This is a genomic window from Flavobacterium sp. DSP2-3-1 (assembly GCF_049896865.1).
Taxonomy (GTDB): domain Bacteria; phylum Bacteroidota; class Bacteroidia; order Flavobacteriales; family Flavobacteriaceae; genus Flavobacterium.
Window position 1 is genome coordinate 1 of the sequence record NZ_JAFCVD010000005.1, and the last position, 57,671, is coordinate 57,671.

The 57,671-nt window shown below is 34.2% G+C and carries 41 protein-coding genes, 2 tRNA genes and 1 rRNA gene; 29 read left to right on the forward strand and 15 right to left on the reverse strand.

Annotation, left to right across the window (positions count from 1 at the left end):
• The 7 genes from rrf to ACP7AT_RS07025 form a co-directional block, all read left to right on the forward strand.
• Positions 1-102, forward strand: a 5S ribosomal RNA gene (gene rrf / locus ACP7AT_RS06995); the annotation flags it as partial.
• Between the two features lie 68 nt (positions 103-170).
• A tRNA-Phe gene (locus tag ACP7AT_RS07000) sits at positions 171-243 on the forward strand.
• A 6-nt stretch (positions 244-249) separates the two neighbouring features.
• Positions 250-335: transfer RNA gene (locus ACP7AT_RS07005), tRNA-Leu, on the forward strand.
• A 269-nt stretch (positions 336-604) separates the two neighbouring features.
• Positions 605-1,357: a LytR/AlgR family response regulator transcription factor gene (locus ACP7AT_RS07010; RefSeq protein WP_426063628.1), complete on the forward strand. Its 753-nt coding sequence runs from the start codon at positions 605-607 to the stop codon at positions 1,355-1,357.
• On the forward strand, positions 1,341-4,346 hold the full coding sequence (locus ACP7AT_RS07015) for a histidine kinase (protein ID WP_426063630.1): 3,006 nt from the start codon (positions 1,341-1,343) through the stop codon (positions 4,344-4,346). Before ACP7AT_RS07010 ends, ACP7AT_RS07015 begins: the two co-directional genes overlap by 17 nt.
• 401 nt (positions 4,347-4,747) lie before the next feature.
• On the forward strand, positions 4,748-5,299 hold the full coding sequence (locus tag ACP7AT_RS07020) for a hypothetical protein (RefSeq protein WP_426063631.1): 552 nt from the start codon (positions 4,748-4,750) through the stop codon (positions 5,297-5,299).
• 141 nt (positions 5,300-5,440) lie between these two features.
• Positions 5,441-7,063: an amidase gene (locus tag ACP7AT_RS07025; RefSeq protein ID WP_426063632.1), complete on the forward strand. Its 1,623-nt coding sequence runs from the start codon at positions 5,441-5,443 to the stop codon at positions 7,061-7,063.
• 697 nt (positions 7,064-7,760) lie between these two features.
• Here the strand turns inward: ACP7AT_RS07025 and msrB are convergent.
• On the reverse strand, positions 7,761-8,150 hold the full coding sequence (gene msrB / locus ACP7AT_RS07030) for a peptide-methionine (R)-S-oxide reductase MsrB (protein ID WP_426063633.1): 390 nt from the start codon (positions 8,148-8,150) through the stop codon (positions 7,761-7,763).
• Between the two features lie 39 nt (positions 8,151-8,189).
• Complete coding sequence (locus tag ACP7AT_RS07035) at positions 8,190-9,056, reverse strand: alpha/beta fold hydrolase (RefSeq protein WP_426063634.1); 867 nt, start codon at positions 9,054-9,056, stop codon at positions 8,190-8,192.
• Between the two features lie 168 nt (positions 9,057-9,224).
• On the opposite strand from ACP7AT_RS07035, the gene ACP7AT_RS07040 reads away from it, so the two are divergent.
• The 6 genes from ACP7AT_RS07040 (at position 9,225) to ACP7AT_RS07065 (ending at position 18,903) form a co-directional block, all read left to right on the forward strand.
• On the forward strand, positions 9,225-10,646 hold the full coding sequence (locus tag ACP7AT_RS07040; protein ID WP_426063636.1) for a glycogen synthase: 1,422 nt from the start codon (positions 9,225-9,227) through the stop codon (positions 10,644-10,646).
• On the forward strand, positions 10,643-11,923 hold the full coding sequence (locus ACP7AT_RS07045) for a glucose-1-phosphate adenylyltransferase (RefSeq protein ID WP_426063637.1): 1,281 nt from the start codon (positions 10,643-10,645) through the stop codon (positions 11,921-11,923). Before ACP7AT_RS07040 ends, ACP7AT_RS07045 begins: the two co-directional genes overlap by 4 nt.
• Positions 11,924-11,990: 67 nt before the next feature.
• Positions 11,991-13,898, forward strand: coding sequence for a 1,4-alpha-glucan branching protein GlgB (gene glgB, locus ACP7AT_RS07050; protein WP_426063638.1), 1,908 nt, complete (start codon positions 11,991-11,993; stop codon positions 13,896-13,898).
• Positions 13,899-14,094: 196 nt separating this feature from the next.
• Positions 14,095-16,494 (forward strand): glycoside hydrolase family 31 protein, encoded by a 2,400-nt coding sequence (locus ACP7AT_RS07055; RefSeq protein ID WP_426063639.1) that lies wholly within the window; start codon positions 14,095-14,097, stop codon positions 16,492-16,494.
• 90 nt (positions 16,495-16,584) lie between these two features.
• A complete protein-coding gene (locus ACP7AT_RS07060) occupies positions 16,585-17,400 on the forward strand; it encodes a M48 family metallopeptidase (RefSeq protein WP_426063640.1) in 816 nt (271 codons plus the stop codon).
• 177 nt (positions 17,401-17,577) lie between these two features.
• The gene (locus ACP7AT_RS07065; RefSeq protein ID WP_426063641.1) at positions 17,578-18,903 is read left to right on the forward strand and encodes an MFS transporter; all 1,326 of its coding nucleotides are present in this window, start codon (positions 17,578-17,580) and stop codon (positions 18,901-18,903) included.
• 34 nt (positions 18,904-18,937) lie between these two features.
• Here ACP7AT_RS07065 and ACP7AT_RS07070 read toward each other — a convergent pair whose 3' ends face one another.
• Genes ACP7AT_RS07070 through ACP7AT_RS07085 form a run of 4 tightly spaced genes read right to left on the reverse strand, consistent with a single transcriptional unit; the run spans position 18,938 to position 21,820 of the window.
• Positions 18,938-19,672, reverse strand: coding sequence for a head GIN domain-containing protein (locus tag ACP7AT_RS07070; RefSeq protein WP_426063642.1), 735 nt, complete (start codon positions 19,670-19,672; stop codon positions 18,938-18,940).
• A 15-nt stretch (positions 19,673-19,687) separates the two neighbouring features.
• Positions 19,688-20,749, reverse strand: a complete 1,062-nt coding sequence (locus ACP7AT_RS07075; RefSeq protein WP_426063643.1) for a hypothetical protein — start codon at positions 20,747-20,749, stop codon at positions 19,688-19,690.
• Positions 20,733-21,269 (reverse strand): anti-sigma factor, encoded by a 537-nt coding sequence (locus ACP7AT_RS07080; RefSeq protein ID WP_426063644.1) that lies wholly within the window; start codon positions 21,267-21,269, stop codon positions 20,733-20,735. Before ACP7AT_RS07080 ends, ACP7AT_RS07075 begins: the two co-directional genes overlap by 17 nt.
• Positions 21,266-21,820: an RNA polymerase sigma factor gene (locus ACP7AT_RS07085; RefSeq protein ID WP_426063645.1), complete on the reverse strand. Its 555-nt coding sequence runs from the start codon at positions 21,818-21,820 to the stop codon at positions 21,266-21,268. The genes ACP7AT_RS07080 and ACP7AT_RS07085 overlap by 4 nt, the downstream gene beginning before the upstream one ends.
• A gap of 307 nt (positions 21,821-22,127) precedes the next feature.
• Between ACP7AT_RS07085 and lon the strand changes: the two genes are divergently transcribed.
• The 6 genes from lon (at position 22,128) to ACP7AT_RS07115 (ending at position 31,044) form a co-directional block, all read left to right on the forward strand.
• The gene (gene lon / locus ACP7AT_RS07090) at positions 22,128-24,578 is read left to right on the forward strand and encodes an endopeptidase La (protein WP_426063646.1); all 2,451 of its coding nucleotides are present in this window, start codon (positions 22,128-22,130) and stop codon (positions 24,576-24,578) included.
• A 168-nt stretch (positions 24,579-24,746) separates the two neighbouring features.
• Positions 24,747-25,766 carry a type IX secretion system protein PorQ gene (porQ, locus tag ACP7AT_RS07095; RefSeq protein ID WP_426063647.1) on the forward strand — a complete coding sequence of 340 codons (1,020 nt, stop codon included), beginning with the start codon at positions 24,747-24,749 and terminating at the stop codon, positions 25,764-25,766.
• A 37-nt stretch (positions 25,767-25,803) separates the two neighbouring features.
• A complete protein-coding gene (gene cmk, locus ACP7AT_RS07100; protein WP_426063648.1) occupies positions 25,804-26,499 on the forward strand; it encodes a (d)CMP kinase in 696 nt (231 codons plus the stop codon).
• 73 nt (positions 26,500-26,572) lie between these two features.
• Entirely contained in the window at positions 26,573-27,949 is a 1,377-nt protein-coding gene (locus tag ACP7AT_RS07105) for a nucleoside permease (RefSeq protein WP_426063649.1), read from the forward strand.
• A 390-nt stretch (positions 27,950-28,339) separates the two neighbouring features.
• Entirely contained in the window at positions 28,340-30,118 is a 1,779-nt protein-coding gene (gene rpsA, locus ACP7AT_RS07110; protein WP_426063650.1) for a 30S ribosomal protein S1, read from the forward strand.
• A 371-nt stretch (positions 30,119-30,489) separates the two neighbouring features.
• Positions 30,490-31,044, forward strand: a complete 555-nt coding sequence (locus tag ACP7AT_RS07115) for a fasciclin domain-containing protein (RefSeq protein ID WP_426063651.1) — start codon at positions 30,490-30,492, stop codon at positions 31,042-31,044.
• Between the two features lie 119 nt (positions 31,045-31,163).
• Here the strand turns inward: ACP7AT_RS07115 and pheT are convergent, their stop codons facing one another.
• The gene (gene pheT, locus ACP7AT_RS07120; RefSeq protein WP_426063652.1) at positions 31,164-33,584 is read right to left on the reverse strand and encodes a phenylalanine--tRNA ligase subunit beta; all 2,421 of its coding nucleotides are present in this window, start codon (positions 33,582-33,584) and stop codon (positions 31,164-31,166) included.
• Between the two features lie 295 nt (positions 33,585-33,879).
• Here pheT and ACP7AT_RS07125 point away from each other — a divergent pair, with 295 nt between their 5' ends.
• Complete coding sequence (locus ACP7AT_RS07125) at positions 33,880-35,385, forward strand: aldehyde dehydrogenase family protein (RefSeq protein WP_426063653.1); 1,506 nt, start codon at positions 33,880-33,882, stop codon at positions 35,383-35,385.
• A gap of 74 nt (positions 35,386-35,459) precedes the next feature.
• On the forward strand, positions 35,460-35,834 hold the full coding sequence (locus ACP7AT_RS07130) for a DUF779 domain-containing protein (RefSeq protein WP_426063654.1): 375 nt from the start codon (positions 35,460-35,462) through the stop codon (positions 35,832-35,834).
• 3 nt (positions 35,835-35,837) lie between these two features.
• On the opposite strand, the gene ACP7AT_RS07135 is transcribed toward ACP7AT_RS07130, so the two are convergent.
• The 6 genes from ACP7AT_RS07135 to recG all read right to left on the reverse strand — a co-directional run bounded on the left by ACP7AT_RS07135 (position 35,838) and on the right by recG (position 45,920).
• A complete protein-coding gene (locus tag ACP7AT_RS07135) occupies positions 35,838-36,761 on the reverse strand; it encodes an AraC family transcriptional regulator (RefSeq protein WP_426063655.1) in 924 nt (307 codons plus the stop codon).
• Positions 36,762-36,835: 74 nt separating this feature from the next.
• Entirely contained in the window at positions 36,836-37,699 is an 864-nt protein-coding gene (locus ACP7AT_RS07140) for a bestrophin family protein (protein ID WP_426063656.1), read from the reverse strand.
• Between the two features lie 28 nt (positions 37,700-37,727).
• Positions 37,728-39,041, reverse strand: a complete 1,314-nt coding sequence (locus tag ACP7AT_RS07145) for a TolC family protein (RefSeq protein ID WP_426063657.1) — start codon at positions 39,039-39,041, stop codon at positions 37,728-37,730.
• A gap of 75 nt (positions 39,042-39,116) precedes the next feature.
• A complete protein-coding gene (locus ACP7AT_RS07150) occupies positions 39,117-42,212 on the reverse strand; it encodes an efflux RND transporter permease subunit (RefSeq protein WP_426063658.1) in 3,096 nt (1,031 codons plus the stop codon).
• Positions 42,213-42,291: 79 nt separating this feature from the next.
• Entirely contained in the window at positions 42,292-43,350 is a 1,059-nt protein-coding gene (locus ACP7AT_RS07155) for an efflux RND transporter periplasmic adaptor subunit (RefSeq protein ID WP_426063659.1), read from the reverse strand.
• Between the two features lie 464 nt (positions 43,351-43,814).
• Positions 43,815-45,920: an ATP-dependent DNA helicase RecG gene (gene recG / locus ACP7AT_RS07160; protein WP_426063660.1), complete on the reverse strand. Its 2,106-nt coding sequence runs from the start codon at positions 45,918-45,920 to the stop codon at positions 43,815-43,817.
• 242 nt (positions 45,921-46,162) lie between these two features.
• Here recG and bla point away from each other — a divergent pair, with 242 nt between their 5' ends.
• The 4 genes from bla to ACP7AT_RS07180 all read left to right on the forward strand — a co-directional run bounded on the left by bla (position 46,163) and on the right by ACP7AT_RS07180 (position 49,951).
• On the forward strand, positions 46,163-46,915 hold the full coding sequence (gene bla / locus ACP7AT_RS07165) for a BlaB/IND/MUS family subclass B1 metallo-beta-lactamase (RefSeq protein WP_426063661.1): 753 nt from the start codon (positions 46,163-46,165) through the stop codon (positions 46,913-46,915).
• Between the two features lie 129 nt (positions 46,916-47,044).
• Positions 47,045-47,590 (forward strand): DUF1697 domain-containing protein, encoded by a 546-nt coding sequence (locus ACP7AT_RS07170; protein WP_426063662.1) that lies wholly within the window; start codon positions 47,045-47,047, stop codon positions 47,588-47,590.
• A gap of 204 nt (positions 47,591-47,794) precedes the next feature.
• Complete coding sequence (locus tag ACP7AT_RS07175; RefSeq protein ID WP_426063663.1) at positions 47,795-48,217, forward strand: hypothetical protein; 423 nt, start codon at positions 47,795-47,797, stop codon at positions 48,215-48,217.
• A 249-nt stretch (positions 48,218-48,466) separates the two neighbouring features.
• On the forward strand, positions 48,467-49,951 hold the full coding sequence (locus tag ACP7AT_RS07180; protein ID WP_426063664.1) for an aminopeptidase P N-terminal domain-containing protein: 1,485 nt from the start codon (positions 48,467-48,469) through the stop codon (positions 49,949-49,951).
• Between the two features lie 67 nt (positions 49,952-50,018).
• Here the strand turns inward: ACP7AT_RS07180 and ACP7AT_RS07185 are convergent, their stop codons facing one another.
• Positions 50,019-50,756, reverse strand: a complete 738-nt coding sequence (locus ACP7AT_RS07185; protein ID WP_426063665.1) for a diphthine--ammonia ligase — start codon at positions 50,754-50,756, stop codon at positions 50,019-50,021.
• A gap of 103 nt (positions 50,757-50,859) precedes the next feature.
• Between ACP7AT_RS07185 and ACP7AT_RS07190 the strand changes: the two genes are divergently transcribed.
• A complete protein-coding gene (locus ACP7AT_RS07190; protein ID WP_426063666.1) occupies positions 50,860-52,923 on the forward strand; it encodes a M1 family metallopeptidase in 2,064 nt (687 codons plus the stop codon).
• A 100-nt stretch (positions 52,924-53,023) separates the two neighbouring features.
• Here the strand turns inward: ACP7AT_RS07190 and ACP7AT_RS07195 are convergent, their stop codons facing one another.
• Entirely contained in the window at positions 53,024-53,545 is a 522-nt protein-coding gene (locus ACP7AT_RS07195) for a hypothetical protein (protein ID WP_426063667.1), read from the reverse strand.
• Between the two features lie 130 nt (positions 53,546-53,675).
• Between ACP7AT_RS07195 and ACP7AT_RS07200 the strand changes: the two genes are divergently transcribed.
• The 3 genes from ACP7AT_RS07200 (at position 53,676) to ACP7AT_RS07210 (ending at position 57,667) form a co-directional block, all read left to right on the forward strand.
• Positions 53,676-54,443, forward strand: coding sequence for a sulfite exporter TauE/SafE family protein (locus tag ACP7AT_RS07200; RefSeq protein WP_426063831.1), 768 nt, complete (start codon positions 53,676-53,678; stop codon positions 54,441-54,443).
• 185 nt (positions 54,444-54,628) lie between these two features.
• A complete protein-coding gene (locus tag ACP7AT_RS07205) occupies positions 54,629-56,962 on the forward strand; it encodes an ATP-dependent helicase (protein WP_426063668.1) in 2,334 nt (777 codons plus the stop codon).
• Positions 56,963-57,046: 84 nt separating this feature from the next.
• Entirely contained in the window at positions 57,047-57,667 is a 621-nt protein-coding gene (locus tag ACP7AT_RS07210; RefSeq protein ID WP_426063669.1) for an L-threonylcarbamoyladenylate synthase, read from the forward strand.
• Positions 57,668-57,671: the final 4 nt, after the last annotated feature.

Genomic DNA, 57,671 nt, shown 5'->3' on the forward strand with positions numbered 1-57,671 from the left:
TTATTGCGGCGGGGCTCACCTCTTCCCTTCCCGAACAGAGTAGTTAAGCCCGCCTGCGCAGATGGTACTGCAGTTATGTGGGAGAGTATGTCGTCGCCTTTCTTTGAAAACCCCGTTCTGATGAACGGGGTTTTTTATTCATTGTTTTTTAATATAAGAAGATGTTTATCGGTACCTTAGCTCAGATGGTAGAGCAATGGACTGAAAATCCATGTGTCCCTGGTTCGATCCCTGGAGGTACCACAAAATGCTCGGATGGTGAAATTGGTAGACACGCTGGACTTAAAATCCAGTGAACAGCAATGTTCGTGCGGGTTCAAGTCCCGCTCTGAGTACAAAAGGCTTCATTAGTTTAAAACTGATGAAGTTTTTTTATTTATAAATAGCATGATATATTAGCTATTTCCTGTAAGAAAATTAAAATTAATTTCAAATTTCCGATTTTGACTTCGCTTTTTTATAATTTAAACTTATTTCTGAGTCTATTATATCCTATTTCTTTGGTTGAATAAAATTTTTTTGTTTGTAAAGGTCATTTAAGATTTACTGTTGGTAAGTTTCAACTTTTAAATGTAGTATTTTTAGCTAAAATATTTATAATTAAATGAAATTAAAAGTAATTATAGTTGACGATGAAGCCCATGGACGTAGTTTTCTAAGAAAATTATGTAATCTTTATTTTAGCGAAAAAATAGAAATTATTGACGAATGTAACTCCGTTCAGCAAGCAGTTGTTTCGATAAAAAAATACAATCCCGATATTGTTTTTTTAGATATTCAAATGCAAGACGAAAATGGTTTTGAACTTTTTAAATATTTTGAAACGATAACATTTGAAACTATTTTTACAACAGCTTATAAAGAATATGCCATAGATGCTATTAAAAATAGTGCTTTAGATTATCTTCTTAAACCCATTAACATTGCCGATTTTAAATTAGCAATTGCTCGAGTTGAGCAAGCCAAATTGGTTAAAATTAATTTTGATCGTTATAAGTTATTAGCGGAGAACATTGCCAATCAGAATACAGGGAAAGAAAGAATTGTTTTCCCCTCAAAAACTGGTTTTGAAGTTGTGCAAGCCAATACAATTATTTTTTGTAAATCGGATGGAGCTTATACTACAGTTCATACTTTGGATAAAAATCACTTTACTTCTAAATCATTTAAGGAGACTTGTGAATTGCTTCATTCCTCTAATTTTTTGAGAGTTCATAGAAGCTTTCTAATTAATGTCAAATTTGTAATTAGCTTCAGATCTGATGAATTTATCTTAGAAATGATTACTGGTGATAAAATTCCTGTTTCAGATAAATCATTTACCAAAAAAGAATTAATTGATGCGATTTCTCAATAAGTTGATCCTTTTTTTCGGTCTATTTTTTTTCCCATATTTACTTTTAGGGCAGTATTATCCCTCCAAGAATTATTCTACCGCAGATGGCTTACCTAATAATGCAGTTCGCTCATTGTTTTTAGATTCAAAAAATATTTTATGGATTGGAACTGAAAATGGCGTTTCCAGAATGGAGAATGGTTCATTTTCTACTCTTAATGAAATTGATGGTTTGGGTCATAACAGCTGTTGGGATATTAATCAAGATAGCAATGGAAACATGTGGTTTGCCAGTTATGGAGGTGGGGTTAGCAAATATGATGGTAAAAAGTTTACTGTTTTTAATGTTAAAAATGGATTGCCCTTAGATCGGGTTAGAAAATTATTTTCGTATAAAAATAAAATGTTTATTGGAACTGAATTAGGTATTTCTATTATCGACATTAAGACCAATAAAGTTGTTACAATAAAAGGAATTCGTCCTCATTTTGGAGTGTTTATGGTAAGTGATTTTTTTACTTATAAAAAGGACGTTTATTTTTCGACTATTAATGAAGGTCTGTTTAAAGTTGATTTTTCTAGATCCATTCCGAAAATTGTACCTATTGTAGAATTTAATATTACTGGAAATGCTAATGATTCGCACGCTTATAGTTTAGGAAATTTTGACTCTAAACTCTTTTTAAGCAACAAGGGATTTATTAATATTATTGAATTAGAAAATCTAAAAAAGGGTCTGTTATCTACAAGTACCTTTGGTCAATCTATTATTTGGGAATATGTAAAAGACAACAGAGATGACATTTTTGCTGCTTCTTGGGGCCTTTTCGACAGTGATGGTGGATTGTATCAGATTTCTAATAATAAGATGGTTAATGTTTCAGATCACTATGGTATTGATTCCCGAAATTTACTCAATGTTGTTTATGATAAATCAAAAGATATTCTATATGTAGGTTCGAAAGACAAAGGAATTTATGAAGTCCGGTTGAATAAAATGATTGATTATAACTTGTTTGAGGAGAAATCGATTATTGATTTTGAAGTTTTTAATAATCAAAAAGTCATTTTGCACCATAAAGGGATCTCTATTTTCAATGCTTCTAATACTCTTTTCAGTAGTATTTCTTTATCCGATTTTAAAAAGGCAGAAATAGATTTTATAAAGAAAACCAAAAAACCATTGCCCACACACGCCGATGATTTTTTTGAATTGAATTATAAGTTACCTGCAAGCGGTATTGAACTTTACAGGCTCGTAAATTATGATAAAGTTCTTTGGGTTAGCAGTAATATTGGACTTTTTGAAATTGATTTAAATGGAAAGATAATAAACTATGTTCCCATTCATACTTATGAATTTGGTTTTACTCCAAATAATAAGTTTTTTGAGACCAATCCTTATGGCGGAGTTCATGTATATGATGATATTTATAATTTGAAAGTAAAATCTTTAGATGAAAAGGTCACGGCCATCGTAAAAACGCTCAATTATAATGACAAAACTTATCTTCTATCTGTTTTTAATGGATTGTATGTCTATAAAAATAATCAGTTTTATTCTTATTTAGCTGAAGGAATTTGGAAGGAGAAAAAGCTTAAACATATTACAGTTAATAGCAAGGGACAACTTATTTTGGCTGCCGAATTTGGAAATGTTTTTATTGTAGATGACTCTAAAGCTTTTAAAATTTTAAAAACTATTTCTAAAAAAGAGATTGAAGGTAATACTATTCTGTTTTTAGAATCGTTTAAAGATTTTATTCTCATCGGAACCGAAAAAGGAATCAACTTGTATAAGGATGGTGTTATTAGATTGATTGATAAAGAGCAAGGATTGAAAGATTGCGCGGTTACCACTTCACAAATATTCGAAAATCAATTGTGGTTGGGAACTAAAAAAGGATATTACACAATTAATTTAGAGCGATTAATAGCGCCACAAATGACCGTGTCAGAGATGACAATTTCAACAATCGAAATTAACAATGTTCCAATTAGTTCCTCTAATTATACATGGTTTCGTTATAATTCAAAAGAATTAATTTGTGATTACAAAGACAATTCGTTTTCCATTGATTTTATACCAAAAGGGCATGATTTTCCTAATAAATTAAAATTTCGATATCGTCTAAAAAGTACCAACCGATGGAGTCCTTACAGTGAAAAAACAAACCTGTTTTTACCTTATTTACCGTACGGTAACTATAATTTAGAAGTTGAAGTTTTTGATTCGAATGCAGGGAAAGCAACCATTTTTAAATTATTGGAAATTCATATTCGAGCTCCTTTTTGGATGACCTGGTGGTTTATTGCTTTAGCAATTTTGTCTATTTTTAATGTTTTAGTGTATTTGATTTTTAAATCTAAAAAGAAATCCAGAGAGCAGGCAGTGATACATAAACGTATCGCAGAAACCAAGCTGGAAGCTTTATTAAGCCAGATGAATCCTCATTTTACATTTAATGCTATGAATGCCATACAGGATTATATTATTAGTAATGATATTGGTAATTCATTAAAATATATAGGAGAGTTTGCTAAATTAATTCGTCAAACATTAGAAAATTCATCTAAACAAACGATTGCGATTGAAGAAGAAATTGAGTATTTGAAATCCTATATTATGATTGAAAATATGCGTTTTGATAACCGAATTGAAACGGAATTCCATATTGGTTCTGACGTAGATGTCTACCATTCCAAAATTCCTACCATGTTGTTGCAGCCTTTTGTTGAAAATGTTTTTGTTCATGCCTTTTACGCTTCGCATCCTGCGCCAAAATTGACAATCTCTTTTGAAATGTTGACTAAGAATATTTTAGAATGCAAAATTGTTGATAACGGAATGAGCTTAAATGCTGCTAAAAAAACAAAAATTCATAATTCAAAAGGCATTCAACTGACTAAAGAAAGACTTTCCCTTTTGCAAATTTCAAATGTCAATCCGATTAACATTCAGTTTACAGAAAATAACGGAACGACAGTTACGATAAGATTGACGGTATAATAATTGAAATGATTAATTATAAAGGCTCTAATCCAATTTTGGATCGGAGCCTTTTACGTTTATAAACCAATTGGGCTCTTTCATAGCTTAATAAGTACCTTTTATAAGACTATTTAATTGGGCTTACGGTAAACCTATATTTTTGTTTAAAAGGAGGTAAATCGAAGATCAAATCATATGCAAACGTATTACTGTGAAAATTGTGTTTCTAGAAGTAATAGTATTTGAAGGTCTAGAAAAAGCGCAATATTTTTGTAAACATTGTGGATCTATATGTTCTTCGATTTTAAATTTAAGAAGCTTTTTATGTTTGCAACATTCGAAAGGGAATTGTCAAGGCAGTCATTTACTTTTCTTTCAAAAAATCACATTATCGTAAAGTAAATAAAACAATTTTAATTATGGATTCTATTTTTTTTCCTTTGCAAAATTTTACCTTTATTTCTTATATCGCTTTTGGTATTGTTCTACTGAGTTTCCTTGTAGAAGCGAAGTCAAATTCGCCTTACAAATCGCTTTTATTTTCTAATATTGGCTTCGGAATATACTATTTTACCCTTGTGAAAGGTTCAGAAATTGATTTTTCAATATATTTTATGCTGCTCAGTTTTTTGATCTGTTCTTGGTTTTTCGTTTTAAGGAATATTGAAGAGGAAGAGGACGAGAATAGAGGATTTTTAAGAAATTATCACTGTAATAGTATTGTTGGGTTTAGTGATACTAAAGATGGAAATAATAAGGGGAATTCCTCATTAGAAAAAAGCACTTTATTCACTTTTTCACATGTTTTAAGCAAGCAATTATCAAAACTATTTGAAAGCAAATTGATGTTGTTTTTCAGTAATTTTTTAAAAAATGATGCCGTTCATTACAAACATCCTCAACGAAAGCTAGTCCGTGTTTTTACGTATCTAATTTTAATTTCCATTTTATTTTCGTTTTTTTTTGTTTAGGAGTTTATTATCGTTTATTTCCATATTAAGAGAATTTAAACTTTAACATTTGTTCCAATTAATAGGTTATTGTATCTTGTGAAAAAAAACTACTTTAGTTTTTTGTTTAATAAATCGATAACCACATAAATAACTTAACCTATGAAAAGACGATCTTTTTTAACCACTGCAACTCTTGCTTCTGCAGGTCTTACCACACTTTTGGTTACCGGTTGCACCTCCAGTACCAAAAAGAATGAAGATTCAGTACCATTAGGAGATTCTAATCAAGCCTTTGAACTGGATGAAGAAACCATTGGCAGTTTAAGAGAGAAATTAACTTCCGGAAAATATACTTCGGAACAATTAGTGCAACTGTACTTGAAACGCATTGAAGCGGTAGATAAGAATGGACCTCAATTAAATTCGGTTATTGAAATCAATCCGGATGCAGTAACTATTGCTGTTGCAATGGATAAAGAAATGATGGCAGGCAAAATCAGAGGGCCTTTACACGGAATTCCTGTTTTGATAAAAGATAATATAGACACTGCCGATAAAATGCAAACAACCGCAGGATCTTTGGCTATGGCAGGGAATATTGCTTTAAAAGATGCTTTTGTTGTTAAAAAACTGAGAGAGGCTGGAGCAGTAATCATTGGCAAAACCAATTTGAGTGAATGGGCAAATTTTCGTTCCACGCAATCGTGTTCCGGATGGAGTAGCAGGGGCGGGCAGACTAAAAATCCTTACATTTTAGATCACAATCCATGTGGTTCCAGTGCGGGATCAGGTACCGCTGTGTCAGCAAATCTTTGCGTAGTTGCTATTGGAACCGAAACGGATGGTTCTATTGTTTGCCCAGCTTCAGTAAATGGAATTGTGGGCATCAAACCAACAGTAGGTTTGGTTAGCCGTTCAGGAATTATTCCGATTTCAAAAACACAAGATACAGCTGGTCCAATGGCAAGAAACGTAACCGATGCGGCAATACTATTAGGTGCAATTGCTGCTGATGACCAAGATGATGCCGTAACGCTTGAAAGCAAAGGGAAAGCTCATAAAGATTACACGACATTTTTAGATGCAAACGCTTTGAAAGGAAAAAGGATTGGTATTGAGAAAAAACCGCAAGGAGATAATAAATACATAAATGCACTTTTAAACGATGCCATTAACCTACTAAAAAAGCAAGGTGCTGTCATTGTCGAAATTGACTATTTCGATAAAATTAATGCTTTTGGTCAAGCCGAATTTGAAGTTTTACAATATGAATTTAAAGACGGATTGAACAGCTACTTGGCTACGGCCAATGCAAAAGTAAAAACTTTAAAAGATGTAATAGATTTTAATAGCAGTAATGAAGATAAAGCAATGCCTTATTTTAAACAAGAAACATTAGAGAGTTCTAACGCAAAAAAAGGTTTGGATGATAAAAAATACTTGGAAGCATTAGCCGCAAGTTTCGAAGGAAGTAAAAGTGTTTTAAAATCTGTTTTTGAAGAAAATAAGTTGGATGCCATTTGTGGAATAACGATGGGCCCTGCTTGCAGTATTGATATGATTTACGGGGATCGTTGGGGAGGATATTCTTTGACATCGCCAGCAGCGGCAAGTGGATATCCACATATTACTGTTCCAAATGGGATAGTGTATGATTTACCCGTTGGATTATCTTTTTTTGGAACGCCGTACACTGAAGGAGAATTAATCGGATTAGGTTATGCGTATGAACAAGCATCTAAAAAGCGACTAAAACCAGTATTTAAGCCTTCTTTTATATAATTATTTACACAATAAAGAGTATTAAAAAGGGTAAAGAGTGAATCACTTTTTACCCTTTTATTTTTACTTAATATTCACAAATGGAGTTAATTAAATATTCTGGACATTTGAATTGTGGGCGGCAAATGTCTCATCCTAAAAATGAAATAGCCATCCCAATTTCTCCCAAAAATTTTTTTAGCGATACTCGCATCAACTATTTTTTTGGCTTTAATTCCATCTTAGGTTTCTTTTATTATTCCAATTCTCGGAACTACTCTAATAACATGTAAATCGGCGATCATACCCAATACAAGAACTTTTGCTTCTCGAAGAATTAGATTAGCGAATCATCTTCAGCTTCTCTTCAATGCAACTAAACCCTCCATGGTTAGTCGAATGTTTTCGTCTTTTTGGGTGGTTAGCGCTATTTTAAAAGCCATTTTGCTTTGGTTCCAAAATTTCCGACTTCAGAGATACACAGGAATAATGATTCCTCATTAGAAATCGTTGAGTTTTCCATATTTGGGTATGCTTTAAATATTATTGTGGCAATTTTTTTAATATTGGCATCGGAATTCTGCGCTTATTAAATTACCGTCACCATAAATTCGTTTAAATTATGACACTCCAACGAATGTTTTTTTCCTACCTATTTGTTAGAATTAATTCTAAATTTTTTGCCCTTTGCGTTAAGTTTTCAAATAAATCCGTATCACTATTCTTTAAAGTCCACTGATAAAGAGTTCACACAATAGCGTTGTCCGGTTTTTGTAGGTCCGTCATCAAACACATGCCCTAAATGGCTGCCGCAATTTGCACAAAGGATTTCGGTACGTTTCATGCCATGCGTAACATCTGAAATATATTCAACTTTTCCAGGAATGGATTCATCAAATGACGGCCAACCGCAATGTGCATCAAACTTAGAATTGCTTTCGAACAAAGGTTCTCCGCAGGCGCCGCAGCAATACGTTCCTTTTTCATAAAGCAAGTTATAAGTTCCCGTGTGTGGATATTCAGTCCCTTTTTGTCGAAGAATTCTATAGCGTTCCTCGCCTAATTGTTCTTTCCATTCTTGTTCGGTTTTTTCTACAGGATATTTCATGATTATTTTTTTTATTAATTGTATAATGTTGTATTTCAATTATTTATTTTGGATGAATTGAACTGTTTTTTCAATTACTTTAGGGTTGCCTAGAATCTTTCTATGTCCTAATCCGTCTGTTAGTAGTAACTCTCCATTTTTTAAATATTTATGAATGTGAATTCCAGCCTTTACGGGAACTTCAGGGTCCTGATTGTCATGTATCACTAAAACTGGAATAGCAGTTTCCTTGGCGGCTAGGAAAGCAGAATAATTACTCATTTTTTCTCCGTATTTTTTTTCGAAATACAGGCGCAAAAGAGTGCTTACTGCTGGTTTCAATTCTAATTTTGCTACAAAATCATCCATAATATCTTCCACAATGTCTCCACTGCCAATTACTACGGCATGATTTACTTTTAAACCTTTTTTTATCGCATTTAAAACGGACATTCCTCCTAATGAATGACCAATGGCTGCTTCGAACGGTCCAAATTGCTTCTCTATTTCTAAAATTGTAGCGATAAAATCGACCATAATTGTAGTTTTACCGGGTGATTTTCCATGCGCTGGAGCATCAAAACTAATAGTAGAATATCCGGCTTTTAATAATTCGTCGGCTATTTTGAATAATTGAGTTCCGCGTCCTGACCAACCGTGTACTAATAAAATTTTCTTCTCGCTTTTTCCATATTGATACAAAACAACCTCCTTATCAATTGCGGGCACTCGGATTAATTTTTGAATGCTTTTGTAATCCATTTCTAATTCTCTTTTTGGAATTTTATGTTTTATCGGTGTCGTAAAGAGTTTAGCAGCAAATAATGTAATTAGTTTTGGAGAAATAAAAGAGATTAATTTACTGGTTAATAAAATTATCTTAGGAATTTTCAATGATTGGGTATGATTAGAAGTTTTTTTTGTCATTTCAATAAATTTTTAACCGAGTTATTATTCTATAAATTTTTTAGTAAATTTAGAAAAACATAAAAGTAGTATTTTTTATAAAGTTTTTTATTGGTATTAACATAAAAGACTCAAATATTAAATATTCCAATCATAGAAGAATTTACTGAAAACATTAAAATTTCATAAATGGAAATATTTCATATCAGCGCAGAATGTTATCCCGTTGCGAAAGTAGGAGGTTTAGCTGACGTTGTTGGCGCATTGCCAAAATATCAAAATAATGCAGGACATAAAGTACGTGTAGTGATGCCTTGCTACGACACAAAATTTAAAAAAGAAAATGATTTTGAATGTGTCTATTGGGGGCATGTAAAGTTGGGGGATTTCAATTTTCCTTTTAATATTCTTAAAGAAAAAACAGATAAGTTAGGATTTGAATTGTATTTGGTTGAAATCCAGGAATTATTTGATAGAAAAGATGTTTATGGATATCAAGACGATATCGAGCGTTTTTTATCTTTCCAAATTGCAACTTTGGATTGGATTACAAGCAGAAGCGAAGTGGCGGATGTCATTAATTGTCACGATCATCATACGGGTTTGATTCCATTTATGATGTTGTATTGCCGTAAATACGAAAAATTACGGAATATTCCTTCCATGATTACCATTCATAATGGTTTGTATCAAGGTCAGTTTGGATTTGATAAATTGTATTATTTACCAGAATTTGATTTGGCTCATGTCAACGTTTTAGAATGGGATAATTGCATCAATTCATTGGCAGTAGCCATAAAGTGTGCTTGGGCTGTAACGACAGTTTCGCCTAACTATCTGAATGAAATCAATTATTCAGCAAACGGACTAGAATCCTTATTTAATCTGGTGCGTTATAAATCTAAAGGGATTTTAAACGGAATTGATATCGAAGTTTGGGATCCGGCAAAAGATGCGATGCTGGAAAAAAACTATTCAATGAAAAATTTTGAAAAAGGAAAACAGGAAAATAAAGAAAAGTTATGTAACCTATTTAATCTGGATCCAACAAAACCACTTTTTAGTTTTATAGGAAGATTATTAGAAGAAAAAGGAGGTGATTTATTGCCACATGCCGCAGCGCTTGCATTGTCAGAAAATTATCAACAAATTAATATTTTGATTTTAGGTTCTGGAAATAAAATTATTGAAAATCAATTAAATAGTTTGCTACAAGATTACAAGGGAAATTACAATACGTTCATTGGATACAATGAAGAACTAGCACACTTGATTTACGCCGGTTCTGATTATTTATTAATGCCTTCCAGAGTAGAACCTTGTGGTTTGAACCAAATGTATTCGTTACGCTACGGAACAATTCCTATTGTGAGACGAACAGGTGGACTAAGAGATACGGTAATTGACTTTGGTGATGACGGAAACGGGATTTGTCATGATCAGGCCACAGTTGGCGATATATGTTATTCGATTCAGAGAGCAATTGATTTATACGACGACAAAAAACATTTTAATAAAATTCGAAAAATAGGAATGAACACGGACCATTCTTGGGAGCGTGTTTGTCAGGAATATATAGAAATGTACAAACTAATAATTAACAAGAAATGAAAGCCAAAAAGAAAAATGTAATTGCAATAATTTTAGGTGGAGGACAAGGATCTCGATTATATCCGTTGACAGAATCAAGATCAAAACCAGCTGTGCCAATTGGAGGCAAATATAGATTGGTTGACATTCCAATTTCAAATTGTATGAATTCAGATATTTACAGGATGTTTGTATTGACGCAGTTTAACTCCGCTTCCTTAAATGCACACATCAAAAACACCTATAACTTTAGTATTTTTAGCCATGCTTTTGTTGATATTCTTGCAGCAGAACAAACTCCTGACAATCCAACTTGGTTTCAAGGTACCGCGGATGCTGTAAGACAATGTATGCCTCATTTCTTGAATCATGATTTTGATTATGCGTTGATACTTTCCGGTGATCAGTTGTACCAAATGGATTTCAACGATATGTTAGAAGAACACATTAAGAACGAAGCTGATATCTCTATCGCTACTTTGCCAGTAAATGCTAAAGACGCGCCTGAATTTGGGATATTAAAAACAAACTCCGAAAGCTGTATTGAATCTTTTATTGAAAAACCGGCTAAAGAATTGTTGCCAGACTGGGAATCGGATGTGAGTGAACAAATGAAAAGTGAAGGAAAAAATTATTTGGCTTCGATGGGAATCTACATTTTCAACAAAAAACTGTTGGTAGAGATTATGTCCAATAAAGAAACCAAAGATTTTGGTAAAGAAATTATTCCTCAAGCTGTAGGGCACAAAAAGATTTTAAGTTATCAATATGAAGGATATTGGACTGATATTGGTAATATTGATTCCTTTTTTGAAGCGAATATAGGATTAACAGATGACTTGCCAAAATTCAATTTATTTGATAACGAAAATAAAATATTTACGAGACCAAGATTGTTGCCACCATCAAAATTCCAAAAAACAATGGTTGACAAATCATTGATTTCGGAAGGTTGTATATTGAATGCCAAAGAAATTAATCGTTCTGTAATTGGTATTCGATCCAGAATAGGGGAAGGTACCATAATTCAAAACAGTTACGTAATGGGTAATGATTTCTATCAGAATATTGATGATATGAATGAAGATCTTAAAAGCGACAGACAATTGGTGGGAATTGGGGAAAGATGTTTTATTAGCAATGCGATCGTGGATAAAAACTGCAGAATTGGTGACGACGTTTACATAAATGGTGGAAATCATTTACAAGACTTTTCTAATGAGTTGTACGCCATAAAAGACGGAATTGTTGTTATCAAAAAAGGAGCAGTTATACCGGATAATTACATTATTAAGTAAATCTTAAAACTGTTTTTTTACACTAATATTCTGATTTTTACATAAAGCAGAAGCATACAATTGTTATATGAGTAAAGTTATCTCGCATTCCCTTTTTACCGATTTTGATATTGATTTATTTAAAGCTGGAAAACATTTCCGCCTTTACGAAAAATTAGGCGCACATCTTACCACGGTTGACGGAGTGGATGGTGTTTATTTTGCCGTTTGGGCACCAACAGCGCATTCCGTTTCTGTTGTTGGGGAATTTAATTTTTGGACACAAGGCGAGCATCTTTTAGAAGTTCGTTGGGATTCCTCCGGTATTTGGGAAGGATTTATTCCAAATGTAGAAAAAGGAACCACCTATAAATATAAAATACAATCCAATAATGGTGGAATTATTACTGAGAAAGCCGACCCGTTTGCTTTTTATTGTGAGAAACCACCGCATACAGCATCAGTAGTTTGGGATTTAGAGTATAAATGGAAAGATGCTAGCTGGATGGAAACCCGTCAAAATCATAATGGTTTAGACAAACCTTATTCAGTGTATGAAGTACATTTAGGCTCGTGGAAACGTCACACAGATGAAAATCGGTTTTTAACTTATCTCGAATTTGCCGAAGATTTAGTAAACTATGTGAAAGAAACTGGCTTTACTCATGTAGAGTTCATGCCAATAATGGAGTATCCTTACGATCCGTCGTGGGGATACCAATTAGTGGGATATTTTGCACCAACTTCCCGTTTTGGGAATCCGCAGGAATTCATGCATTTAGTAGATAAATTGCATGAAGCCGGAATTGGAGTAATTCTGGATTGGGTTCCTTCTCATTTTCCTGACGATGCCCATGGTTTAGGATTTTTTGACGGATCGAATCTTTTTGAACATCCAGATCGTAAAAAAGGATATCATCCTGATTGGAAAAGTTTAGTGTTTAATTATGGACGAAACGAAGTTCGTTCGTTCTTAATCAGTAATGCGTTATTTTGGTTGCAACATTATCATGCTGATGTGCTTCGCGTTGATGCTGTCGCCTCGATGTTGTATTTGGATTATTCCAGAAACGATGGCGAATGGGAACCTAATATTTACGGTGGAAGAGAAAATCTAGATACTATCAGTTTCCTGAAAGAATTTAACGAAGCCGTTTATTCTAATTTTACAGGCGTACAAACTATTGCCGAAGAAAGCACTTCGTTCCCAATGGTTTCCAGACCAACATCTATGGGTGGTTTGGGTTTTGGAATGAAATGGATGATGGGTTGGATGCACGATACTTTGGAATATTTTCAAAAAGACACGGTGTACAGGAAGTACCATCAAAATGATTTGACTTTTTCGATGACCTACACTTTTTCGGAAAATTTTATGTTACCGCTTTCGCATGACGAAGTGGTGTACGGAAAAAAATCCATAGCAGGAAGAATGCCTGGAGATGAATGGCAGAAATTCGCGAATTTAAGATTACTGTATGGTTATATGTTTATGCATCCGGGAACAAAATTATTGTTTATGGGAAGTGAATTTGGACAAAGCAGCGAATGGAATTTTTCAGAAAGTTTAGACTGGCATTTATTACAATATCCGTTTCATGCCGGCGTCAAAAAATTGATTACGGACTTGAATAAACTCTACAAAACACAACCTGCATTACACGAAAAACAATTCAGTTCAGAAGGTTTTGAATGGATTAATTACTCCGATCATCAAAATGCTGTGATGTCTTTCATTCGAAAAGGAAATGATCCAAAAGACGATGTAATTGTAATTTGCAATTTTACTCAGGTTATACGCCCTGATTATCGAATTGGTTTACCTAAAAAAGGTAAATTAACCGAAATTTTTAATAGTGATGCTTTAGAATATGGAGGAAGCGGAGTTTCTAACGCTAAAAAAATAGCAGTCGAGGCCATGCCTTATGATGGAAGAGATTATTCTACTGAGTTGCTTTTACCTCCTTTGAGTGTAATTGTATTTAAGATTTCATAAGTTAAAAACTCACTTTTTTTTAAATAAATAGTATTAATGGTTTTCATTTATTATGGAAACCATCAGTATATATTGCTGATTGTTCCATTGAAAAAAACTACAACGTTTTCGTTAATAAACATCAGATTTACATAAGCTTAAAAGTATTTTTGTATTTTTGGAAACCAAAAATTGATTAGAATTAATACCATAAAACATGATTACAAATACAGAATTAGAATACAAAGGAGATTTATATCCCACAAAAATAGTTTCTTTTGAACATGAGGTAGATTCCATAAGTTTTCACACTGAAAATAGTGTCATATTAAAAGTAACGGTATTAAGAGACAGTTTAATCCGATTTAGATTTACCACAAAAGGATACTTCAGTAATGATTTTTCTTATGCAATTGACAAAAGTCATTCTCATGGATATAATTTTCTTGAGGTTTCTGAAATGGAAGAGTATTATCAGATAAAAACAAGTAAAGTAAAATGCAGAATTCAAAAAATAGACATGAGATTGTCTATTTATGATTTGGAGGATAATATTATTTTAGAGGATGAATTGGGGTTCCATTGGGAAGAAAGCTATGAATACGGTGGGAATATCGTAAAAATGAGTAAGGCTTCAAAAGATGGGGAATGTTTTTACGGACTTGGTGATAAAGCAACCCAATTGAATTTGAAAGGAAAAAGACTGGAGAATTTTGCGACAGATCAATATGCTTTTCAAAAGGATCAGGAACCATTATATAAAGTAGTTCCATTTTACATTGGACTACAAAACAAGCAGTCGTACGGTATATTCTTTGATAATACGTTCAGAACTTATTTTGATTTTTGTCACGAAAGAAGAAACGTAACCAGTTATTGGGCAGAGGGCGGAGAAATGAATTACTATTTCATTTATGGACCACAAATGCAAGATGTAGTTACCACTTACACTGATTTGACTGGAAAACCCGAATTGCCGCCACTTTGGGCACTGGGATATCATCAATGTAAATGGAGTTATTATCCAGAAAGTAATTTAAAAGAAGTTGCTGCCAAATTTAGAGAGTTGAAAATTCCTTGCGATGCGTTGTATTTGGATATTGATTACATGGAAGGTTTTCGATGTTTTACTTGGAACAAAGAATATTTTCCAGATCCAAAAAGAATGGTGGCTGAATTAGCAGAAGATGGTTTCAAAACGGTTGTAATTATTGATCCAGGAATAAAAATAGACAAAGAATATGCCGTCTACAAAGAAGCTTTAGAAAAAGATTATTTCTGCAAAAGAGCTGACGGTCCATATATGAAAGGTAAAGTTTGGCCAGGAGAGTGTAATTTTCCGGATTATACAAACCCTCTAGTACGAGAATGGTGGGCTGGACTATTTAAAGAATTAATTTCGGAGATTGGAGTAAAAGGAGTGTGGAATGACATGAATGAACCCGCAGTAATGGAGGTTCCTAATAAAACATTTCCAATGGACGTGCGTCATGATTACGACGGAAACCCTTGTAGCCATAGAAAAGCACACAACATTTACGGTACACAAATGGCCAGAGCAACCTATCACGGTGTAAAACGATTTGCTTATCCAAAACGACCATTTGTAATCACAAGATCAGCGTATGCCGGGGCGCAACGCTACACTTCTTCTTGGACTGGAGATAATGTGGCCACTTGGGAACATTTATGGATTGCCAATATTCAAGTGCAACGAATGTCAATTTCCGGGATGGGTTTTACAGGCTCAGATATTGGTGGATTTGCTGAGCAACCTTCGGGAGAATTATACGCCCGTTGGATTCAATTGGGAGTTTTTCATCCTTTTTGCAGAACGCATTCTTCCGGAGACCACGGAGACCAGGAACCATGGGCTTTTGATGAAGAAGTTATTGATATCACTAGAAAATTTGTCAATTTAAGATATCAATTATTACCATATTTATACACTATGTTTTGGCAATATATTGAGGAAGGAATTCCTATGTTGAAACCATTGGTGTATTATGATCAAGAAGATATTCAAACACATTACAGAAATGATGAATTTGTTTTTGGAAATCAAATATTGGTTTGTCCAATTTTAGAACCTAATGCAGTCGGTAGAAGAATGTATATTCCTCGTGGACAGTGGTATAATTATTGGACCAACGAAGAAGTAAAAGGAGGAAAAGAGATTTGGGTAGACACTAAATTTGATCAAATTCCAATTTTTGTAAAAGCGGGAGCAATTATCCCTAAATATCCTGTTCAACAATATGTTGGAGAACTAGAATTTGATGAGTTAACATTAGATGTTTACTACAAGGAAGGAAAGGAAAAATCAGTAGTGTATGAGGATGCTCAAGATGGGTATGATTACAAAAAAGGACGATACAGCTTTCTATCATTCCAAGCCACAGGTAAAGAAAAAGAATTGATTATACAGTTACACAAAGAAGGAAAATATGACACGCATTACACGAAATATAAAATAAATTTAATTGGTCTGCCATTTAAAGTTAAAATGATTGAAATTGATAATGTTGAAGTGTCTTTTGATAGAAGCACTTTAGAAAATGAAAGCTATTTAATTGTCGATAAAGAATTTACGGCATTTCATATTACAGGCGAATAACAAAAAAAGTTGATACTTTTACATTTAATTATGTAAATTTAAATCTCTATGATAATTGTATTTTTGTTTAATATTTAAAATCATAAAATTATGAAAAAGCATTTAATAGCAGGGATTTTTGCAGTAGGATTAGTTTATTCTTGTGCAACGAATCCTATAACAGGGAAGAAAAGTTTAAATTTTGTTTCTAATAGTGAATTGTTTCCAACTTCTTTTCAACAATATGGTACTTTTTTAAAGGAAAATAAAGTAATTACCGGAACTGCTGATGCCAGAAAAGTGGAAACAGTTGGTTTGCGAATTAAAGCTGCTGCAGAAAAATATTTAATTTATTTAGGGCAATCACAGTATTTGCAAGATTACCGTTGGGAATATAAATTAATTGACAATAAAGAAGTGAACGCTTGGTGTATGCCAGGAGGAAAAATTGTTGTTTATTCAGGAATTTTGCCAATCACTAAAGATGATGCAGGTCTAGCTACTGTAATGGGACATGAAGTTTCTCATGCATTAGCTAATCATGGAGCGCAACGTATGAGTGCCTCTCAATTGCAACAATTGGGAGCTGTAGGAGTAGCAGTTGCCACTGGAGGTAAAAGTGAACAAACACAACAAATATGGGGACAAGCATATGGTATTGGTTCTCAAGGTTTAGGAATACTCCCTTTTAGTAGAGGTCATGAAACCGAAGCGGATAAAATTGGTCTTACATTAATGGCAATTGCAGGATATAATCCAGAACAATCAATTACTTTTTGGCAAAGAATGTCTGCGCAATCTTCAGGACAAGCACCATCAGAGTTTTGGAGTACACACCCGTCTGACGCTACAAGAATTGCAAACTTAAAAGCATTAATTCCGGAAGCTAAAGCTTTAGCAGCCAAAGTTGGAGTTATCTACAAGTAACTTTTACCTAAAAATAAATTTAAGCTATCCTCAAAAGGGATAGCTTTTTTTGTATTCTGCCTTTTAGATATTTATAACTGTTCGTGTTTATTGATGATTTGTTAACCCATGATTTATTCATTTTTTTTACAATTCTTAACGAAAAATAAATAAATTCGCATCATAAAAAAATTAATCATGGCAGATTTACAAAAAGGAAGTACTAAATTATTAAACGCTTGGGCTTTTTATGACTGGGCAAATTCAGTTTATACGCTTACCATCGCATCTGCCGTGTTTCCAATTTTTTACGAAGCTTTATTTTCGGAACTAGATCATTATATTGATGTTTTTGGTTTACATCTGAAAAATTCAGCTTTAATTAGTTTTGTTACCGCTTTTGCATTTCTGTTGGTCGCTTTTATTTCACCTTTATTATCAGGTATTGCTGATTATGTGGGGGATAAAAAATCATTTATGAAGTTCTTTTGTTATTTGGGAGCATTGTCTTGTATGGGATTATATTGGTTCAATCTTGAAAATATATACATTGGATTGGCATTTTACTTTTTTGGATTGATTGGATATTGGGGAAGTTTGGTTTTTTATAATTCCTATTTGCCTGATATAGCTTATGTGGAGCAACAAGATAAAATTAGTGCTAAAGGATATTCCTTAGGATATATCGGAAGTGTGATTTTATTGATCATCAATCTAGCGATGATAATGAAACCTAAACTTTTTGGAATCACCGGAACTGATGGAGAAGCAGCAATGAAAGCCATGCGATATTCCTTTGTTATGGTAGGTGTGTGGTGGATTTTGTTCAGTCAGTATACGTATTATTTTCTGCCAAAAGGCAATAAAAACGCCAATCGTAAAGTAACGCACCATGTTGTTTTTAATGGTTTGAAAGAGTTAAAAATAGTTTGGTTTTTATTGAACGAAAACATTGCATTAAAACGGTATTTAGGCAGTTTCTTTGTTTCAAGTATGGCCGTACAAACAGTAATGCTTGTTGCCACTTATTTTGGCGCACAGGAAATTGCTTGGTCTTCAAAAGCCGAAAGCACAACAGGTTTAATTATTTGTATTTTAATCATTCAATTAGTGGCTGTTTTTGGAGCCATAATAACTTCAAGAGCTTCAGGCAAATTTGGAAATATTCCCACTTTAATTGGGATCAATTGTATTTGGGCAGTATTTTGTGCACTTGCATTTTTTATTACTTTACCCATACATTTTTATGTGATGGCATCTATTGCAGGCCTTGTGATGGGAGGGATTCAGGCGTTATCGCGCTCCACTTATTCAAAATTATTACCAGAAACGCAGGATACCGCTTCTTTTTTTAGTTTTTATGATGTTGCTGAAAAAATTGGCATCGTAATAGGCATGTTAGTATATGGAATTATTGACCAAATTACCGGCAGTCCAAGACTTGCCATTGTGTTTTTGGGAGTATTCTTTGTTCTGGCTGTTGTTTTGTTGAGAAGAGTTCCAAAAAAAGGTATCCTAAATTGATAGAACACCTTTACTGTATAAGAAAAAGGTCGAGTTAGGACTTAGAGATGGTACCGGAACCATTCACTTTTATATCTTTTTTCTTCGGATCACCTTTGTATTCAACATCTCCCGAGCCCGAAACCCTTGCATATAGGCTTTCGCTGCAGAAAACTGTATTATCACCTGAACCAGAAACAGTGACCTTAACATTTTTGGCCTTTAAATTTGATGCATCTATATTACCCGATCCGTTTAAACTACTGTTCAAATTCTCTGATGAGCCAGTTAGCTGCAAGTCGCCGGAACCGGTTAAATTGATTTCAAGATCAGTTGTTGCTACATTTAAATTGATATCACCAGAACCAGCTAATTTGACTGAAAATGATTTTGATTCAATTCGATTTTTGCTTAGTACATCGCCAGAACCAGTTAAAGAAACCTGATTTATACTTTCGAAAGGGACTGTGATAATAATTTGCTTTCCTTTGTTGGGGATGATGTATTTGTTCTTTTCAACAAAAATTTTCAATTCTTGATCCACGACTTCAACTTTAATATAAGGCAATAAATTTTCTTCCCCTTTTAAAGTAATTTTTCCTTCTTTTCCTGATATTAATTCGACATCAAAAAATCCTGCAACAGCAATCGCGTCATACGAAGCGGTGGTTCTTTTTTCAGAAGCTACAGTTCCGTTACCTTTTATTTTTGCATTGGAGGACCATTGTGCGTGTGTCATCGAGGTTGTTAATAAAGCACAACTGATAAATAATTGGATTGAATTTTTCATATATTTTGTTTTAGGTTATTGGTTTCTGGTAAGTGTTACATTTCCGTAATCTGAAATTATGTTCAAATTGTTAAGCCCTTTTTTCTTGTGATAGCCACTGTATTTTTTTGAGTTTGAAGCTTCTTCCTTTAAGTTAATTTCTAATTTGTTGTCATATTTAAAGTTACAATATTTTAGTGCAATATTAAAATCAAACGCAAAATTAGGATTGTATCCGATGTTTATTCCAGTGTATCGCGCGACTATATCAACTGAATTTGCCTTTGTGTTTATGGTTTGAAGGGCAACAGAACTGTACTTTGTGTTAAGTTTTAAATAATCAAAAACTTCTCCGATTTGTATGGTCAAATAGTTGCCCATTGCATCCAATGTTTTTACATTTTGAATTCTGATTTTTCCGTATGTACTGTTGTATTTAATGGCGTCACTTTCTTCAATTTCAATATCTGTGTAATCAGAGATTAAATTCAATTTAGTAACTTCTCCAATTTTTAAATTAGAATATTTAGCGGTAATTATTCCGTTTTTTAGAAATACAATACTCGAGTTAGAGCAGTATTCCATTTGAATTGTGCTATTTCCGGACAATCTCCCTAATGTTATTTTCCCATACTTGCATTTGATATCGGCATCAGCCAAAAGATCAGTAGTACTAATATTACCGTATTTGTTATTCAGTTTTACATTTCCGTTTTTGGGAATTTTAATGGTATAATTTATTTCAAAACTATTGTTTTTCCCCGGACTCTTATAACTTGGATTTCCCAAAATCGTTTTGGCAGAAATCATTCCTTTCAAAGCGACTATTTCAACAGCAATCGTTTCAATGCGCTGGTTAAGCCAATTCTCATTATCACCACTCACTTTTATACTAATATTAAGTTCAATTTTATCTTCATTCCAAGTGGTTACTGTAATATTTCCATACGAATTTTCAATCAAGAGCGCAGCATCTGGATTTACATAATAGGCTTTCTTGATATTTTTTTCTTTCGAATGAAGAAAATTAGTATCAACCGCATGTCCCAAAAATGGAGTTAAAATTAACAAAATCAGTATTTTACATTGTCTTTTCATCTGCTATGTTTATTTTTTGTTCCTTGTTTTCAATATGTTGCAGTACACTTTGCAAAAAAGAAATCCGAGTTTGAAGATTGCTAATCATCGCGTAAATAATCTGTTTGCTTTCCCCATAGGTTTCTAATTCTTGCATGATTTTTTCATAATCCGCATCCAAAACTTTCATTTGCTTGAGTGCATCGGCAATAATTTTTTTATTCTCAGGAGACTTTTTTTCGTTTATTTTGTCTAATTCTCTTTCGATTAAAACAGTAAAAATGGAATCGGTCTGTTTTGTTTCTTTTGATGCAAAGTGCAACTCCTCCGTTTTCTTAGGAGTATGATTGAAGATAGAAATGCTTAATAAAACAATTATAGAAGCAGCGATCCCAATCCCCACAAAACGTTTCCAATCTGATTTTTTTGATTTTAATTTTTTTATAAATCGTTCCTCATGATTATTTTCAATAATCTCGATATCCCATTGATTTTCAAATTTTTCGAAAAAGTGGTCTAATTTTTTATTTTCTTTTTTCATATTTCTTCTAATTTTTTTCGCAGGCAATCTTTGGCTCTGCTCAAAGTAGTTCTGCAATTGGCATAACTGATAGTCAGAATTTCGCTAATTTCTTCATGATCATATCCTTCAATAAAAAAGAGCGTTAAAACCATTCTGTAATTGTATTTTAATAAAGCAATTGTATCTAGAATTTGTTTCACTTTTAAATCCTTAAAATCGTTATTTTCTGTAATGCCAATATCAGTTTCTTCCAATTTATGAACTGTTGTATCAAAATCCTCCGGTTTGAAATGGTTATTCTTTTTGTAAAAATCAATACTGCAGTTCACAACAATTCTTTTAAGCCAAACGCCAAAAGCAACTTCTTGTTTGTAGTCATGTATTCGGGTAAAAGCTTTCAAGAAGCTTTCCTGCATCACATCCTCGGCAAAATGGCTGTCTTTTACGATGCGATGCGAGACATTATACATGGCTTTCGCATAGCTATTGTAGATTTCGCATTGTGCTTTTTGATTTTTTTGCTTACATAGCAAAATCAATTCTTCGATATTATTTTGATGTACGTTCAAACAGCTGACAGTGATTTAGAACAAGGACTTGTTATTAATTTGTTTGTTACACTTTTATAAAAATAAAACTAAATTTTTCTTTTGATTCCTCTTGCACTGTTTTATTCGCATTAGTTTGTGAAGTCTAAAATATCACTTTCTGATGAAAAATAGGATAAAGATAGTTTCTTTTGGCACAAAGATTGACTCATTCAGCGTTATGCAGATTATGAAGATTAAACATTGCTTTTATCTAAAAAGAATATTTTGAAACCTTATATTTGCTTAAAGAATAAATTTTTTAATGACAAAAAGACTTAAATAATATATGTCAAATCATAAAATACTAACTATTGACAATCTGTCACTTCAAGAATTTGATTCGGAAGCAGATTTAATTCCACTTTTGACTCCCGAGGATGAGGAGGAAATGAATAATGAGGCATTACCGGAATTATTGGCCATACTACCTTTGCGAAATATGGTTTTATTTCCTGGAGTTGTGATACCTATTACTGCGGGACGCGATAAATCAATAAAACTGATTAATGATGCTAATGCCGCTGGAAAAACTATTGGAGTTGTCGCTCAAATCAATGAGGAAGATGAAGATCCAACCAAAGATGATATTCATAAAATAGGTACTGTAGCCCGTATTTTGCGTGTGCTCAAAATGCCTGATGGAAATGTTACCGTAATTCTTCAAGGTAAAAAACGTTTCGAAATTGCCTCTGTAATTGATGAAACACCCTATATTACCGCGAAAATTAAGGAAGTTCCTGAAAAAAGACCTAAGAAAAATGATACTGAATTTGTAGCGATTCTGGATTCAATTAAAGAATTAGCCATTCAGATTATCAAAGAAAATCCTAACATTCCCAGTGAAGCTACCTTTGCTATTAAGAATATTGAAAGCCAATCGTTTTTAGTCAATTTTGTGACTTCTAATATGAATCTTTCTGTGAAAGAGAAGCAAGATTTATTAGCAATTAATGAACTGAAAGAAAGAGCTTTAGAGACGCTTCGTTTTATGAATGTTGAGTTGCAAAAACTCGAGTTGAAAAATGATATTCAGTCTAAAGTCCGTTTTGATTTGGATCAGCAACAACGTGAATATTTCCTCCATCAACAAATGAAAACCATTCAGGAAGAATTGGGTGGCGTTTCTCAGGAAGAGGAAATGGACGAAATGTTGCAGAAGTCTTTGACCAAAAAATGGGATGAAAAAACCAAAAAACATTTTGAAAAAGAAATGTCTAAAATGCGCCGTATGAATCCGCAAGCGCCAGATTTTGGAATTCAAAGAAACTATTTAGAGTTATTCTTAGAATTGCCTTGGAATGAATATTCTAAAGATAAATTCGATTTAAAGAGAGCACAGAAAATATTGGATAGAGATCATTTTGGTCTTGAAGATGTTAAGAAAAGAATGATAGAACATTTAGCAGTTTTAAAATTGCGAAATGATATGAAGTCTCCAATTATTTGTTTGACAGGACCTCCGGGAGTAGGAAAAACATCTATCGGACGTTCTATTGCAGAAGCTTTGGGTCGGAAATATGTTCGAATTTCTCTTGGTGGTTTACGTGATGAGGCGGAAATTCGAGGACACAGAAAAACGTATATTGGTGCCATGCCAGGGCGAATTATTCAAAGTTTGAAAAAAGCAGGAACATCAAATCCGGTTTTTGTTTTGGATGAAATTGATAAGTTATCAAATAGTAATCAAGGAGATCCATCGTCAGCATTACTGGAGGTTTTAGATCCAGAGCAAAACAATTCGTTTTATGACAACTTCCTTGAAATGGGATATGATTTATCTAAAGTGATGTTTATTGCGACTTCAAATAACATGGCAGCAATTCAACCAGCGTTGAAAGACAGAATGGAAATTATCAAAATGTCAGGTTATACGATTGAAGAAAAAGTAGAAATTGCACGCCAGCATTTGTTTCCAAGACAATTGAAAGAACACGGTTTAACGACAAAGGATTTAAGCATTGGTAAAAAACAATTAGAGAAAATTGTCGAAGGATACACTCGTGAATCGGGTGTTCGTGGTCTAGAAGCCAAAATTGCTCAAGTAATCCGTAACGCAGCAAAATCTGTTGCAATGGAAGAAGAGTATAACAAAAAAGTGACCGACGAAGATATCATAAAAACTCTTGGTGTACCAAGATTAGAAAGAGATAAATACGAGAACAACGATGTTGCCGGTGTGGTAACTGGTTTGGCTTGGACTTCTGTTGGTGGTGACATTCTGTTTATAGAATCGTTGCTTTCTCCGGGAAAAGGCAACATGACCATAACTGGAAATTTAGGAACGGTCATGAAAGAATCTGCAACCATTGCTTTAGAATATATTAAGGCAAATGCGAAACTTTTGGGGTTGGATTCAGAGATACTATCGAAATATAATATTCACTTACACGTTCCGGAAGGAGCCACTCCAAAAGACGGTCCAAGTGCCGGAATTGCAATGTTAACTTCATTAGTTTCGTTGTTTACACAAAAACGAGTGAAGAAAAACCTGGCGATGACAGGAGAAATTACGTTACGTGGAAAAGTGTTGCCAGTAGGCGGAATTAAAGAAAAAATTCTGGCAGCCAAAAGAGCCAACATTAAAGAAATCATTTTGTGTCACGAAAACAAAAGTGATATTGACGAAATAAAACCAGAATATCTGGAAGGACTTTCTTTTCATTATGTGAAAGAAATGAGCGAAGTATTAAAATTTGCTTTAACTGATCAGAAAGTTAAAAATGCAAAGGATTTGTAATCAATACAACTTCTAAATGTTAAAAATCCAACTTCCAAAACTTGATTTTCAAGAGATGGAATTTGGATTTTTTATTTGCGATTACGAGTTTCAAAGTTGCCATTTATTGTATTTATAATTTTATCTTCGCAGTTGCGTTTTTATTTTACACCAACTGCAATTTAGAGCATGTTAAAAAAACTTCTTCAATACTGTTTCCTTATCATTTGCGCTGTTTCTTACAGTCAGATAGGAGGGAAGTATACTTATCAGTTTTTAAACTTGGTCACGTCGCCAAGACAGGCAGCGTTGGGAGGAAAAGTAATTACGATTTATGATGATGACGTTAACCAGGTTCATTTTAATCCGGCAACTATAAATGCAGAAATGGACAACCATTTGGCTTTGAATTATGGAAGTTATTTCAAAGAAGTGACTTACGGAACAGCTTCTTACGCGTATACATACGACCGTCATTTGCAAACTTTTCAGGCTGGAGTAAATTACGTCAACTATGGCAATTTTGAAGGATATGACGAAAATGGTCAGCCAACAGCAGAATTTACAGGAAGTGAAATAGCCCTTTCTTTTGGGTATGCTTACAACATTCCTTATACCGATATTCACATTGGAGCCAGTGCAAAACTGATTTCTTCCAGTTTAGAAACCTATCATTCTTTTGGAGGAGCGATTGATATCGGTGCTTTGTATATTGATGAAAGAAACGATGTAAACTGGGGTTTAGCCATCAGAAACATTGGAACTCAATTTTCTACGTATAATGGTATTAACGAAAAGTTGCCACTCGAAATAATAGCTGGAGTTTCACAGGAATTAGAAAATGTGCCTGTTCGCTGGCATCTTACATTGGAGAATTTACAGCAGTGGAATATTGCTTTTTCAAATCCTGCACGATCGGAATCTTCATTTAATGGAGACTCCACCGAAGAAAAAGTATCTTTTGTGAATAATACTTTACGACACGTAATTGTGGGTGTTGAACTCTTCCCTAAAAAAGCATTTAACCTTCGAATAGGATATAATTTTAGAAGAGCAGAGGAATTACGACTTTTAGAACAACGGAATTTCTCAGGAGTTTCATTGGGGTTTGGACTCAAATTAAATAAACTAAAGTTCAATTATTCGTATTCCAGATATACATTGGCCGGAAATACAAGCCTTTTTGGATTGACAATTAATTTTCAATAAGGATTTTGGTATAACATAAAACTTAAAATTAAAAATTTTGGATAAAAAAATTACTGTAGCTATTGATGGTTTCTCCTCTACAGGGAAAAGCACGTTGGCAAAACAACTAGCGAATCATTTAGGATTTATTTATGTTGATACGGGAGCGATGTATCGTGCAGTAACTTATTTTGCGATGCAAAACGGTTACATAAATGCGGATTCTTTTGATAAACAAACTTTAATAAATAGTCTGCCAAATATAAAATTGCAATTCAAATTCAATGTTGATTTGGGTTTCGCTGAAATGTATTTGAATGATGTCAATGTCGAAACCGAAATCAGAACGATTGAAGTGTCAAGCTTTGTGAGTAAAGTAGCCGAAGTTTCTGAGGTTCGTACTAAATTAGTGGAACAACAAAAAGAAATGGGAAAACATAAAGGAATTGTAATGGATGGCAGAGATATTGGTACCGTAGTTTTTCCGGATGCCGAACTTAAAATTTTCATGACCGCTAGCGCAACTACAAGAGCACAAAGACGTTATGATGAGTTGGTCGCAAAAGTTGATACCGTAACATTTGAAGAAGTTTTGGCAAATGTAGAGGAGCGTGATTACATTGATACGCATCGCGAAGATTCTCCTTTGGTTATGGCTGAAGATGCAATAGAAATTGATAATTCACATTTGAATCGTGAGGAACAATTTAAGCTTGTTTTAGAATTGGTTAATGAAATTACTAAAACGATATAATTATTTGCAGATCTCATTTTTAATAGTAGATTTACGCCTTGTAAATTTTTTAAAATAAAAAAAAATTCGTCTCATGGGAATTAAAAATAGATTGGTAATAATGAGTTTTCTTCAGTTTTTTGTTTGGGGAGCTTGGTTAATTACCATTGCGAATTACTGGTTTGGCACCAAGAATTGGGAAGGAACTCAGTTTGGGCTGGTTTTCGGAACAATGGGAATTGCTTCTTTATTTATGCCAACACTGACCGGAATTATCGCTGACAGATGGGTAAATGCTGAAAAATTATACGGAATTCTTCATATTTTATATGCTGCAGTTCTATTCTATATTCCACAAGTTTCCACTCCGGAAACCTTTATTTATATTATGCTTTTGGCAATGTGTTTTTACATGCCGACAATTGCCTTAAGCAATTCTATTTCGTACACGGCACTAAAACTAAATAATAAAGATGTTATTAAAGATTTTCCGCCCATTCGGGTTTGGGGAACAATTGGTTTTATTGTTGCGATGTGGATTACCAATTTAACGGGAAATAAAGCGACAGAATATCAGTTTTACATCGCAGGTTTAGCGGCGATACTTTTGGGAATTTATTCTTTTACGTTACCAAAATGTAAACCGCAACGCTTGTCTAAAGAGAATGCTTCTGTGATGGAAACATTAGGATTAGAATCGTTTAAATTATTTGCAGATTATAAAATGGCTTTGTTTTTTGTTTTCTCCATGTTTTTAGGAGGCGCTTTACAATTAACAAATGCGTACGGAGATGTTTTCTTGGATGAATTCAAACATTTTCCAAAATATGCGGATTCTTTCGTTGTGGAATATTCAACGATTATAATGTCAATTTCTCAAATTTCGGAGACTTTATTTATTCTCGCGATTCCTTTTTTTCTAAGACGTTTTGGTATCAAACAAGTGATGTTAATTAGTATGTTGGCTTGGGTATTGCGTTTTGGATTATTTGCTTACGGAAATCCAACAAGCGGATTATGGATGATTATCATGTCTTGCGTGGTTTACGGAATGGCCTTTGATTTCTTTAATATATCAGGATCATTATTTGTTGAAACCAATACAGATCCAAAAAATCGTTCTTCGGCACAAGGATTGTTTATGATGATGACCAATGGTTTTGGAGCGGTTTTAGGAAGTTTTACCTCCGGATGGGCTATTGATAAATACTTTACAAAATCATTTAATAATACTACAGATTTGGCTGGTTTTCTGGAAACAGAAACGACAAATTCAAAAATGTTGGAATTTGTTACTGGCCAAGGAAATACAATTACAGCCGATGGATTGTTCAGTAAAGCCATTTTTATGAAAGACTGGCATACGATTTGGCTGGCTTTTGCTATTTACGCATTAATAATTGCGGTTGCATTTGCTGTTTTATTTAAGCACAAACACAATCCTTTGGATCTGCAAAATGTAAGTCATTAAAAAGCGATAGAAAAATGAATAGAACCCGATAACTGAAAGATAGTTATCGGTTTTTTTATGCTGAAAAATACCGATTTAAGCTAATTAGCCCCGAGTGAAGCGGCATCCTTTTACACAGCTTCCAGCCCTCAAAAGGCTGGAAGCTGTGTAAAAGATATAGCGGAAAGCGGGAACTTTACCTGCAAAAAAAAATCAATTATTTAGCTCCTGATTTTCAATCGATTATCTTACCTGTAAAATTTTGCTAATTAAGATAAATGTGTTACTTTTGCAGTCCTTTTGGTGAATAAGAGTTTCCTTTAGGGTTCAATAAATTATACAAACAACTTCTGTTGTTTTCTAGCACAGTAAGAAACTCGAGAGAATGCAGAATACAAATTTTTAATCAGCATGTCTGAACAAGTAAAATCACAAGAAGAGTTTTTAGCAAATTTTAACTGGCACAATTTCGAAGAAGGTATTGATGCTGTTGATGAGAAAAACTTATTAGAATTCGAAGAACTAGTTTCAAAAACATTTATCGCTACGGATCAAGAAGAAGTGGTTGATGGTACAGTTGTTAGAATTACAGATAGAGACGTTATCGTTGATATCAACGCAAAATCGGAGGGTGTTATTTCATTAAACGAATTCCGTTACAACCCAGCATTAAAAGTAGGTGATACTGTTGAGGTATTAATTGACATCCGTGAGGATAAAACAGGTCAATTAGTATTATCTCACAGAAAAGCACGTACGATCAAATCTTGGGATAGAGTTATTTCGGCTAACGAAACAGGAGAAATCGTTAATGGTTTTGTAAAATGCAGAACTAAAGGTGGTATGATCGTTGACGTTTTCGGAATTGAAGCGTTTTTACCAGGATCTCAAATTGATGTTAAGCCAATTAGAGACTACGATGTATATGTAAACAAAATGATGGAATTCAAAGTGGTAAAAATTAACCACGAATTCAAAAATGTTGTTGTTTCGCATAAAGCGCTTATTGAAGCGGATATCGAAATCCAGAAAAAAGAAATCATCGGTCAATTACAAAAAGGACAAGTATTAGAAGGTGTTGTTAAAAACATTACTTCTTATGGTGTCTTTATTGACTTAGGTGGAGTTGATGGATTAATTCACATTACTGACCTTTCTTGGAGTCGTATTAACCACCCAAGTGAAGTTCTTGAATTAGACCAAAAATTAAATGTTGTAATCCTTGATTTCGATGATGAGAAAACAAGAATTCAATTAGGATTGAAACAATTAAATGCTCACCCATGGGACGCTTTAGATGCTAACTTAAAAATTGGTGATAAAGTAAAAGGTAAAGTAGTTGTAATCGCTGATTACGGTGCTTTCATTGAAGTTGCTGAAGGTGTTGAAGGTTTAATCCACGTTTCTGAAATGTCTTGGTCTACTCATTTACGTTCTGCTCAAGATTTCGTAAAAGTAGGTGATGTTGTTGAAGCTGTTATCTTAACTTTAGACAGAGATGACCGTAAAATGTCATTAGGTATCAAACAATTGTCTCAAGATCCTTGGACTGATATCACTGCTAAATACCCAATAGGGTCTAAACACTCAGGTATCGTTAGAAACTTTACAAACTTTGGAATTTTTGTAGAATTAGAAGAAGGAATTGATGGATTAATTTACATCTCTGACTTGTCTTGGACTAAAAAAATCAAACATCCATCTGAATTTGTAAATGTTGGTGAAAAACTTGACGTAGTAGTATTAGAATTAGATGTTGAAGGACGTAAATTATCTTTAGGTCACAAACAAACTACCGCTAATCCTTGGGATCAGTATGAGGATTCTTTCGCAGTTGGAACTATCCACACAGGTGAAATTTCTGAAATTGTTGACAAAGGAGCTACTGTAGAATTCGGAGATGATATCGTTGCTTTCATTCCTACTCGTCACCTTGAAAAAGAAGACGGAAAGAAATTGAAAAAAGGAGAATCTGCTGATTTCAAAGTAATCGAATTCAATAAAGAATTCAAAAGAGTAGTTGCATCTCACACTGCTATCTTCCGTGAAGAAGAAGATAAAAATGTGAAATCAGTTTCTGAAAATACGTCATCTAACTCATCTACAAATGCACCAGCTGCAACTTTAGGTGATAACAATGATATGTTAGCTGCATTGAAAGCTAAAATGGAAAAATCAGAGAAAAAATAATTTCTTAATTTTTTGAATATAGAAAGCTCCGCAATTTGCGGAGCTTTTTTTGTTTAAAAACAAACGATCTCTTTTCGTTTAATTTTTATTGGAGCAGAACTTCCGACTTTCAAAAACAGTTGCTCCCGCTGTACGAAGTATCTTTTTGGTGCGGAACTACTTTTGGAATCATAATGCGTATTTGTTTCCCGCGCTAAAAAGCATACTTTCTGCCATCGGGGCTATTCACGATTTTTAAAGTAATAAATTTATATGAAATAAAATATTTATATAATTGATTATCAGGTTTTAAAAAAATAGTTTCATTTTTTTAAAACCAAAAGTAATTATAGTGCGTAAATGCTTTTATATAACTTAAAAAAACAGATTTTATGAAAACTAGAAAATTTTTATCAATTGCATTTATTGCATTAGTATTCGGAGCAACTTCATTCGCTCAAAAAACAGTTATGGTTGGAGGAGCGGCTATGTATCCAACTAAAAATATTGTTGAAAATGCAATGAATTCGAAAGACCATACCACATTAGTTGCAGCGGTAAAAGCAGCGGGATTAGTAGAAACATTACAAAGTAAAGGACCATTTACCGTTTTTGCCCCTACAAATGCCGCATTCAATAAATTACCAAAAGGAACAGTGGAAACATTATTGATGCCAGAGAACATGAAAATGTTGCAAACAATACTAACCTATCATGTTGTTGCAGGAAAAATGAATGCTTCAGATATAGCGAAAGCTATTAAAAAAGGAAAAGGAAAAGCAACAATGAAAACAGTGAGTGGTGGAACTTTAACAGCTTGGATGAAAGGGAAAGATTTATATATCTCCGATGAGAATATGAACAAAGCTAAAGTAACGATTGCTGATGTAAACCAATCAAATGGTGTGATTCATGTCATTGACGCTGTAGTTTTACCAAAAAAATAATTTTAGAGGTTGATATTTTGTTAGTCTTAAGAGCCCTGCATTTGTAGGGCTCTTTTGTTTTAAAAAAAATCCCGATTCTAATTTTAGAATCGGGATTTTCTCAAATATATAAACTGAACTTATCGTAAACTAGCTCCAAGTTCTGTTTCAAAATTCTTTTGCAGTTTGCTCATAATTTTGTCAATCTGAACATCCGTCAAAGTTTTTGAGGTGTCTTGTATAATGAAACTTAACGCGTAAGATTTTTTACCTTCGGGAAGATTCTGTCCTTCGTATACATCAAATAAATCAATATCTTGTAGTAATGATTTCTCGGTTTGACGGGCAATTTTATAAATGCTTTCGTAAGTAACATTTTGATCTATCAGCAAGGCTAAATCTCTGCGAACTTCAGGGTATTTAGGAATTTCAGCATATTTAATTTTGGTAGCAATTTTCTTTAAAATTAAATCCCAATCAAAATCAGCATAAAATACTTCTTGTTTAATTCCAAAATGTTTTAAAATAGATTTTTTTACTACTCCTAATTCAACAATCTTTTGATTACCAATTTCAATAGCTATTCCCTCTGAAAATACATCAGATGTTACCGGTAAATTTTGTGTCTTTTCAATCCCTAATCTCGAAAGTATTCCAGAGACATATCCTTTAAATAAAAAGAAATCGGACGTTTGTTGTACACTAGTCCAGTTTTCTTGATTTCTGTTTCCAGAAAGAAATAAGCTCATGTGCTTTTTTTCCTCGTAACCAGCAAGATAGTTATGGTATGTTTTTCCGAATTCAAATAATTTCAAATCAGCATTTTTGCGATTGATATTATAAGAAACTGCTTCCAGTCCTGAAAACAATAACGATTGACGCATTGTTGATAGATCTGCACTTAACGGATTAAGCATAGTGACGTTGTGAGATGGATTCAATTGCTCTGAAAAGGCAACATAAGAAGCCGTAGTCAGTGAATTTGCCATCATTTCATGGAATCCCTGTGAGTTTAATTGTGAGGCAATTGTGTTTTGAATTTTATAGTCTTCATTTCTTGGCGCATTGAAAACTGTAGCATTAAGTTTTTTTGAAAAATTAATATTATTGTAACCATACACTCTCAAAATCTCCTCTATTACATCAATTTCTCGTTCTACATCCACACGATAATTAGGAATTGTCAATCCAAGTCCTGCATCAGAAACACTATTAACTTTAATGTCTAATGAAACTAAAATTTTCTTGATAATATCTTTTGGTAATTGCTGACCAATAATCTTATCAACATTACTGAAATTTAAAAACACATTAACATTTTCTAATTTTTTTGGATAAACATTAATTAAATCCGATGTGATTTCTCCGCCTGCCACTTCTTGAATCAATAAGGCAGCACGTTTTAAAGCATACTCCGTAATGGTTGGATCAATTCCTCTTTCAAAACGAAATGAGGCATCCGTATTCAATTGATGTCTTTTAGCCGTTTTTCGGATACTTACGGGATTAAAATAGGCGCTTTCCAAGAAAATTGAATTAGTATTTTCAGAAACTCCTGATTTTTTTCCGCCAAAAACACCAGCAATGCATAAAGGACCTTTTTCATCACAAATCATTAAATCTTCTTCGTGTAAGGTTCTTTCAACGTCGTCTAGAGTAACAAATTTAGTTCCTGCAGGAAGAGTTTGCACTACGATTTTTCCGTTGATTTTTGCGGCATCAAATGCGTGAAGTGGCTGACCCAATTCATGCAAAACATAATTGGTAACATCTACAATATTATTTTTTGGATTTAATCCAATGGCTTTCAATCTGTTTTGTAACCAAGCCGGGGATGGTTTTACTTCTATTCCAGAAATAGTTACACCACAATAGCGGGGCGCAAGTTTGGGCTCTTTTAAATCAATATCAATCTTCAAAGTTCTTTTGTCAACTCTGAAATTACTGACTGATGGAGTAATCAGTTCCACACTAACGCCGCTTTGTAACATTCCTGCTCTCAAATCACGGGCAGTTCCCAAATGACTCATCGCGTCGGCACGATTAGGTGTTAATCCAATTTCGAACACTTCATCATCCTCTATTTTGAAAACTGTTGCAGCAGGAGTTCCCGGTGTTAAAGAATCATCTAAAATCATAATTCCTTCATGACTTTCTCCAAGACCTAATTCATCTTCGGCGCAAATCATTCCGTGACTTTCCTGTCCACGAATTTTTCCTTTTTTTATTGAAAAAGCAACTCCTTCTTTGTCATATAATGTAGTTCCAATAGTAGCAACCGGCACTTTTTGCCCAGCGGCAACATTGCTGGCACCACATACAATCTGAACAGGAACCCCATTCCCTAAATCTACTGTAGTTATTTTCAATCTGTCGGCATCGGGATGTTGAATACAGGTAAGTACATGTCCTACAACGATGCCTTCTAATCCGCCTTTCACCGATTGGTATTTTTCAACAATTTCAACTTCCAGACCTAAATCGGTTAGCAATGCCGCTGTTTCTTCGGATTTCCAGTCTATTTTAATGAATTGTTTTAACCAGTTGTAAGATATTTTCATCTGTAAATTTTAATGAGATTACTTCGTCAGTTCGACTTTCGGTCTCGGGTGCAAATATAAGGATTGCAGGTTGGAGTAAGAAACAATTTTTTTTGTTTTTTATATGTGATTTGGGATATTAAGTACTTGTAAGAAATATTAAATTACTAATGTTAAACATAAATAAATATGAATTAAATAATAAAATTAGGTTAAAAAAACACAAATGAAAATTTAATGCTATTAGTTGGATGAATTATGCTATTCTGAGGAAAAATAGTAAACTAAATTTGGTAAAATATAAAAAAACAATAATATGGATAACGTAGTGCAAAGGCCTGAATTTAAGGCAAAATATGATAATTATATTGGAGGAAAATTCGTCGCACCAGTCAAAGGTGAATACTTTGATGTATTTTCTCCAATTGATGGTAAAGTATTTACTCAAGCGGCACATTCAACCAAAGAAGATTTAGATATTGCCGTTGATAAAGCATATGAAGCTTTTCAAACTTGGGGAAAAACATCTGTCACGGAGCGAAGTAATTTATTGAATAAAATTGCTCAGGTTATTGAAGATAATTTAGAATATCTTGCAACCGTTGAGACTATTGATAACGGAAAAGCTATTAGAGAAACTTTAGCGGCAGATATGCCATTAGTGGTTGATCACTTTAGGTATTTTGCGGGAGTAATTCGTGCAGAAGAAAGTTCAATAGCCGAATTAGATTCACAAACGGTTTCCATCGCATTAAGTGAGCCTTTAGGAGTTATTGCTCAAATTATTCCTTGGAATTTTCCAATCTTAATGGCCGTTTGGAAACTCGCTCCGGCATTAGCCGCAGGGAATACTGTAGTTTTAAAGCCAGCAGAAAGCACACCAATTTCTATTTTGATATTAATGGAATTGATAGGAGATCTTCTTCCTCCTGGAGTTATCAATATTGTAAATGGTTTTGGCTCTGAACTTGGAAGAGCTTTGGTAACCAATAAAAAAGTGTCAAAAGCAGCTTTTACAGGTTCAACTCCAACTGGTCGTTTAGTGATGCAATATGCAACTGAAAACATTATTCCGGTAACATTAGAATTAGGCGGAAAATCTCCAAATATTTTCATGAAATCCGTTGGTGATGCTGACGATGATTTCTTTGATAAAGCGATCGAAGGAGCAGTAATGTTCGCTTTAAATCAAGGTGAAATTTGTACCTGTCCTTCTCGTTTATTAGTTCACGAAGATATTTATGATAAATTTATCGCCCGTGTGATCGAAAGAACAGAAGCAATTAAAATGGGAAATCCATTGGACAAAACAACGATGATGGGAGCGCAGACATCATTAGTTCAAAAAGAAAAAATTCTTTCTTACATTAAATTAGGAAAAGAAGAAGGTGCCGAATTGTTAACTGGTGGTGACGAAAATCATTTAGAAGGAAATTTATCGGAAGGATATTACATCAAACCAACACTTTTCAAAGGACACAACAAAATGCGTATTTTCCAAGAAGAAATTTTTGGACCAGTTTTGGCGGTAACTACTTTCAAGACTACTGAAGAAGCGATTGCTATTGCAAATGATACGATGTATGGTCTGGGGGCCGGGCTTTGGACACGTGATGCACACGAAATTTATCAGGTTCCAAGAGCAATTCAAGCAGGTCGTGTTTGGATCAATCAATTCCATTCTTATCCTGCCGGAGCTCCTTTTGGAGGGTACAAACAATCAGGAATTGGTCGTGAAAATCACAAAATGATGTTAGGTCACTACCGTCAAACTAAAAATATGTTGATTTCTTACGATAAAAAGAAATTAGGTTTCTTTTAGTAGTTACAGATTTTCGTTAATAACTAACCTGACAGATTTTAAAATTTGTCAGGTTTTATTTTAAATAAAAAAAGATGACAAAAAGAATTGATGCCACAAAAAAAGCAATAGAATTAATCAAAATATTGCAGGAAAAACATGGTGATTTGATGTTTTATCAAGCGGGAGGTTGTTGCGAAGGAACGCAGCCACAATGTTTTGAAAAAGGAGGTTTTTACCAAAGATTGGGTGATGTTTGCATTGGTACAATCGAAAACACGGAGTTTTGGGTAGACAAGGATTTATTCGAATATTGGAAACACGCGCATTTTACTTTGGATGTAATTGATGCATTTGGCGTTGGGGGATTTTCGTTGGAAACACCATTGAAGAAAACATTCCGAATTGAATATCGCATTTTTACACCTGATGAAGAACTTTCACTGGAGCCTGTGACCTACATTGAATAAGAGTTAGTTCACAAACAATAATTGATATTGTTTAGGAGTAATTCCTTCATGTTTTTTAAACAATCGAATAAAGTAATTGCAATCTTCAAATCCGGATAAATAACAAACTTCATTGATTTGTATCGAAGGATTTTTGAGCAACAGTTTGGCACATCTTATTTTTTCGCCGATAACAAATTCGATAGGACTCATTCCTAATTCTTTTTTGAAAAAACGATAGAAGGAAGTAGTGCTCATACATGCTTTTTCGCTCAAATGTTTCATGCTGAAATTTTCTTTTAAATTCGACCGAATGAATTCGACTACTTGCGTAATAGGATTTTTTGGATCTATAAATAATCCATCATCAATTGCTTTGGCAGTTTGTGTTTGAATAATCCGAATTAATAGCTCCTGTAAAGTTAAATCAGCGAGCGCATCTTTTGTAATTGACGTGCTCATGCATTCTTTGATTAACTTATTAATTGTTGTTGCTAATTCGATATTATTATAAAAAAAGTAATTTTGGTAGTTCAATTGCCAGAATTGATTGTTTCCTTCTTTTGGATATCGCTCATTCAAAAACTGTAATGTATCCGTGATTTTAGTTTGTTCTATCGCCAAAGCCAAACATTGCGTAGGATTATTTTTTGAAGCCTCCGGAAAATCAATTTTCATTTCCACATTCGAGGGAATCACCACGGTTTCTCCAGGTAAGTAAACAAATCCCGGATCATCAAAAAGGTGCATTACTTTTTTACCGCGTAACATGCTGGTCACCACAAAATCATTAAATTTTAAAGGAACTAATGCAGAAGATTCATAAGTCTCAAAAAGATTCAATTCGCAATGGTTCAACGAATAAACGGTTCTGTTTTCTACTAATGTTTTCAACGATTTCTCGTTAGATAAATGAGGTGGATTTATAAAAGCACGATTACTGTTCATAGTTTTAAACTTAAAGAAGGGTAAGATTTAAAATTAATGAAAATAATTTTAATTGAAGTGAAGTTTAACAAAATTTAAATTAATTCTTCTACATGTTTTTTAATGTTCTCCGCAATTTTATGCGTTGGTAAATCGTTCGCATCGCTTCCAAAAGGATCTTCAATTTCCTCCGCAATCAACTCTAAACTCGCCAAAACATAAAATATAAATACGACCACAGGAACTACATAATAGCCCAGACTAAAAGCATATCCAAAAGGCAAAGTCATTACATAAAAGAAGATAAATTTTTTAAGAAATGCACTGTATGAGTAAGGAATAGGCGTGTTTTTAATTCGTTCGCAAACACCACAAATATCAGTAAATGATTTTATTTCCTCGTTTAATATTATCAGTTGATCGCCAGTTATTTTCTTGGAGTCGTATAAATCATTAATCTTCTGAAATAACATCTTCGCTACTTGATTGGGCTTGTGTTTATGATGATCAATTTCTAAATCAACATTTTCAAACAATTGTTTACTGGTATCTTCATCGTTCAAATGTTTATGCAAAATGGAGGCATAACCGGGAATCATTTTTCGAAAGTACTTTCTATCTTTTTCATCATGCAAAATAATTGATAATTTAATGGCTAAATTACGGCTATTGTTGACTAATGCACCCCACATTTTACGACCTTCCCACCAACGATCATAAGCAGTATTGGTTCTGAAAACCAGTAATAATGAAATTACGAAACCAAGCATTCCGTGCATGATTGTAATGTTCTTTACATAACTATTGTCAGCTAATTGTAAGTATTCAACTTCTAAATAGCCTATAATTCCGGAATAAAGTCCAATAGCGAACATTATGGGCATTAATGTTCTAAAAGTGTCTGCTTTGTGAAAGCGGAAAATAAATGTAAACCAATCTTTTGTATTGTACGAAATCATTTAAGATACTATTTTTAACAAAAGTAAATTAAAAAATAAGATTTCCTGCCAATTCTCGTAAAGCGATTTCAGATAATTTTCCTTGGAATTGCGCATTGCTGTAACGCACTTTTGCGTTCACATAATTCAACTGTGCCGTTCTAAATTCTAAAGTAGTTATAGTTCCAATGCGGAATTTGTCTAATGTTATGTTCAAATTTTGTTTGGCTATTAGTTCATTTTTTTCTTCCAATGCAATCAATTCTAAATTTGTCAAATAGGTTTGATAAGAGGTCGCTAACTGTGAATTAATAGCTAAATTTTGCTGATCTATATTTAATTTGGAATTTTCAATTTGAATCTTGGCAATTTTTTCATTTCGATTTTGCGCAAAACCATCAAGTAAATTCAGTGAAGCGCTGAAACCATAATTCAAACCTCTGGATTGTGATTGAGCCACAAACCCAAGACTGGATTGACTTTCTGAAAAATTATAGGCAGTATTTACGCGAACGTTAGGATAACGTGCCGCTTTTATTTGCTTCAATTCCAATTCAGCGACTCTCTTATTAATAATTTGCGCTTCTAATTGTGGATTTTGTTTTTCAGCTAAAGCTTTTAATTCTGGTAGTGATAATAAGGAATCTACTTTCAAAACATCAATTACTTGAAAATCCGTAGTAACATCTCTGGCTAACAGTTGGTTTAATAAAATCTTACTGTTCGCGTACAATTCTTTTTGTCTTAACAATGCTACCTGATCTGTATTCAAATCTACTTGGGCATTCAAAACTTCTAACTTTGAAGCTTTTCCGATGGTAAATCTGTTTTGGGCCAAAGTTAATCGCTGGTTTGAAATAACGATTGTTGTGTCCAAAGCAGCTAATTGTTGCTGCTGTTGTACCAAATCGTAATACGCAGCATTCACATCGCTGATTCTTGTGATTACGGTTAATTTTAATTGTGCTTCACCCAGTTTTTGCAATTCTTTCAACTGATCCATTCTGGCAAACATGCGAAAACCATCAAAAACGGTCCAATTTAATCCAACGCCATAGTTTAAACTATTATTTTTAGCATTGTCTAATTCAGTTTTTGTTCCGTCCTGACGTATTTGTGAACTGTTCTGAATACTGTTATTATCAACTACATTAGCTGAAACAGTTGGTAACATTCCTGCATTACCGATAGCTACATTTGTTTTTTGAATAGTCAAATTATTGGTTGCAATTTTTATTTCGTAATTGTTTTCCAAAGCAATTTTTACAGCGCTCTCTAGTGTCAGCACTTCCTGCGCATTAGCTGTCGCTACGCAGAAAAAGATTAATATAAAGCTTTGAAAAAGTATTTTAGTATGTGTCATAATTATATTTTTTTGACTTGGATCAATGATTTTCTATAAATCTCCCAAATCCGAATCATCACTGTTACATTAAAATTAATTGAAATCTTTTTCATATTCTTCAATATGATCAAATTCAGGATAATGTTTTCTAGCTCTTGACCACATCAAATACATCGCTGGAATAACAAATAATGTTAAAACTAAAGAGAAAATAGTACCACCAACAATCACAACTCCCATTCCAATTCTACTAGTTGAAGCCGCACCCAGAGACATAGCAATTGGTAACGCGCCCAATGAAATAGCCAGACTGGTCATTAAAATTGGTCGTAATCTCGCTTCCGATGCTTCTAATATCGCTTCTAATTTTGGTTTCCCTTGTTCTCGAAGCTGATTTGCAAATTCGACAATGAGGATTCCATTTTTGGTTACCAAACCAATAAGCATTACGGTTCCAATTTGGCTGAAAATATTCCAAGTCTGATCAAACAACCACAAGGAGAATAAAGCTCCAGCAACGGCCATTGGCACGGTCAAAATAATAATAAAAGGGTCAATAAAACTTTCAAATTGTGCCGCTAAAATTAAAAATATTAATAGTAAAGCCAATCCAAAGGCAAAAGCAGTATTCGAACTACTTTCGACAAAATCTCTGGATTCTCCACCTAAATCAGTGGTAAACGTATCGTCAAGAACTTTGGCTTTTATTTCATTCATGGCATCGATTCCATCGCTGATACTTTTGCCCGGTGCAAGACCAGCAGAGACAGTGGCCGCCATGTAACGGTTATTGTGGTACAATTGTGGCGGATTACTTTTTTCTTCAATCGTCACCACGTTGTCCATTTGGATTAATTGTCCCATATTATTTTTAACAAACATAGAAGTTAAATCCAGTGGTTTTGAACGGTCTTTTTGATCGAATTGTCCAATAACCTGATATTGTTTTCCATTTCTCATAAAATAACCAAATCGCTGTCCGCTCAATGAAAGCTGTAACGTTTGTGCAATATCAATCACTGAAATTCCTAAACTTTCCGCTTTTTCTCTGTCAATGGTTACATTAATTTCTGGTTTGTTGAATTTTAAATTCACATCACTAACGGCGAAAGTGGGATTTTTAGCAACTTCATCCATGAAAACAGGAATTTTTTCTTCCAGTTTTTTAAAGTTTGGTGCTTGAATAATGTATTGAATTGGCAATCCGCCTCTTCGATTTACGGCAATTGTTGGTTGCTCAATTACGGATGTTTTTGCGTCGGGATATTGCTTCGTCCATTTGGTAAGTTTCTCAGCAATTTCTTTTTGCGAATCGGTTCTTTCATTTGGTTGCACCAATGATACCCGAATAAAACCGCTGTTTACCGATGAAGATCCAAAACCTGGAGACGTAATTACCAGGGCTACCTTTTTGCCTGGAATCGAGTCATCAACCAATTTTGATACTTCCTGCATGAAACGATCCGTATATTCATAAGAAGAACCTTCGGGAGTGGACATACGAAGTACAAAACCACTGCGGTCGTCATATGGCGCTGTTTCTTTTTGCAAAAGATTGAAAAACAAATAAATTAATCCAAAACAAGCAATCAAAATAGGGAAACTTAACCATTTTTTCTTCATGAAACGGCTTAATGAACTCGCATAACCACTGTTTAGCTTTTGATAATAAGGTTCAGTGCGAATGTAAAATTTGGATTTTTTTTGTTCGCCGCCTTTCATCAAATAAGCGTTTAACATTGGGGTTAATGTCAACGATACAAAAGCTGAAATCAATACCGCTGCGCCAATGACGACGCCAAATTCCCTAAAAAGGCGTCCTACAAATCCTTCGAGGAAAATTACAGGAAGAAAAACCGCTGCCAAAGTGATTGAAATCGAAATTACCGCAAAGAATATTTCGTTAGATCCTTTGATGGCTGCCTCGATAGGCGTCATGCCTTCTTCTACTTTTTTGAAAATATTCTCGGTGACCACAATTCCATCATCAACCACAAGTCCTGTTGCCAAAACGATAGCTAATAAAGTCAATACATTTATAGAGAAACCAAAAAGCCACATGATAAAGAACGTAGCAATCAACGAAACTGGAATATCAATCAATGGTCTAAAAGCAATCGCCCAATCCCTAAAAAATAAATAGATGATTAAAATTACCAGAACAATAGAAATCCCTAATGTTTCTGCTACTTCAATTACTGATTTTTTTACAAAAATAGTATTATCAATGGCGATATTCAGTTTGATATCTTTTGGTAAATCCTTTTTTAATTTTTCAAATTCCTTGTAAAAAGCAGTAGAAATATCTAAATAATTGGCTCCCGGAAGTGGCACAATAGCCACACCAACTAATGGCGTTCCGGATTGTGTCATTTTGGTTTCTGTGTTTTCAGGTCCAAGACTTGCTACTCCAACATCGCTGAAACGCACTACTTTTTCGCCTTCGGTACGGATGATGATATTATTGAATTCTTCAGCAGTAGAAAGGTTTCCCACTGTTTTCACCGTCAATTCGGTATTGTCTCCCGTTAGTTTCCCCGAAGGTAATTCAACGTTTTGTTTGTTCAATGCATCTCTCACTTCCGATACCGTACAACCGTAAGAAGCCAGCTTTACAGGATCAATCCACAAACGCATAGCATATCTTTTTTGTCCCCAGATCTGAACACCGCTTACACCAGGAATAGTCTCCAGACGTTGTGAAATTACATTTTCAGCGTAATCACTAAGTTCTAACGCATTACGTGTATCGCTTTGAACAGTCATCGAAATGATGGCATCACCATTTGCATCCGCTTTAGAAACTACCGGCGGAGAATCAATATCCTGAGGAAGATTTCTAACAGCTTGCGATACTTTATCACGAACATCATTAGCAGCATCTTCCAGATTTTTATCCAAATTAAACTCAATGGTAATGTTACTGCTCCCTTGCGCACTCGAAGAAGTTACGTTTCTAATCCCGTCAATGGAATTGATTGCTTTTTCAAGCGGTTCCGTAATTTGAGATTCGATGATGTCAGCATTAGCGCCTGCATAATTCGTACGAATCGAAACTTGTGCGGGATCAATCGAAGGAAATTCTCGAACGCCCAGAAAGGTGTAACCAATTAATCCAAACAAAACAATGGCTAAATTGATTACTATGGTGAATACAGGTCTTCTAATACTTGTTGTGGATAAACTCATTTTCTTTGAATTATGAGTTATAAATTATGAATTAAGAGTATTGTATCAACCCATAATTTATAATCTATAACTTTTAAAATTATTTAATTTGAACTTTTACAGGAGTTTCATTTTTTAAGGACATAACACCACTCGTAATTACTGTATCACCGGGTTTCAAACCAGAAAGTACCAGAATTGAAGCGTCTGTTCGTGTTGCGGTTTCTATCATCACTTCTTTAGCTTGACCATTGCTGGAGATGAAAACTTTTTTACCGTTTTGAACTGGAATTACGGCTTCCGTAGGGATCACGATAGCGTCTTTTATGATGTCTAAAGGCAATTCGACATCCGCAAATGTTCCCGGTAATAATTTGCCGCTGCTATTTTCGGCAATTGCACGAACCTGTAAAGTTCTGGTTGCTACTGCCACTTCTGGCTCGATAGCGTATACTTTTGCGGTATATTTATCATCAGAACCTGCAACTTTGAAAGTTATGTAGGTGTTTGTTTTCACTTGGCTGGCGTATTTTTCAGGAATCGAAAAAGTAATTTTTAGTTTCCCTGTATTTACTAATTTTGCGACCAAAATCGCTGGTGTGATGTAAGTTCCCGGCGAAATAGAACGCAATCCAATTCTTCCTGAGAATGGCGCTCTAACGGATGTTTTGGCGATTTGCGCTTTAATCAATTGACTTTGGGCTTGTGCTGATTTTAAATCAGCGCGAGCCAAATCATATTCTTCTTGACTGATGGCTTCTTTTTGCAGTAATAATTTAGCTCTTCTTTCGTTCTCCGAAGCCAGTCCCTCTCTGGTTGCCGTTTGTCTCAGTTGGGCTCTTAACTCTAAATCATTTACTTTAAAAAGCACTTGCCCTTTGCTCACATTACTTCCTTCCTGAAAATAAATTCCTTCCACAATTCCCGAAACTTCACTGCGGATTTCGACTTGCTCATTGGCTTCAATAGAGCCGGAAAGTGATAAATTATTATCAAAAGTTTGTGGTGTTGCCACAATTCCGTTTACGCTCATCGACTTGCTTTTTCCTTTTGGGTCTTTAGAATCTGCGTTTTCGCTTTTATTTTCTGTGATTCTGTATCCAATAAATCCAAGGATTCCAATGGCTAGCAAGGCATAAACTACGTATTTAATTTTCATAGGTACGGTATAAAGTAGGATTAGGTTTCAGTAATTTTAGTTAAAAAACAAATTTAGGTTTTAGAAACGGGAATTATGATCTTGTTAATTTTTATTTAACGTTTGTACATACAAATATTAACAATTGATTAATGCTGCACATACAAATTCACAAAACCCACTATAATTTGAATTTTTAGACTTCTAAAAACAGTAATGGTTTAATTAAGAATCTAAAAAAAGATGTTTTATGAGATAAAAGTTCAGCAACATCTTTTTAAAATATTTAAGAAATTTAAGTTTTTATAAATTTGACTACTATCATATGAGTAATTGCAAAAATAAATAAAATAAACAAAGGGTCGATTGACATCGTTTTAATTAAAATTTGAAAGATGAATTAGGAATTGTAAATTACAGTATATCAATTTTTTAAATGAACTTACATTTCTTATTATGTTAAAAAATGCTTACCGCAAATTAATCTAACTAATATAATTCCAAATATTTTTCTTTTTGGTCATTTCAATAAAAACGGCTCTCAAAGCAGCATGTTCGGGTTTTTGCATCCCTGAATCTTCCTTTAGTAATTTCAAAGCATAATTTCTGGCTAAAGCCAAAGTATCTCTGTCACGAACTAAGTCGGCAATTTGAAGATTTAAAACGCCACTTTGTTGGGTTCCCATTAGATCTCCAGGACCACGGAGCTTCAAATCTACTTCGGCAATTTCAAAACCATCGTTTGTTTGTACCATCGTTTCCATTCTGGTTTTACTGTCGGAACTCAGTTTATGGCTCGTCATCAGGATGCAATAGCTTTGCTCCGCGCCACGACCCACACGACCGCGAAGCTGATGCAGTTGCGATAATCCAAAACGTTCCGCACTTTCGATAATCATCACACTGGCGTTAGGGACATTCACGCCGACTTCAATTACGGTTGTTGCAACCATAATATTGGTTTTTCCTTCTGAAAAACGTTTCATTTCGGCATCTTTATCGGCTGGTTTCATCTTACCGTGAAGAATGGAAATAGAATATTGCGGCAACGGAAAATCTCTGGAAACACTCTCATAACCGTCCATTAAATCCTTGAAATCCATTTTTTCCGATTCCTGAATCAACGGATACACAATATAAATTTGTCTTCCTAAAGCGATTTCGTCGCGAAGGAATTTCCAAACCTTCAATCTGTTGCTGTCAAAACGATGAACCGTCTGAATTGGCTTTCTTCCCGGAGGCAGTTCATCAATAACTGAAATGTCTAAATCACCATACAAACTCATCGCCAAGGTTCTGGGAATAGGCGTGGCGGTCATCACCAAAACGTGTGGCGGAATCACATTTTTCTTCCACAATTTAGAGCGTTGTTCTACTCCAAAACGGTGTTGTTCATCAATTACGGCCAGTCCTAAATTCTTAAATTTTACTTTATCTTCCAGTAAAGCATGGGTTCCGATAAGGATGTTTAACGTGCCGTTTTCCAGTTCTTCATGGATAATTCTGCGTTGTGCTATTTTGGTGGAACCCGTTAGGATTCTGATATTTATATTTAAAGTTTCGGCTAATTCAGATAAGCCAACAAAATGCTGGTTTGCCAATATTTCCGTGGGCGCCATCAAGCAGGCTTGGAACCCATTATCAAGCGCCAAAAGCATGCTCATAAAAGCCACAATTGTTTTCCCGGATCCTACATCACCTTGCAGCAATCGGTTCATTTGGGCGTTGCTGCCCATATCAGTGCGTATTTCTTTGATAACTCTTTTTTGGGCATTTGTCAGTTGAAAAGGCAAATGATTCTGATAGAAATCATTGAAATTTTCGCCTACTGTGGTAAACGGATGTCCTTTTATTTTATGTTTTCTGATCAGGTTCTTCGTTATTAATTGCAATTGGATAAAGAACAATTCTTCGAATATTAATCGGAATTTGGCTTTCGCCAAAACGTCTGCGCTTTTTGGAAAATGAATGTTGAATAAAGCCGCTTTTTTAGGAATCAGCTTCAATTCGTTGATTAAATAATCCGGCAAAGTTTCTGTGAATAACGCTTGCGTTTCCAGAAACAATTGCTGCATTAGTTTATTAATTACTCGGTTTGAAATCCCGCGATTCGTCAAGGTTTCTGTCGAAGGATAAACGGGTTGCATCGCCGAACGCAGACTTTTTTCATGCTCGCTCATCAATTCAATTTCCGGATGCGCCATATTGAACGCATTTCCAAAAGACGTACATTTCCCAAAAATCACACAAATTTCGTTGAGCTTTAAACTCTCCCGAATCCATTTGTGACCTTGAAACCAAACGAGTTCCATTTGACCCGTATCATCCACAAAAGTTGCTACCAATCGTTTTTGGTTTCTGCCAAATTCAACGGTTTTGATATTGATGATTTTACCGATAATCTGAACTTCGGCTATATTATTCTGTAGTTCATTAATTTTATAATACCGTGTTCTGTCAATGTATCTGTTTGGAAAAAAATTAACCAAATCCACATACTTATAAATTCCCAATTCCTTACGCAGCAATTCGCCCCGATTGGGACCAACGCCTTTCAAGTATTCGATTGGAGTGAGTAGGAGGTTTTGCATTTAGATTTTTTTGGACACGGATAAAACGGATTTGCAAAAGCAAAAACGCTGATTAAAACGGATTTTTAATTTGATGGAGCGAAGATAGTTTTTTGTTTGGAAATTTGGAAATGATGAAATAAAGGAATTAGATAATTTGAAAACGGCATAAGAAAATTGGTATATTTGGGGAATTGTTGCAACATATTTAATAATCGAAGATAATTTTCTCCATGTAAATAATTAAATTGAAAAAATCAAATATGAAACCTATTTTACTACTTGTATTGATCTTATTTTTATTATTTTCTTCTAATATTTCTTATGGACAAACAGTAAACAATGAATTGAAAATAACACAAATTACAGGTGATTTTTACGTGTACACTACGTATAAAATGTTTGGAACCAAAAAGCAAGATGCAAATGCCATGTATGTTGTAACTCCTGAAGGTGTCATCCTTTTTGATTCTCCATGGGATACATTTCCTTTTCAGTCGCTACTAGACACGATTGAAGCAAAACATCATAAAAAGATAGTTTTGGCAGTTGCTACGCATTCTCATGAAGATAGAACTTCCGGACTTGACTTCTATAAACAACTTGGAATAAAAACCTATACAACTAAGCAAACCGATGATATTTCGATAGAAAATGAAAGACCAAGAGCCGAATTCTTGATTGAAAAAGATACCGTCTTTAATGTAGGAGACTTTAAATTTGAAACCTATTATGCTGGCGAAGGACATACAAAAGATAACATTGTAATTTGGTTTGAGAAACAGAAAATTCTTTATAGTGGTTGCTTAGTAAAAAGCATTGATGCTAAAGATTTAGAATATGTAGAAGAAGCAAATGTTACAGAATGGCCAAATACAATTAAACGAGTTCAAACTAAATTTAATAAACCTAAGTTCATAATTACAGGACACCATGAATGGTCAAGTATATATTCCTTAGAGCATACTTTAAATTTATTGCGAAAGAATGAAAAGAAAAATAAACATAAAAAATAAAGTCATCTATCCAACGTTTCTTGATTTCTGATTTTTTTTTGGATTTATAGACAAATTTTCCTGATTTAATTAAATCTAAAAATTTCTTTCTAAACACAATATCTTCGCAAAAATAAAAAAGCTTAAAAAATGACAACTCATCTCGCATTACTTCGTGGCATCAATGTTTCCGGTCACAGTATGATAAAAATGGAGGCGCTAAAAACGACTTTGGAAGCCATTGGTTTTCAAAATGTGCAAACGTACATTCAATCCGGAAATGTTTTTGTGGATACGGAGGAGGAAAATCCTGCGGCTGTTGGCTTCAAAATAAAGCAGGAAATTTTCAAGGCTTTTGGTCATGAAGTGCCGATTGTGGTTATTAGTTCCGCAGATTTAGAAGCGTGTTTCAAGAACAATCCTTTCTTGAAGGAAAAAGATATTGATACTAAGAAGCTATACGTGGCTTTTATTTCGACCACGTTGCAAAGCACCAGTATGAATGATTTGAAAATTAGCCAATTCAAACCGGATGAAGCCAGTATTGATGCCAGTAGAATTTTTATAAAATATGCTGTTGGCGCCGGAAAAACGCGATTCGACCAAAAATACATCGAGAAGAAACTAAATGTTACCGCAACAATTCGCAATTGGAATACGGTAACACAGTTGCTAAAAATATATCAAGAAAGGTAATGAAATGATGACTTTTAGTCACTTTTGACCGCTAATTCGCTAATTATAAATGGTATCGTCCAGCTTAAATTTGCGAATTAGCGTTTTTTTTATTGTAAAATAAAGATGATTGACAGACTATTTTTTATCTTAAAAAAAAATATATGATTTGACGCAACCTTTTGCAAAAAGAATCATCTTCATATTATCTGTAAAATCTGATGTATGAAAAACCAAATCATTCTCGTTGTTTTCCTTACCGTTTTTAATTCCTGTTCAAAGCAAACAGTGACAATAAATAATTCTGGTTATCACGGAAAATGGAATTTGGTTGCAATGTCAGGATCTACACCTAATTCTGAAGTTACAGGCACTGCAATGGCTTGGCAAGAATTTTATTTTTTCAATACCAATGGGACATTTACAAAAGCCAGAGAAGCAAATTCGGTTAAAACAACACTTTCAGGAACTTACGCAACTACAAAACAATCGGACGGAATATCTTTTGAACTAACTTATCCAAATTACAACGAAATTATTGGCAGCTGTTTCGGAAATCAAAAAGAAGTATTGTTTTTAACTTCCAATAATTCCTTGTTGAGCACTTGGAATCTTTGTGATGGTCCGGGATTAACATATAAAAAGTAAAGTATAAGTGCTTATTACAACATTTTCATAAGGTTTAGTTTTGGTTAATTTTAGGATTATGATGCACTTTTGCTAAAGAGTACTTAGAAGTTGAAAAACTTTTAATACTCTTTTTCTATTTTAAGCGTATTACTAAATCAGTCTTTGGATAAAAATTGTAGTTGGTTCGTACAAAAAAATTATATTTACGTATTAATTAACGCCGTCAAAATCTTGTATTTATTTTGCAAAACTCTAAAGTATATCGCTATGAATTTAAAACTTTCTTTTGTTTTTACTGCCTTTTTTGTCTGTGTTTCCATAGCACAAAACGGAAATCCAAACGATTACTTATCTGCTCAATTTCATAAAGAAAAAAGAGAAGCTTTACGTGCCAAAATGCCTGAGAATAGTGTTACGGTGTTTTTTAGTAATCCCATTCGGAACCGAGCCAATGATGTGGATTTTATCTACCATCAAGATCCAGATTTTTATTATTTAACAGGATACAAAGAACCTAATTCAATTCTGGTAATTTTTTCGAACAATCAAACCAATAAAGACGGGAAATCATTCAATGAATTGTTTTATGTTCAGGAAAAAAATCCAAAAGCAGAGCAATGGACAGGAGTACGTTTAGGAACAGAAGGTGCCAAAAAAGAGTTAGGTTTTGAAAATGCTTTGAATGGAACAGCGTTTTTAAATTCTGGGATTGATTATGCCAGTTTTGACACTGTTTTCTTTAAGGAATTTGAAGAAGATATCAGAAATTCGAAAAATGAGAAAGCTGATTTATACAAGTTAATTGGAGCGTTTAAATCCCAAATTGGCTACAACGAAAAAGTGAAGTCTCAAATGGATTCGAATGTGCAAAACGAAATTAATTCTAAAAAAAGCATCACTTCAAAAAAAGCTGTGATAAATACCAAATTGATTTTGACTAACATGGCAAGTTTGCGTGAGAAAAAATCCAAAGAAGAGTTGGTTTTGTTGACTAAAGCCGTTCGGATTTCGGCAATGGGACAACGTGAAATCATGAAAGCAATGCATCCTGGAATGTCTGAAACGGAAATTCAGGGTATTCATGAATTTGTTTACAAAAAGTATGGCAGCGAGTTTGAGGGTTATCCGTCAATTGTAGGCGCTGGAAACAACGGTTGCGTATTGCATTATATTGAAAACAGCAAAATGAAAGTCGAAAATAATTTGGTTTTAATGGATTTAGGTGCTGAATATCATGGCTACACTGCTGATGTAACCCGAACGATTCCTGCTAACGGAAAATTCTCTACCGAGCAAAAACTGATTTATGATTTAGTTTATGAAGCGCAAGAAGCAGGAATTGCCGCTGCAAAAATTGGAAATAGTTTCAATGCGCCGGATGTTGCGGCACGTAAAATAATAAGTGCTGGTTTGGTGAAATTAGGAATTGTAAAAACAGAACAAGAATCTCGAAAATATTTTCCGCACGGAACTTCACATCACATTGGGTTAGATGTTCACGATCCGGGTTTATATAAAGCTTTTGAAGCTGATATGGTTGTTACTGTTGAACCGGGAATTTACATTCCAAATGGTAGTGATTGTGATAAAAAATGGTGGGGAATTGCGGTGCGAATTGAAGATGATATTTTGATTAATACAAATGGACCTGTAAATTTATCTGGGGAAGCTCCAAGGAAATCAAATGAAATTGAAGCCCTGATGAATGAAAAAAGCGTTTTGGATACTTTTTTTGTACCAAGTTTAGATTAGTAATTTGTTTCAGATTCTATAAAAATGAAACTCCGTTGTCTTATGACTTCGGAGTTTTTTGTTTAAATTATTTTTCAACCAAATCACAATACCAAAATCCATAATCAAAGGCATCAGATGAACTCGTATCGCTGGCGGTATTTGATAAATCCTCTTTTTTTGGTTTCTCGTATTTTCGGTACACGATTTCTCCAATTTCAAAATCTATAGGTTTGGAGAAAATAGGACCGTCAAAAGTGAAGGTGTGAAATTCACCATTTTCGCCACAAACATCTACATTTTCAGGTAAATCGTTGATGAAATCCTGGTCAATAACGCGACCAACGAAGCTTTTATCTAAAAACCGTTCATTTACACAAACCACAATTGTTTTAAAACCTAAACTGATAAATTCCTGAATGAGTTCGTGAGTTGGGACTTTCCACAGCGGGAAAACGCCTTCGAAACCTAATTCGGCTAATTTATCCTCCCGGTATTTACGTAAATCTACCAGAAAGATATCGCCAAAAATAGAATGGGTAACGCCTTGGTTTTTTAGTTTAGCCAATGTTTCGCCCAGCACATTTTCATATACTTCCATGGTAGGCATTTCAGGAATTTGCATAATTTCAAGTGGTAACCCGATATTTTCGGCTTGTTGTTGCAATAATTCAACTCTGACACCATGCATAGAAACACGCTGATATTGTTGGTTTACGCTGGTTAACAAACACTCAATTTCAATTTCGGGATTTTGAAGTGTTTTATACAAAGCCAGTGCAGAATCTTTGCCGCTGCTCCAGTTAAATAAGGCTTTCTTTTTCAATGTACTGTTCTTCTGAATTTTTGAAGGTAAACTTACATAATTTGTCGGATTAGTTTAGGAAACCTTTGTAACTTTGAAAATCGCAGGATTAAATACCCTAATAATGAAATACCTATTGTTTTTTATTTCCACGTTCACATTTGCCCAACAAACCCAATTTGTTGATTTTAAATCGGTTCTGGGAAAAATTGTCATAAATCCAATTGAAAAAACAGTTTCTGGAGATGTTGATTATGATTTTGACGTTTTGAAATCCACTGATACCATTAAAATCGACGCTCAAAACATGGAATTTTCTGATTTGAAACTGAATGGAAAATCGATTAATTATATCAATAATCAGAAAGAATTACAAATTATTTTTCCGTTTAAAAAAGGGAAAAACAACTTAACTTTTCAGTATTCGGCTAAGCCAAAGCAAACGATGTATTTCGTGGGTTTGATAGTCAATGATAATTTACAAATCTGGACGCAGGGACAGGGAAAATATACCAGTTATTGGTTTCCGAGTTTTGATGATGTTAATGAAAAAGTGGTTTTCAATTTGAATATTGTATGTAATAATGAGTATCAGGTAATTTCAAATGGAACGTTGAAGTTTAAATCCGGACTTGATGGACTTTCGGTTTGGCAATACCAAATGCAAAAACCAATGAGTTCCTATTTATTGATGCTTGCCATCGGAAAATTTGAAAAAAATAGCCAGAAATCAAAGTCGGGAATTCCTTTAGAAATGTATTTGAAACCAAAAGATGTAGCCAAATTTGAACCAACCTATCGCGATTCTAAAAAGATATTTGATTTTTTAGAAAAGGAAATTGGAGTAAAGTTTCCTTGGGGAATTTACAAACAAGCGCCCGTTCGGGATTTCTTGTACGCCGGAATGGAAAATACATCAGCAACGCTTTTCAACACGCGTTATGTGGTCGATTCTACCGGTTTTGAGGACAGAAGTTACACAAATGTCAATGCGCATGAATTAGCGCATCAGTGGTTTGGGAATTTAGTCACTGCCGAAAGTAGTAAGCATCACTGGCTGCAGGAAGGTTTCGCAACCTATTATGCGTTACTGGCCGAAAAGGAAATTTATGGAGAAGATTATTTTTATTCGAAATTATACGAGTCGGCGCAACAACTGAAATATGCTTCCCGAACGGATACCATTCCTGTTTTGAATGCTAAAGCGAGTTCGTTGACTTTTTATCAAAAAGGTGCTTGGGCACTTTTTGTTTTACACGAAGAAATAGGTGATAAGGCGTTTAAAAAAGCGGTAAAAAACTATTTAAAAAAACATTTGTTTCAGAATGTGAATACACAAGATTTCTTTGCTGAAATCAGAAAAGTATCAGATTATGATTTAGATAATTTTAGTAAAGTATGGCTTGAATCAACTATTTTTAATACGCAACAAGCTAATAGTTTATTACTTAAAAATAAAGCAATTCATACGCTGTTTGAAGTCGATAAATTAAAAAACAAACCGTTGTCAGAGAAAAAGGAATTTCTTGAACAAACAATGCAATCTGACGTTTATTTTTCGGTAAAAGAAGCGATTCTAAATCAATTGAAAAATGAAAAATGGGAAGATAAAAAGAATCTTTTTATTTTAGCTTTAGAAACTAATAATGTACAATTACGCCAAGCAGTCGCCGCAGCAATGAATGAAATTCCAGAAAGTTTCAGAACTCAATATGAAACTTTATTAGAGGACAAATCGTATCAGACACAAGAACTTGCGCTGTATAATTTATGGAATAATTTTCCAGAGCAACGCATTCATTATTTGGAAAAATCAAAAACCTGGATGGGTTTCAATGACTATAATTTAAGGACGTTATGGCTGACATTGGCTTTGTCAACGCCGGATTATGCTTTTGATAGACAAGTTTTCGAAACCGAATTAATACAGTATTCATCAATTGATTATGAAGCGAATACCAGACAAAATGCGTTGGAGAAATTGTTTGCTTTCAATATAACAAATGATGCTGTTTTGAAAAATCTGGTAAATGCCACCACGCATCACATGTGGCAATTCACTAAATTTGGTAGAGATAATATTCGAAAACTATTGAAAAATCCGGAAATGAGAGCTTCTTTGGAAAGAATCGTTCCAGATTTAAATGAAGCCGAACAATTTCAGTTGAATCGGTTGTTGAAGGAATAAGTTTTAAATCAATAAGGATTTAAAAACCGCTAATTCACTATTTTCAAAAGATTATTCTTGTAGAAACTAGTGAATTTTAGTTTTTTGTATCGATGTATGTTTACCACATTTGACTCACTTCGTTTTTGATATACGCCAAAGCCGCATTGCTAGGAGATTGTTTTTCCATCAAATCGTTCAGAAGTACTTCACGTAATTTATCAGCACTATTTACACTTTCACTCCTATTGGCTTTTCGAATCATTTGAATGGTACTGTTTTTTGCTGTGACAATAATCGTCCAGCATTCATCAGACATGTATATTTGCTGCGTTAAATTGTGTTCAAATTCCTGTTCGATTTGTGCTATTATCAGGTTTTCGTAATCGTTTTTATCGTTAGAAATAGGTGCAATCCTAATCAATAATTTAGTAGGATTGATGCGTTCCATAAATAAAACCATGCGTTCATAGGCTTGTAAACGCAGCGGCAAAGCATCTTTTTGAGCCTCTTTCTGCAACAACCAGCGTCTTGTATTTTGTTGATCTTTAAAATAAGAGTTAAATAAATAATAAGCCACTCCACCAGTAATTAGTGAAGGTATAGTGTACGCCAGAATTTCTATAATTTTTGTTGAATCCATTTTGATTTAAAATTAAAAGAACAAAAATATACTTTTTTGAGTATAAAACAATTTCTATTTGATAGCAATAAATCAAACCGAATAGTATTTTTGCCATTCGTAACAGCACTATTTAAAATTGAATATCATAATGGAGACTTATGTTCTGGTTTTTCTTTGTTTAGCGGCCTTTGCTGCAGGATTTATTGACGCAATTGTTGGTGGAGGCGGATTGATACAAACGCCTATGGGATTGATTTTATTGCCAAATCTTCCTGTTTCAACCGTAATTGGAACCTTGAAAGTTCCTGCTTTTAGTGGTACTTCTTTTGCGGCATATCAATATCTGAAAAAGGTAGATATGAACTGGAAACTATTGTCGATTATGATGCTTTTGGCATTTCCATCGGCATTTTTGGGATCTACTTTGTTGACGTACGTCAGCAACGATTTCATGAAACCGTTATTGTTGGTTGTTCTTTCATTTTTAGTGATTTACACCTATGCGAAGAAAAATTTTGGACAACACATAGAAAAAAATCATCCACCTAGAACCCAAATTTGGAATGCTATCGGAATAAGCTTTGTAGTTGGTTTGTACGATGGATTTATCGGTCCGGGAACCGGAAGTTTTTTAGTCGTGGCTTTTATTGCCATCATGGGTTTCGATTTTCTGCACGCTTCCGCAAATGCCAAAATGGTGAATCTGGCGACAAATTTCGGTTCTATTTGTTTGTTTATTTTAAAAGGAAAAATCATTTGGGCAATAGCATTACCCATGGCTGCCAGCAATGCTCTTGGCGGTTGGATAGGTGCAAAACTAGCCATTAACAAAGGAAATAGTTTTATTCGGATTTTCTTTCTGGTCGTGGTTGTAGGGACCTTAATCCGCTTTGCGTACGATGTATTTTTTAAATAATTTTTTAATAGGTTACAAGTTAAATTGTGTCTATTATTTAACGACACTTCAGTCGAAAAAGCACTTACATGAACTTATATTCCTTATCTGGTTCAACAAACAAAGAATGGTTTTTTAGCTTCATATAAAATTACACTTTTACATCTTTAATGCTTATTTTTGCATATAAAACTATAAAAACTTCCATGCACAAATATATCGATCAACTTAATGAAGCCCAACGCGAACCCGTTCTTCAAAAAGATGGACCCATGATAATTATTGCGGGTGCTGGTTCCGGTAAAACGCGGGTGTTGACAATTAGAATTGCTTATTTGATGAGTCAGGGTATTGATGCGTTCAGTATCTTATCGCTTACTTTTACCAACAAAGCGGCCCGAGAAATGAAAAAACGTATCTCGGATATCGTAGGTGCCGGTGAAGCAAAAAATCTTTGGATGGGAACATTTCACTCGGTTTTTGCTCGAATTTTACGCTCGGAAGCCGAACATCTTGGATATCCTTCCAACTTTACCATATATGATTCTCAGGATTCGCTTCGTGCTATTTCCGGGATTATCAAAGAAATGCAATTGGACCGCGATGTGTACAAACCGAAACAGGTTTTAAGCCGAATTTCAAATTTTAAAAACAGTTTGATTACCGTAAAAGCCTATTTTAATAATCCGGATCTACAAGAAGCGGATGCGATGTCTAAAAAGCCTCGTATGGGAGAAATTTATCAAAATTATGTCGACCGATGTTTCAAAGCAGGCGCTATGGATTTTGATGATTTATTATTAAAAACCAACGAATTACTGACTCGTTTTCCAGAAGTTCTGGCCAAATATCAAAATCGTTTTCGTTATATTTTGGTAGATGAGTACCAAGATACCAATCACTCGCAGTATTTAATTGTAAGAGCTTTATCTGATAAATTTCAGAATATCTGTGTGGTAGGGGATGATGCGCAAAGTATTTATGCGTTTCGTGGTGCAAACATCAACAATATACTGAATTTTCAGAAAGATTATGAAGGTGTAAAAACGTTCAGATTGGAACAAAATTACCGTTCCACAAAAAATATTGTTGAAGCAGCAAACACAATTATTGATAAAAATAAAGTTAAGCTGGACAAAATCGTTTGGACCGCGAATGATTTTGGTCCAAAAATAAAAGTCCACCGCAGTTTAACAGACAACGAAGAAGGTCGTTTTGTGGCGAGCACCATTTGGGAACAAAAAATGCAAAATCAGTTACCTAACGGCGCTTTTGCTATTTTGTACCGTACCAATGCACAATCCCGTGCGATGGAAGATGCGCTGAGAAAAAGAGACATTCCGTACCGTATTTATGGAGGACTTTCATTTTACCAAAGGAAAGAAGTAAAGGATGTTTTGTGCTATTTACGATTGGTTATCAATCCAAAAGATGAAGAAGCTTTAGTTCGGGTGATTAATTATCCGGCACGTGGAATTGGGAATACAACTATCGAAAAACTGACCATCGCAGCGAACCATTACAAGCGTTCAATGTTTGAAGTCATGCAAAACATAGAACGAATTGACTTAAAACTGAATTCAGGAACCAAGCAAAAACTACTCGATTTTGTTACAATGATTCAGAGTTTTCAGGCTATAAATGAAAATCAGGATGCGTTTTATCTGGCTGATCATGTTGCCAAAAAAACAGGATTGATTCAGGAATTAAAAAAAGATGCTACTCCCGAGGGAATGGCGAAAATTCAAAATATTGAGGAATTACTAAACGGAATCAAAGATTTCACGGATGGCCAAAAAGAAGTGGATGGAGCCCGTGGCGCCTTATCAGAATTTATGGAGGATGTGGCTTTGGCGACCGATTTAGACAAAGATACCAGTGATGAAGATCGTGTTGCGCTGATGACGATTCACTTGGCAAAAGGATTAGAGTTTCCTCATGTTTTTGTGGTGGGAATGGAAGAAGATTTGTTTCCGAGCGCCATGAGTATGAGCACGAGAAGTGAACTCGAAGAAGAACGTCGTTTGTTTTATGTAGCTTTGACCCGTGCGGAGCATCAAGCGTATCTTACTTATGCTCAGTCACGATACCGTTGGGGAAAATTGACAGACAGTGAACCTTCGCGTTTTATTGAGGAAATCGACAGTCAATATCTGGAATACATGACACCTCCTGAAAATAATTACAGGTACAAACCTATGATTGACAGTGATATATTTGGAGATGTGGATAAGTCTAAATTGCGTCTGGCAAAACCAGCTAACGGAACACCGCCCAAATATGTTTCTGATAACGAACCCAAATCAGATATAAATATTCGTAAATTAAAACCTGTTAGCAACAATGCTGCTTCAGGAAATGCTAATTTATTTGATAATAAACTGGTTGCCGGAAATATAGTTATGCACGAACGATTTGGAAAAGGGGAAGTTTTAAACCTTGATGGCGTCGGAGCAGATAAAAAAGCCGAAATCAAATTTGAAGTTGGCGGAATAAAAAAATTACTGTTGCGTTTTGCAAAATTGGATATTATCGGATAAAAATTTGTTTCAAGTTTAAGTTTTAAAGTTTTCAGTTAATAAAACTTCAAATCTTAAACATTTTAAACTTTAAACTAAAAAAAAATGGCTCAGTTTATAAAAATATACGAAGACAAACCTAATGAAGCCGCAATCGCTAAAGTGGTTAAGGTTTTAAAAGAAGGTGGTTTAGTGATTTATCCAACGGATACCGTTTACGGTTTGGGTTGTGATATTACAAACACGAAAGCTTTGGAACGCATTGCGAAGATAAAAGGAGTGAAGCTCGATAAAGCTAATTTTTCTTTCATTTGCCATGATTTAAGTAATATCTCTGATTATGTAAGACAAATAGACACTGCTACTTTTAAAATCTTAAAAAGAGCTTTACCAGGACCATATACCTTTATTTTGCCGGGAAATAATAACTTACCTAAAGAATTTAAGAAGAAAACGACTGTCGGAATTAGAGTTCCTGATAATGCGATTGCTTTAGAAATTGTAAAGTTGCTTGGAAATCCTATTGTTTCTACCTCAATTCACGATGAAGATGATGTGATAGAATATACTACTGATCCGGAACTTATTTTTGAGAAATGGCAAAATCTGGTTGATTTGGTTATTGATGGAGGTTACGGTAATAATGTAGGTTCTACCATTATCGACTTATCAGGTGATGAGCCAATTGTAGTAAGAGAAGGTAAAGGAAGTTTAGATATTTTATAAAATT

What these genes read in the sequence shown, in the direction of transcription:
- recG (WP_426063660.1), bottom strand. Translation starts at nt 45,920, where the DNA reads ATGCAAAACCTCCTACTCACTCCAATCGAATACTTGAAAGGCGTTGGT.
- ACP7AT_RS07075 (WP_426063643.1), bottom strand. Translation starts at nt 20,749, where the DNA reads ATGAAAAGACAATGTAAAATACTGATTTTGTTAATTTTAACTCCATTT.
- ACP7AT_RS07145 (WP_426063657.1), bottom strand. Translation starts at nt 39,041, where the DNA reads ATGACACATACTAAAATACTTTTTCAAAGCTTTATATTAATCTTTTTC.
- lon (WP_426063646.1), top strand. Translation starts at nt 22,128, where the DNA reads ATGTCAAATCATAAAATACTAACTATTGACAATCTGTCACTTCAAGAA.
- bla (WP_426063661.1), top strand. Translation starts at nt 46,163, where the DNA reads ATGAAACCTATTTTACTACTTGTATTGATCTTATTTTTATTATTTTCT.
- pheT (WP_426063652.1), bottom strand. Translation starts at nt 33,584, where the DNA reads ATGAAAATATCTTACAACTGGTTAAAACAATTCATTAAAATAGACTGG.
- ACP7AT_RS07150 (WP_426063658.1), bottom strand. Translation starts at nt 42,212, where the DNA reads ATGAGTTTATCCACAACAAGTATTAGAAGACCTGTATTCACCATAGTA.
- ACP7AT_RS07025 (WP_426063632.1), top strand. Translation starts at nt 5,441, where the DNA reads ATGAAAAGACGATCTTTTTTAACCACTGCAACTCTTGCTTCTGCAGGT.
- ACP7AT_RS07045 (WP_426063637.1), top strand. Translation starts at nt 10,643, where the DNA reads ATGAAAGCCAAAAAGAAAAATGTAATTGCAATAATTTTAGGTGGAGGA.
- ACP7AT_RS07040 (WP_426063636.1), top strand. Translation starts at nt 9,225, where the DNA reads ATGGAAATATTTCATATCAGCGCAGAATGTTATCCCGTTGCGAAAGTA.
- ACP7AT_RS07020 (WP_426063631.1), top strand. Translation starts at nt 4,748, where the DNA reads ATGGATTCTATTTTTTTTCCTTTGCAAAATTTTACCTTTATTTCTTAT.
- ACP7AT_RS07035 (WP_426063634.1), bottom strand. Translation starts at nt 9,056, where the DNA reads ATGACAAAAAAAACTTCTAATCATACCCAATCATTGAAAATTCCTAAG.
- ACP7AT_RS07135 (WP_426063655.1), bottom strand. Translation starts at nt 36,761, where the DNA reads ATGAACAGTAATCGTGCTTTTATAAATCCACCTCATTTATCTAACGAG.
- ACP7AT_RS07115 (WP_426063651.1), top strand. Translation starts at nt 30,490, where the DNA reads ATGAAAACTAGAAAATTTTTATCAATTGCATTTATTGCATTAGTATTC.
- ACP7AT_RS07200 (WP_426063831.1), top strand. Translation starts at nt 53,676, where the DNA reads ATGGAGACTTATGTTCTGGTTTTTCTTTGTTTAGCGGCCTTTGCTGCA.
- ACP7AT_RS07010 (WP_426063628.1), top strand. Translation starts at nt 605, where the DNA reads ATGAAATTAAAAGTAATTATAGTTGACGATGAAGCCCATGGACGTAGT.
- ACP7AT_RS07055 (WP_426063639.1), top strand. Translation starts at nt 14,095, where the DNA reads ATGATTACAAATACAGAATTAGAATACAAAGGAGATTTATATCCCACA.
- rpsA (WP_426063650.1), top strand. Translation starts at nt 28,340, where the DNA reads ATGTCTGAACAAGTAAAATCACAAGAAGAGTTTTTAGCAAATTTTAAC.
- ACP7AT_RS07130 (WP_426063654.1), top strand. Translation starts at nt 35,460, where the DNA reads ATGACAAAAAGAATTGATGCCACAAAAAAAGCAATAGAATTAATCAAA.
- ACP7AT_RS07065 (WP_426063641.1), top strand. Translation starts at nt 17,578, where the DNA reads ATGGCAGATTTACAAAAAGGAAGTACTAAATTATTAAACGCTTGGGCT.
- ACP7AT_RS07205 (WP_426063668.1), top strand. Translation starts at nt 54,629, where the DNA reads ATGCACAAATATATCGATCAACTTAATGAAGCCCAACGCGAACCCGTT.
- ACP7AT_RS07140 (WP_426063656.1), bottom strand. Translation starts at nt 37,699, where the DNA reads ATGATTTCGTACAATACAAAAGATTGGTTTACATTTATTTTCCGCTTT.
- porQ (WP_426063647.1), top strand. Translation starts at nt 24,747, where the DNA reads ATGTTAAAAAAACTTCTTCAATACTGTTTCCTTATCATTTGCGCTGTT.
- ACP7AT_RS07060 (WP_426063640.1), top strand. Translation starts at nt 16,585, where the DNA reads ATGAAAAAGCATTTAATAGCAGGGATTTTTGCAGTAGGATTAGTTTAT.
- ACP7AT_RS07210 (WP_426063669.1), top strand. Translation starts at nt 57,047, where the DNA reads ATGGCTCAGTTTATAAAAATATACGAAGACAAACCTAATGAAGCCGCA.
- ACP7AT_RS07190 (WP_426063666.1), top strand. Translation starts at nt 50,860, where the DNA reads ATGAAATACCTATTGTTTTTTATTTCCACGTTCACATTTGCCCAACAA.
- ACP7AT_RS07175 (WP_426063663.1), top strand. Translation starts at nt 47,795, where the DNA reads ATGAAAAACCAAATCATTCTCGTTGTTTTCCTTACCGTTTTTAATTCC.
- ACP7AT_RS07015 (WP_426063630.1), top strand. Translation starts at nt 1,341, where the DNA reads ATGCGATTTCTCAATAAGTTGATCCTTTTTTTCGGTCTATTTTTTTTC.
- ACP7AT_RS07105 (WP_426063649.1), top strand. Translation starts at nt 26,573, where the DNA reads ATGGGAATTAAAAATAGATTGGTAATAATGAGTTTTCTTCAGTTTTTT.
- ACP7AT_RS07080 (WP_426063644.1), bottom strand. Translation starts at nt 21,269, where the DNA reads ATGAAAAAAGAAAATAAAAAATTAGACCACTTTTTCGAAAAATTTGAA.
- ACP7AT_RS07195 (WP_426063667.1), bottom strand. Translation starts at nt 53,545, where the DNA reads ATGGATTCAACAAAAATTATAGAAATTCTGGCGTACACTATACCTTCA.
- ACP7AT_RS07170 (WP_426063662.1), top strand. Translation starts at nt 47,045, where the DNA reads ATGACAACTCATCTCGCATTACTTCGTGGCATCAATGTTTCCGGTCAC.
- glgB (WP_426063638.1), top strand. Translation starts at nt 11,991, where the DNA reads ATGAGTAAAGTTATCTCGCATTCCCTTTTTACCGATTTTGATATTGAT.
- ACP7AT_RS07125 (WP_426063653.1), top strand. Translation starts at nt 33,880, where the DNA reads ATGGATAACGTAGTGCAAAGGCCTGAATTTAAGGCAAAATATGATAAT.
- msrB (WP_426063633.1), bottom strand. Translation starts at nt 8,150, where the DNA reads ATGAAATATCCTGTAGAAAAAACCGAACAAGAATGGAAAGAACAATTA.
- ACP7AT_RS07070 (WP_426063642.1), bottom strand. Translation starts at nt 19,672, where the DNA reads ATGAAAAATTCAATCCAATTATTTATCAGTTGTGCTTTATTAACAACC.
- ACP7AT_RS07180 (WP_426063664.1), top strand. Translation starts at nt 48,467, where the DNA reads ATGAATTTAAAACTTTCTTTTGTTTTTACTGCCTTTTTTGTCTGTGTT.
- ACP7AT_RS07155 (WP_426063659.1), bottom strand. Translation starts at nt 43,350, where the DNA reads ATGAAAATTAAATACGTAGTTTATGCCTTGCTAGCCATTGGAATCCTT.